Annotated in this window: 51 protein-coding genes and 3 pseudogenes (1 of these 54 only partly in view); 27 read left to right on the top strand and 27 right to left on the bottom strand. The window is 41.9% G+C overall.

Annotated features, from left to right (window positions below):
- Nucleotides 1–28: 28 nt before the first annotated feature.
- From VB836_RS17705 to VB836_RS17670, 8 genes are all read left to right on the top strand, one after another.
- Nucleotides 29–1,105 carry an AI-2E family transporter gene (locus VB836_RS17705; RefSeq protein WP_323221138.1) on the top strand — a complete coding sequence of 359 codons (1,077 nt, stop codon included), beginning with the start codon at nt 29–31 and terminating at the stop codon, nt 1,103–1,105.
- Nucleotides 1,106–1,153: 48 nt separating this feature from the next.
- Complete coding sequence (locus VB836_RS17700; RefSeq protein WP_046277225.1) at nt 1,154–2,221, top strand: ABC transporter permease; 1,068 nt, start codon at nt 1,154–1,156, stop codon at nt 2,219–2,221.
- Nucleotides 2,222–2,343: 122 nt separating this feature from the next.
- Entirely contained in the window at nt 2,344–2,607 is a 264-nt protein-coding gene (locus tag VB836_RS17695) for a histidine kinase dimerization/phospho-acceptor domain-containing protein (RefSeq protein ID WP_046277226.1), read from the top strand.
- 378 nt (nt 2,608–2,985) lie between these two features.
- On the top strand, nt 2,986–3,165 hold the full coding sequence (locus VB836_RS17690) for a potassium channel family protein (protein WP_323221177.1): 180 nt from the start codon (nt 2,986–2,988) through the stop codon (nt 3,163–3,165).
- Between the two features lie 118 nt (nt 3,166–3,283).
- Nucleotides 3,284–5,179, top strand: a complete 1,896-nt coding sequence (locus VB836_RS17685; protein WP_323221135.1) for an alpha-amylase family glycosyl hydrolase — start codon at nt 3,284–3,286, stop codon at nt 5,177–5,179.
- Between the two features lie 172 nt (nt 5,180–5,351).
- A complete protein-coding gene (locus VB836_RS17680) occupies nt 5,352–7,031 on the top strand; it encodes an alpha/beta hydrolase (protein WP_323221133.1) in 1,680 nt (559 codons plus the stop codon).
- 294 nt (nt 7,032–7,325) lie between these two features.
- On the top strand, nt 7,326–8,876 hold the full coding sequence (locus VB836_RS17675; RefSeq protein WP_323221132.1) for a calcium-binding protein: 1,551 nt from the start codon (nt 7,326–7,328) through the stop codon (nt 8,874–8,876).
- A 423-nt stretch (nt 8,877–9,299) separates the two neighbouring features.
- Nucleotides 9,300–11,021 (top strand): peptide ABC transporter substrate-binding protein, encoded by a 1,722-nt coding sequence (locus VB836_RS17670; protein WP_046277227.1) that lies wholly within the window; start codon nt 9,300–9,302, stop codon nt 11,019–11,021.
- 275 nt (nt 11,022–11,296) lie between these two features.
- Here the strand turns inward: VB836_RS17670 and VB836_RS17665 are convergent, their stop codons facing one another.
- The 5 genes from VB836_RS17665 to VB836_RS17645 form a co-directional block, all read right to left on the bottom strand.
- The gene (locus VB836_RS17665; RefSeq protein ID WP_323221129.1) at nt 11,297–12,001 is read right to left on the bottom strand and encodes a metallophosphoesterase family protein; all 705 of its coding nucleotides are present in this window, start codon (nt 11,999–12,001) and stop codon (nt 11,297–11,299) included.
- 101 nt (nt 12,002–12,102) lie between these two features.
- Complete coding sequence (locus VB836_RS17660; RefSeq protein ID WP_323221127.1) at nt 12,103–12,837, bottom strand: metallophosphoesterase family protein; 735 nt, start codon at nt 12,835–12,837, stop codon at nt 12,103–12,105.
- Nucleotides 12,830–13,342 carry a L,D-transpeptidase gene (locus VB836_RS17655; protein WP_323221125.1) on the bottom strand — a complete coding sequence of 171 codons (513 nt, stop codon included), beginning with the start codon at nt 13,340–13,342 and terminating at the stop codon, nt 12,830–12,832. The genes VB836_RS17660 and VB836_RS17655 overlap by 8 nt, the downstream gene beginning before the upstream one ends.
- Nucleotides 13,343–13,413: 71 nt before the next feature.
- On the bottom strand, nt 13,414–14,052 hold the full coding sequence (locus VB836_RS17650; protein ID WP_046277232.1) for a bifunctional 4-hydroxy-2-oxoglutarate aldolase/2-dehydro-3-deoxy-phosphogluconate aldolase: 639 nt from the start codon (nt 14,050–14,052) through the stop codon (nt 13,414–13,416).
- A gap of 317 nt (nt 14,053–14,369) precedes the next feature.
- Complete coding sequence (locus VB836_RS17645) at nt 14,370–15,026, bottom strand: pentapeptide repeat-containing protein (protein WP_323221123.1); 657 nt, start codon at nt 15,024–15,026, stop codon at nt 14,370–14,372.
- Between the two features lie 286 nt (nt 15,027–15,312).
- Here VB836_RS17645 and VB836_RS17640 point away from each other — a divergent pair, with 286 nt between their 5' ends.
- The 5 genes from VB836_RS17640 (at nt 15,313) to VB836_RS17620 (ending at nt 18,852) form a co-directional block, all read left to right on the top strand.
- Complete coding sequence (locus VB836_RS17640) at nt 15,313–16,539, top strand: DUF4336 domain-containing protein (RefSeq protein WP_323221121.1); 1,227 nt, start codon at nt 15,313–15,315, stop codon at nt 16,537–16,539.
- 329 nt (nt 16,540–16,868) lie between these two features.
- Entirely contained in the window at nt 16,869–17,282 is a 414-nt protein-coding gene (locus tag VB836_RS17635) for a hypothetical protein (RefSeq protein WP_323221119.1), read from the top strand.
- Between the two features lie 107 nt (nt 17,283–17,389).
- Entirely contained in the window at nt 17,390–17,647 is a 258-nt protein-coding gene (locus tag VB836_RS17630; protein ID WP_323221117.1) for a hypothetical protein, read from the top strand.
- Nucleotides 17,648–18,368: 721 nt separating this feature from the next.
- A complete protein-coding gene (locus VB836_RS17625) occupies nt 18,369–18,599 on the top strand; it encodes a hypothetical protein (protein ID WP_323221116.1) in 231 nt (76 codons plus the stop codon).
- On the top strand, nt 18,592–18,852 hold the full coding sequence (locus tag VB836_RS17620; RefSeq protein WP_323221114.1) for a type II toxin-antitoxin system RelE family toxin: 261 nt from the start codon (nt 18,592–18,594) through the stop codon (nt 18,850–18,852). The genes VB836_RS17625 and VB836_RS17620 overlap by 8 nt, the downstream gene beginning before the upstream one ends.
- 275 nt (nt 18,853–19,127) lie before the next feature.
- Here VB836_RS17620 and VB836_RS17615 read toward each other — a convergent pair whose 3' ends face one another.
- Nucleotides 19,128–20,051: an isoaspartyl peptidase/L-asparaginase gene (locus VB836_RS17615; protein ID WP_323221112.1), complete on the bottom strand. Its 924-nt coding sequence runs from the start codon at nt 20,049–20,051 to the stop codon at nt 19,128–19,130.
- Between the two features lie 330 nt (nt 20,052–20,381).
- On the opposite strand from VB836_RS17615, the gene VB836_RS17605 reads away from it, so the two are divergent.
- Both VB836_RS17605 and VB836_RS17600 read left to right on the top strand, forming a co-directional pair.
- Entirely contained in the window at nt 20,382–21,266 is an 885-nt protein-coding gene (locus VB836_RS17605; RefSeq protein WP_323221110.1) for an RNA methyltransferase, read from the top strand.
- Between the two features lie 113 nt (nt 21,267–21,379).
- Nucleotides 21,380–22,972, top strand: coding sequence for a serine hydrolase (locus VB836_RS17600; protein WP_323221108.1), 1,593 nt, complete (start codon nt 21,380–21,382; stop codon nt 22,970–22,972).
- 122 nt (nt 22,973–23,094) lie between these two features.
- Here the strand turns inward: VB836_RS17600 and trxA are convergent, their stop codons facing one another.
- The 3 genes from trxA to VB836_RS17585 all read right to left on the bottom strand — a co-directional run bounded on the left by trxA (nt 23,095) and on the right by VB836_RS17585 (nt 25,301).
- Nucleotides 23,095–23,529, bottom strand: coding sequence for a thioredoxin (gene trxA, locus VB836_RS17595; RefSeq protein ID WP_323221106.1), 435 nt, complete (start codon nt 23,527–23,529; stop codon nt 23,095–23,097).
- A 54-nt stretch (nt 23,530–23,583) separates the two neighbouring features.
- Nucleotides 23,584–23,919 (bottom strand): 2Fe-2S iron-sulfur cluster-binding protein, encoded by a 336-nt coding sequence (locus VB836_RS17590; protein ID WP_323221104.1) that lies wholly within the window; start codon nt 23,917–23,919, stop codon nt 23,584–23,586.
- Between the two features lie 161 nt (nt 23,920–24,080).
- Nucleotides 24,081–25,301 (bottom strand): RNA-guided endonuclease InsQ/TnpB family protein, encoded by a 1,221-nt coding sequence (locus VB836_RS17585; RefSeq protein WP_323221176.1) that lies wholly within the window; start codon nt 25,299–25,301, stop codon nt 24,081–24,083.
- 152 nt (nt 25,302–25,453) lie between these two features.
- On the opposite strand from VB836_RS17585, the gene cimA reads away from it, so the two are divergent.
- On the top strand, nt 25,454–27,076 hold the full coding sequence (gene cimA, locus VB836_RS17580; protein WP_323221102.1) for a citramalate synthase: 1,623 nt from the start codon (nt 25,454–25,456) through the stop codon (nt 27,074–27,076).
- A 157-nt stretch (nt 27,077–27,233) separates the two neighbouring features.
- Here the strand turns inward: cimA and VB836_RS17575 are convergent.
- The 4 genes and pseudogenes from VB836_RS17575 to VB836_RS17560 all read right to left on the bottom strand — a co-directional run.
- A pseudogene (locus tag VB836_RS17575) lies at nt 27,234–27,650 on the bottom strand (CHAT domain-containing protein); the annotation flags it as partial.
- Entirely contained in the window at nt 27,616–27,858 is a 243-nt protein-coding gene (locus VB836_RS17570; RefSeq protein WP_323221100.1) for a hypothetical protein, read from the bottom strand. The gene VB836_RS17570 and the pseudogene VB836_RS17575, both read right to left, overlap by 35 nt.
- A 375-nt stretch (nt 27,859–28,233) precedes the next feature.
- Nucleotides 28,234–30,378: a peptidase domain-containing ABC transporter gene (locus VB836_RS17565; protein WP_323221098.1), complete on the bottom strand. Its 2,145-nt coding sequence runs from the start codon at nt 30,376–30,378 to the stop codon at nt 28,234–28,236.
- Nucleotides 30,379–30,482: 104 nt separating this feature from the next.
- Nucleotides 30,483–30,671, bottom strand: coding sequence for a hypothetical protein (locus VB836_RS17560; RefSeq protein WP_323221096.1), 189 nt, complete (start codon nt 30,669–30,671; stop codon nt 30,483–30,485).
- A 269-nt stretch (nt 30,672–30,940) separates the two neighbouring features.
- On the opposite strand from VB836_RS17560, the gene VB836_RS17555 reads away from it, so the two are divergent.
- A complete protein-coding gene (locus VB836_RS17555; protein ID WP_323221094.1) occupies nt 30,941–31,993 on the top strand; it encodes an HlyD family secretion protein in 1,053 nt (350 codons plus the stop codon).
- A gap of 591 nt (nt 31,994–32,584) precedes the next feature.
- Nucleotides 32,585–32,803: a DUF4327 family protein gene (locus VB836_RS17550; RefSeq protein ID WP_046278270.1), complete on the top strand. Its 219-nt coding sequence runs from the start codon at nt 32,585–32,587 to the stop codon at nt 32,801–32,803.
- 103 nt (nt 32,804–32,906) lie between these two features.
- On the opposite strand, the gene VB836_RS17545 is transcribed toward VB836_RS17550, so the two are convergent.
- Nucleotides 32,907–34,136, bottom strand: coding sequence for a protein kinase domain-containing protein (locus tag VB836_RS17545; protein ID WP_323221092.1), 1,230 nt, complete (start codon nt 34,134–34,136; stop codon nt 32,907–32,909).
- Between the two features lie 30 nt (nt 34,137–34,166).
- Nucleotides 34,167–35,315, bottom strand: coding sequence for a SpoIID/LytB domain-containing protein (locus VB836_RS17540; RefSeq protein ID WP_323221174.1), 1,149 nt, complete (start codon nt 35,313–35,315; stop codon nt 34,167–34,169).
- Between the two features lie 305 nt (nt 35,316–35,620).
- On the opposite strand from VB836_RS17540, the gene VB836_RS17535 reads away from it, so the two are divergent.
- The 3 genes from VB836_RS17535 to VB836_RS17525 all read left to right on the top strand — a co-directional run bounded on the left by VB836_RS17535 (nt 35,621) and on the right by VB836_RS17525 (nt 39,773).
- Entirely contained in the window at nt 35,621–38,101 is a 2,481-nt protein-coding gene (locus VB836_RS17535) for an AAA family ATPase (RefSeq protein WP_323221091.1), read from the top strand.
- A 33-nt stretch (nt 38,102–38,134) separates the two neighbouring features.
- On the top strand, nt 38,135–38,362 hold the full coding sequence (locus tag VB836_RS17530; RefSeq protein WP_323221089.1) for a hypothetical protein: 228 nt from the start codon (nt 38,135–38,137) through the stop codon (nt 38,360–38,362).
- A gap of 463 nt (nt 38,363–38,825) precedes the next feature.
- Nucleotides 38,826–39,773 (top strand): ribonuclease Z, encoded by a 948-nt coding sequence (locus VB836_RS17525; protein ID WP_323221087.1) that lies wholly within the window; start codon nt 38,826–38,828, stop codon nt 39,771–39,773.
- A 68-nt stretch (nt 39,774–39,841) separates the two neighbouring features.
- Here the strand turns inward: VB836_RS17525 and VB836_RS17520 are convergent, their stop codons facing one another.
- Nucleotides 39,842–40,462 (bottom strand): hypothetical protein, encoded by a 621-nt coding sequence (locus tag VB836_RS17520; protein WP_323221085.1) that lies wholly within the window; start codon nt 40,460–40,462, stop codon nt 39,842–39,844.
- A gap of 276 nt (nt 40,463–40,738) precedes the next feature.
- On the opposite strand from VB836_RS17520, the gene VB836_RS17515 reads away from it, so the two are divergent.
- Nucleotides 40,739–42,952: a phosphoketolase family protein gene (locus tag VB836_RS17515; RefSeq protein WP_323221083.1), complete on the top strand. Its 2,214-nt coding sequence runs from the start codon at nt 40,739–40,741 to the stop codon at nt 42,950–42,952.
- A gap of 97 nt (nt 42,953–43,049) precedes the next feature.
- On the opposite strand, the gene VB836_RS17510 is transcribed toward VB836_RS17515, so the two are convergent.
- Nucleotides 43,050–43,466, bottom strand: coding sequence for a putative toxin-antitoxin system toxin component, PIN family (locus VB836_RS17510; RefSeq protein ID WP_323221081.1), 417 nt, complete (start codon nt 43,464–43,466; stop codon nt 43,050–43,052).
- A complete protein-coding gene (vap15, locus tag VB836_RS17505; protein ID WP_323221079.1) occupies nt 43,444–43,680 on the bottom strand; it encodes a type II toxin-antitoxin system VapB15 family antitoxin in 237 nt (78 codons plus the stop codon). Before vap15 ends, VB836_RS17510 begins: the two co-directional genes overlap by 23 nt.
- A gap of 249 nt (nt 43,681–43,929) precedes the next feature.
- On the opposite strand from vap15, the gene VB836_RS17500 reads away from it, so the two are divergent.
- Complete coding sequence (locus tag VB836_RS17500) at nt 43,930–45,933, top strand: adenylate/guanylate cyclase domain-containing protein (protein ID WP_323221077.1); 2,004 nt, start codon at nt 43,930–43,932, stop codon at nt 45,931–45,933.
- A 143-nt stretch (nt 45,934–46,076) separates the two neighbouring features.
- On the opposite strand, the gene VB836_RS17495 is transcribed toward VB836_RS17500, so the two are convergent.
- The gene (locus VB836_RS17495; RefSeq protein WP_046281089.1) at nt 46,077–46,325 is read right to left on the bottom strand and encodes a hypothetical protein; all 249 of its coding nucleotides are present in this window, start codon (nt 46,323–46,325) and stop codon (nt 46,077–46,079) included.
- A gap of 471 nt (nt 46,326–46,796) precedes the next feature.
- Here VB836_RS17495 and VB836_RS17490 point away from each other — a divergent pair, with 471 nt between their 5' ends.
- Complete coding sequence (locus VB836_RS17490) at nt 46,797–47,042, top strand: hypothetical protein (protein WP_323221074.1); 246 nt, start codon at nt 46,797–46,799, stop codon at nt 47,040–47,042.
- 4 nt (nt 47,043–47,046) lie between these two features.
- On the opposite strand, the gene cbiE is transcribed toward VB836_RS17490, so the two are convergent.
- The 5 genes from cbiE to VB836_RS17465 form a co-directional block, all read right to left on the bottom strand.
- Nucleotides 47,047–48,336 carry a precorrin-6y C5,15-methyltransferase (decarboxylating) subunit CbiE gene (gene cbiE, locus VB836_RS17485; protein WP_323221072.1) on the bottom strand — a complete coding sequence of 430 codons (1,290 nt, stop codon included), beginning with the start codon at nt 48,334–48,336 and terminating at the stop codon, nt 47,047–47,049.
- Nucleotides 48,337–48,548: 212 nt separating this feature from the next.
- Nucleotides 48,549–49,190 carry a cobalt-precorrin-8X methylmutase gene (locus tag VB836_RS17480; RefSeq protein WP_323221070.1) on the bottom strand — a complete coding sequence of 214 codons (642 nt, stop codon included), beginning with the start codon at nt 49,188–49,190 and terminating at the stop codon, nt 48,549–48,551.
- A gap of 38 nt (nt 49,191–49,228) precedes the next feature.
- A complete protein-coding gene (locus tag VB836_RS17475; RefSeq protein ID WP_323221068.1) occupies nt 49,229–50,320 on the bottom strand; it encodes a hypothetical protein in 1,092 nt (363 codons plus the stop codon).
- 29 nt (nt 50,321–50,349) lie between these two features.
- Nucleotides 50,350–51,300 (bottom strand): DNA cytosine methyltransferase, encoded by a 951-nt coding sequence (locus VB836_RS17470; protein ID WP_323221066.1) that lies wholly within the window; start codon nt 51,298–51,300, stop codon nt 50,350–50,352.
- A gap of 18 nt (nt 51,301–51,318) precedes the next feature.
- Complete coding sequence (locus VB836_RS17465; RefSeq protein WP_323221064.1) at nt 51,319–52,098, bottom strand: DUF1868 domain-containing protein; 780 nt, start codon at nt 52,096–52,098, stop codon at nt 51,319–51,321.
- A 33-nt stretch (nt 52,099–52,131) separates the two neighbouring features.
- On the opposite strand from VB836_RS17465, the gene holA reads away from it, so the two are divergent.
- Together holA and VB836_RS17455 are read left to right on the top strand one after the other, a co-directional pair.
- The gene (gene holA / locus VB836_RS17460; RefSeq protein ID WP_323221062.1) at nt 52,132–53,127 is read left to right on the top strand and encodes a DNA polymerase III subunit delta; all 996 of its coding nucleotides are present in this window, start codon (nt 52,132–52,134) and stop codon (nt 53,125–53,127) included.
- Nucleotides 53,128–53,260: 133 nt separating this feature from the next.
- Entirely contained in the window at nt 53,261–54,292 is a 1,032-nt protein-coding gene (locus tag VB836_RS17455; protein ID WP_323221060.1) for a hypothetical protein, read from the top strand.
- Between the two features lie 79 nt (nt 54,293–54,371).
- Here VB836_RS17455 and VB836_RS17450 read toward each other — a convergent pair.
- Nucleotides 54,372–55,683 (bottom strand): annotated as a pseudogene (locus tag VB836_RS17450) (RNA-guided endonuclease InsQ/TnpB family protein).
- 110 nt (nt 55,684–55,793) lie between these two features.
- Between VB836_RS17450 and VB836_RS17445 the strand changes: the two are divergent.
- Nucleotides 55,794–56,341: pseudogene (locus VB836_RS17445) on the top strand (endonuclease dU).
- 9 nt (nt 56,342–56,350) lie between these two features.
- On the opposite strand, the gene VB836_RS17440 reads toward VB836_RS17445, so the two are convergent.
- Both VB836_RS17440 and VB836_RS17435 read right to left on the bottom strand, forming a co-directional pair.
- Nucleotides 56,351–56,629 (bottom strand): hypothetical protein, encoded by a 279-nt coding sequence (locus tag VB836_RS17440; RefSeq protein ID WP_152964754.1) that lies wholly within the window; start codon nt 56,627–56,629, stop codon nt 56,351–56,353.
- Nucleotides 56,630–56,796: 167 nt separating this feature from the next.
- On the bottom strand, nt 56,797–57,671 hold the 3' portion of the coding sequence (locus VB836_RS17435) for a cupin-like domain-containing protein (protein ID WP_323221058.1). It continues 250 nt past the right edge of the window; the window shows 875 of its 1,125 coding nt (coding positions 251–1,125); its start codon lies off the right edge, out of view; it ends in the stop codon at nt 56,797–56,799.

Below are 57,671 nucleotides of genomic sequence, written 5' to 3'. Positions count from 1 at the left end.
GAACAGAATGTTTTCCCCTGTTCAAAACTTGTTGATAACATGGGTGCTGGTTTTAGTTGCTGGTGGACTGACGATTAGTGCATTTGACTACATCGGTGAACTGATTAGTATTTTAGTGACCGCCGGATTAATTGCCTTTATTCTTAATTATGCTGTCGCTAAATTACAACGGATTATTCCTCGAGGTTTAGCGGCAGCATTGGTTTATCTAGTCACCGCTTTAGTGGTCATTGTCATTGCTTTAACAGTTGTTCCTCCTGTGATTACGCAAGGACGACAACTGATTACCCGATTACCCGATTTAATCGAGTCTGGAAAACAACAATTAGCGGAATTTCAAACTTGGGGTTTAGAACGAAATTTACCCATAGATGTCGGAATTTTACAACAAAAACTGCTGGTGAATGTTCAAGGAAAAGCACAAGCGATCGCGACGACCAGTTTAGGATTAGTGCTGGGTACCTTTAACTGGTTTATTGATTTTATTTTGATTCTAGTGATTGCTTTTTATATGCTGCTGGATGGCGAACGGTTGTGGGATGGAATTACCAGTTTTTTATCGCCAAAAGTTCGCTATATTTTTACAGAGTCTCTAGCTCGAAATCTTCAGGGATTTGTGGTCGGTCAGTTTCTCCTGGGGTTGTTTATGGCTGTGTCTTTAACGATCTCTTTTTTTATACTCAAAGTTCCCTTCTTTCTGTTATTTGCCGTGTTTATTGGCATCCTGGAAGTGATTCCTTTTGTTGGGGCTACATTAGGAATTGGAACTGTTACCATTATTGTGGCTTTTATTGATTGGAGGTTAGCCTTAGAAGTTCTCACTGTCGCTGTCATCTTTCAGCAAATCAAAGATAATCTCGTCACCCCTCGAATTATGGGAAATATTACCGGACTTAGCCCAGTGATTATTTTCTCGTCTCTCCTACTTGGAGGTAGAATTGGCGGATTATTGGGTGTTATTCTGGCAATTCCATTAACAGGTGTAGTGAAAACTATTGTGGAAGTGATTCTCGATCCGGGTTCTCCTCCCCAAACGGGTTCATTTTTTGCCAATCCTTTAGAAGCAATAGAAGAAGAAAAATCCCCCGTCACGACGAATAACTAACGAGTAATTATTATCAAATTAACGCTAAAACTAGAACGAAAAACACAAATGAAATGGTGGCATAGACTGAAAAAAAATCCCTTAGCTCGACTCGGAGCGATCATCTTAATTGTCTTTTATCTTTGTGCGATTCTAGCCGATTTTGTCGCTCCTTATAGTCCCTACGCCACTAAAATTGATGGGGCATTACTACCACCGACCAGCATTTATTGGCAGAATCAACAGGGAAAATTTATCGGGCCGCACGTTTATCCAACCACTCAAGGGCCAGTGGATATTGAAACTGGAAAACGTCTGTTAGTCGTAGATCGAGATAATCCTTGTCCGGTGGGGTTATTTGTTCAGGGAACACCCTATAAACTTTTGGGAATCATTCCCGGAAATCGACATTTATTCGGAGCGATTGGAGAGTGCAAAATTCATCTTTTAGGCACGGATGAACAAGCCCGTGATCAGTTTAGTCGTTTGATTTTTGGCAGTCAAATTAGTCTCAGTATTGGGTTTGTCGGGATTGCCATTTATTTTCCTATTGGGATGATTTTTGGCGGGATTTCGGGTTACTTTGGCGGTTTTCTGGATACGTTTATCATGCGCGTTGTCGAAGTGTTGATGACAATACCCGGCATTTATTTGTTAGTCGCTTTGGCTGCTATATTACCCCCCGAACTGAGTAGCGCTCAACGCTATTTATTAATTGTTGTGATTATTTCCTTTATTAGTTGGGCGGGTTTAGCACGGGTGATTCGTGGACAAGTTTTATCGATTAAAGAGCAACAATTTGTACAAGCCACTCAAGCGATGGGTGCGAATCCCCTTTATATTATTTGGCGTCATGTTTTACCGCAAACGGCGACTTATGTGATCATCTCTGCAACATTGGCGATTCCTGGATTTATTGTCTCTGAGTCAGTTTTAAGTTTGATTGGATTAGGCATTCAAGAACCTGATCCCTCCTGGGGAAATTTACTTTCATCGGCGACAAATGCTTCGATTTTAGTGCTGCAACCCTGGTTGATTTTGCCCCCTGCGGTGTTAATTATTCTAACGGTACTGGCTTTTAATTTACTGGGAGATGGACTGCGAGATGCTCTCGATCCTCGGAGTTTGCAACGCTAGCGAGTCATGCGATCGCACTAAAAGTTACCTGGGAAATTCGGTATTTCCTCGGATGAAGTAAAGAGAAATTCAGTTTATGATATAGCCAATACAGGACTTAATCAAAAAAGATTGGCTTAATTATGAATATCTCCCAACTCAGCCCAGATCGCCATCAATCTTTGATCACAGTAGTCAACCACGAACTGCGTACCCCTTTAACGACTATTCTCATTTCCGCAGAATTATTGAGTCGGTACAATAATTCTTGGTCTGAGGAGAAAAAGTTGGAGTATATTCAGCGTGTCCAAAAAGCGGCGAGTGAACTGACTCAACTCCTCAACAGTGATGAATTTGCTAACAAGTTAAAAGATTACGCTCAAAACCTACAAGACTCTGTATCATGAGGGAGCCGTCAATTCTATTCGGTAAATTTACTGAGAAGTTTAGTTGATCTCGCAAGTCGAAAGCGGCTTTTCATCTCTGGAGACATGAGACTCTTTCCCTCTTTATCCACAAAAAAGTTATCTCAAACAAAATATACTCGACTGCTACTTCTTCTGATTTTTATATTGATTAGTTCTCCGTTTTCATAAAACAGTACATCGGGGTCAATTATCATCTCAATCCAAAAAGTAGGGAGCGATACGATTCAAGGGGGAATTTGTATCTATCTTTTAATTGGGATTTTATGGGCATTCTTTTATGATCTTTTCTTTGTATTAGATAACGATTCTTTTTCAGGAGCAATTCATTCACAACCCAACAATAGCTAGAATCTATTCATCTACTATAGTTTTACAACGTTGACAACATTAGGGTATGGCGATATTGTGCCTAAAAACTATAAAGTAATGATGTTTTCTAACTTAGAAGCGATTATCGGACAAATGTATTCAGCCATTGTTCTTGCTCGATTAGTCGGTTTATACACAGCCGAAGAAATGAGTAAAACTGATGATTAAACTCAAAGGATTTGAACAAATAAAATTACTGTATTTCTTTAATGTATTCTCTCGATGCTGATCCGCCAAGAAACCGCTATAATCTTCAAGAACAAGTTCAACAATTCAAAGAATGGCTATGGATCACATCAGTCAACAGCTTCAAAAATCCATGCGGAGAGTCCGAATTCCCTACAATGACACACCGGACTACACCAGACCCCCTTTAGAAATTTCGCCCGAATTGCATCAACAAATGTTTGAGCGGTTTTGCTTTCTTTACGGCGAAGAACAGGCAAAATTATATATGCCTGAATTGGAAAGAATTCTGAAAGTTCATTATGCACACAAACCCACCGAACTCATAGAAACCGAAAAAGACTTTGACCCCAATAATCGCTTTACCGAATGGGATTTAATCTTAATTACCTACGGCGATTTATTAAAAGGAGACGGACAATCACCTCTATCAACTTTAGCACATTTTTTAAATCATTATCTGGGTTTAAGTATCAACACCCTGCATATTTTACCCTTCTTTCCCTATTCTTCTGATCGCGGTTTTTCTGTGATTGATTTTGATACGGTTGATCCCAATTTAGGATCATGGAAAGATATTGAGGAAATGGGAAACTATTATCAACTGATGTTTGATGGGGTTTTTAACCATGTTTCCTCCAAAAGTCCTTTATTTCAAAGGATGCTGAATGGCAACCCCGACTATAAAGATTATTTTATCACTTATCATTCCCCCGATGAACTCACACCCGAAGAACGGCGGATGATTGTTCGTCCTCGCACCTCCGATATTTTAACCCAATTTCAATCGATTAACGGCCCGATTTGGGTTTGGACAACCTTTTCACCCGATCAAATTGACCTCAATTATAAAAATCCTAAAGTTCTCTTAGGCGTAATCGAAACGCTATTGCTTTATATCCGACGCGGAGCCAATTTAGTTCGCTTAGATGCGGTGACTTATCTTTGGGAAGAACCGGGAACGCCTTGTGCGAATTTAGAACAAACTCACCAAGTAATTAAACTGTTTCGTGATATTGTTAAAGCGGTCGATCCAACTGTTGCTTTAATTACCGAAACAAACGTGCCTCACGAACAAAATGTCTCCTATTTTGGCAATGGTTATGATGAAGCACAAATGGTTTATAACTTTGCCTTACCGCCCTTAGTGCTTTACACCTTTTATCGAGAAGATACAACCGCTCTATCTAATTGGGCAAAAGAACTCAAATACTTGTCAAAAATGACAACTTTCCTGAATATGCTGGATACTCACGATGGCGTAGGATTGATGGGAGTCAAGAGTCTTTTACCCAAAGAAGAAGTAGATTTTATTATCCAAAAAGCCAGAGAACACGGGGCGTTTGTTTCCTACAAAACCGGAGAACAGGGCGAAGAACCCTATGAAATTAATACCACTTGGTTTAGCGCTCTGAACTTAGATAATAACGGAGAAGATATTCCGTTTCAAGTCAAACGGTTTATCGCTTCTCGTAGTATTGCTCTCGTATTACGGGGTGTACCGGGGATTTATTTTCACGGTTTAATTGGCACTCGCAATGATATTGATGCCGTTTTGCGAACGAAATCCAAACGAGATATTAACCGTCGAGTCATTGAAGTTAACAGCTTAATTGAAGATTTACACGATCGCCAATCTAAGCTTTCTCTCATCTTAGAAAAGTTAGGACACTTACTCGATATTCGGGTGCGTCATACCGCTTTTCATCCCAGTGGAGAACAGAAGATTTTGTTCGTCGCTCCCGAAGTTTTTGCTGTGTTACGAATTTCTCCCAAACAGGATCAGCACATCCTGACTTTAACCAATGTGGCGAATAAGATTTGTCAGTTAGAAATCCCGTTATCTGAACTGGAAGTCGCAGAAACCCAATGGTATGATCTCGTCAGTCAACGGGGTTGGACGATAACGGATGACAAATTGGTGATTACTCTGCAACCCTATGATATCAATTGGTTGATTCCGTTTGTAGAACTCGAAAAGAGCATCGAGTCTTAAGGCTAGGGTAAGGGGACTGATAAACAGAAAGATTCAAGGAAAGATTGCAGGTGAAAAATGCAAAATTTCCGGCAAATCACTCTAGAGCAAAGAAAAATCTTTTTAAGCTTAAAAGCTGATTGAATTTCCTTCTTTGTGATCTTTCAGTCCCTTTCTTTGGAAAAATGCCACAATGTTTACCTTGATACCCCAACGGGACAAGCGTTTCTCGTTTTTGGAAACGCTACCGGAATTATTGCGCCTTAATTCTCGTTTAGTTGCTGCGAGTCTGGGGATAATTTCTGGAATATTGACAGTGATTCCCGCTCAGAGTGCCGAACAAATTACCATTTCTTATGGGCCGGCTGAATCCTACGTTTCAATTAATGAAATCGAACGTTTTGCTAAGAAAGGAGAAGTTACTCCTGTACTTGCGTTGTATGGAACTTTACTCAAATTAAAAGATGGAAAAAGGCTGAGAACAATTTTACAAACTCCCCTAGAAGCAAGTCCCTGGAGTGTCGGACAATTGCTCGATACACCGACCGGAAATGTGATTTTGACTCGGGTGGGAAAAGTGCTGAAAACAGATAAGAATGAAAACGGTTATGCAGCATTAAGAATAGCTATTGGTCAAGCCTCGGCTCATCCTGAAGGTTTAACGATTCTCGGTCTGTTGCGAGAATTTCCGGGAGAAAGTATTCGAGTTGATTTAGAATTTAGTCTAGAATTGTTGGAGGATCTTCTACAAATTTTAGTTGAAGATGATTTAATCATTCAATCCGTAGAAGATCAGGCACAACAGGCGAAAATTAATGACAATTATCCAGTTAATTTACCAGATATTAGAAAGCCTGGATCAATTCGCTGGACAGAAGAAGAATTGACGTTTCGCAATCCTAATCGGGATCGTCCTTCTCCGTTACGAGTTTATTTACCTCAAGTTAAAAAGCCCGTTCCTTTAATTGTCATCTCTCATGGTTTAGGTTCTGATCCGCAAACGTTTAGTTATATTGCTCAACATTTAGCTTCTCATGGCTTTGCTGTAGCAATTCCTGAACATCTTGATACCAGTGCAGATAAATTTGCCCGATTTTTTGATGGATTTGAACGCCCGCCAAACCCTTCTGAATTTGCAAATCGGCCTTTAGATATTACTTATTTACTCGATGAATTACAACAGAAATATCAATCTTATCCGTTCTGGAAAAGTCGGATCGATTTTAACAATGTTGGGGTTATGGGTCAATCTTTTGGCGGTTATACGGCTTTAGCGGTGGCGGGAGCAAAGCTAAATCCTGACAAATTAACAGAAGATTGTCAGAAGTCTCAAGATCGACGAATTACTTTAAATCTTTCAACATTACTTCAGTGTCGTTCTCTAGAAGTCGCATCACAGCAAAACAATTTTCAAGATCAACGAATTAAAGCCGTAATTGCGATTAATCCGCTCACCAGTTTGATTTTTGGGGAGGAAGGGATGAGTCAGATTCAGGTTCCGACGATGATGATTGCCGGAACTAAAGATTATGTCACTCCGGCTGTTCCTGAGCAAATTAAACCCTTTACTTGGTTAAAAACCTCTAGAAAACATCTGATTTTAATCGCTCCGGGAACTCATTTTTCCTTCTTGAAAGAAAGCGGAGGACGGTTAGCGGTTCCTTCTCAATTAATCGGCCCTGATCCGAATCTTGCCTACCCTTATTTAAAAGCTTTCAGTTTGGCATTTTTTGAAAGCTATCTTCAGAATCAACCGGAATATTTACCTTATCTTTCCCAAACTTATGTCAATACAATTGAAGCTCAACCCTTCAACCTCAGTTTAATAGAAGGTTTGAGTCAGGAACAAGTCAGACAAGCGGCGAAACGTTAATCGTTAAAGTTGTTGCCAGATGAGTTATTCCCGCTTCGCGCTATATCGTCACACAGAGTTGAGTGATGGCCTGTCGCTCAAATGAGTGACCCTCAAAAATGCGACTTGTCAATTGATAGTGATATCCCTAAGCTAAAAGATATGAGTTACACAGAAGCCTTCAAGTCTAGTCATTGAAGAATTGAAACTCAACAGTTTCAGTCATTATTTTAGAGCCATTCCATCCCCAAAGGGTTTTCAAGCAAATGCTTTGATATCCACACAGAAACCAAACTCAAGGTTGGACAATTAATCATGGCAAATTTATCAGGCGACAACAACAATAACAATATTTCCGGTACGAATAACGCCGATACCATTCGAGGACTAGGAGGAAATGATCGCCTCTCGGGACTTAATGGTAATGATCGCATATTTGGCGGTGAGGGATCAGATACTCTCTTAGGTGGGGGAGGAAATGACTACGTTTACGGTGATACAACAGGTAGTTCTATCATTGTTGATTTACCCATCGGACAAGCAGTTGTCGCGGAGTCGAGGACGTTAAATTTCACACCCACATCCAATGACTTCCTAACAAACGAACCGCAAACCTCACTCCTCAGTGAGACTGTCGAGTTTAGCGAAGTCTTCTTGCTTCCAGATGTTTTCTTTTTGAACACCTACAACGACTCAATTGTGGGAGGTTCAGGCGCGGATACCTTACTCGGTGAACAAGGCGCTGATACAATACATGGCGGTACGGGAAACGACTTCGTTCGAGGGGGTAGCGCAAACGATCGCATTTTCGGGGATAGTGGGGATGATAATCTCAGTGGCGATGGGGGTGACGACTTCATCGACGGAGGTCAAGATGAGGATAACATCAGTGGTGTCTCTGGAAATGATACCCTAGTCGGAAATTTTGGTGCAGATGTCCTCGACGGAGGTTCCGGTAATGACAGTCTCTCAGGTGGCGGAGACAACGACATCCTAGACGGGGGAATTAATAACGGTAGCGATACTCTCAGAGGCGATGACGGCGAGGATTTCCTCAATGGGGGTGATGGCGATGATCTGCTTTTTGGTGGCTTCGGAGATGATACCATACGCGGTGGTGGCGATAACGACTCGTTGTCTGGTGATGCCGGAAATGATGCTTTAGACGGCGATGCAGGGGATGATGTCCTGTTTGGAAATGATGATCAAGATACCCTGTTTGGCGATAGCGGTAACGACAGTCTCGATGGTGGTGATGACAACGACATTGTTGAAGGGTCTAGCGGTGATGATTCCGTTGCAGGTGGAGATGGGGATGATACCGTTATTGGGGGTTCTGGAGAGGATACCTTAATTGGGGGTCGTGGCGATGATCAGCTTATCGGTGGCGGTAGTTTGTTAGCTGATGATCAAAATAATCCGATCGCAGATGCAGACAACCAACAGGATATCTTCCGGGTGACGGGAGAAGAACTTAGCGGTTTTGGTAACGATATTCTCACGGGTTTTGAGGTCGGTTTGGATAAAATTGACTTGGGTTTTGATATCTTTTTAACGTTAGAAAATCCTTTGCCGAATGATTTGATTCTCAAGAACTTTGAAATTTTAGATTTCTATCCAAACGGACTCGAACAAGGTTCTGATGATATCCTCACCGAATTAGATTTTCCCTTTGTTCAAGAAATCGGTGGTAGTCTGTTAATTAATTTCCCTGCGGCTGGTGAAGTCCTAGACGCAGAAGGGAATGTTTTGGGAGTTGTGGAATATCAAATTAACAACGACGTCATCGAGAATTTTAATGGCGGTACACTTCTCATCGAAAATGTTAGCAGTTTAGATGAAAATGATATCCAATTCTTCTCGTAATTAACGATTTTTGAATCAATTTTTGAGGTAGGATGGGCATTGCTCATTCTACTTTTATGGAAACAGATGGGTTTATTGCGGGGTTTTTGAGGTTAATACTTTTGGAAACAGATATAGCAGTTTTCAGTTCTGTGAGGTACACAATTGGGTAGAAACCCGGTTTCTAGCAGAAACCGGGTTTCTGTTGCGGGGTTTTTGAGGTTAATACTTTTGGAAACAGATATTGTAACGGATGGGTTAATTGTGGGGAAATTCTGAACTGCTGAACTCCTTGTATTCTTTATTCGTTTCAGTCTCCTTGCGGAGAATTTCATCTTGGAAAGATCCAATTTTAGAATATCCTAAATCCTGGTACTTGTCTAGCCAACAGAAGCGATCGCGATTATAAGTATAAAGAGATCCACCTATTCAAAGAATACTGCCATGAGTCGTCTGTTTTTCCCCGTCTCTTTATTATCCCTCGCCCTGACTATGACAGTCGCCTGCACCCCGCAAACGACGCAAAACCAAGGAACCCCAGGCGATACAGACAGGTTGCGACTGTTATATTGGCAAGCCCCAACGATTCTCAACCCCCACCTCGCCACTGGGTTCAAAGACTTTGACGCCGCCCGTATCGTCTACGAACCTTTAGCCAGTTACGACAAAAATGATCAACTCATTCCCTTTTTAGCCGCAGAAATTCCCACTGTTGAAAATGGCGGTATTGCTAAAGATGGAAAGTCTGTGACGTGGAAACTCAAACAAAATGTGAAATGGGCTGATGGTGAACCGCTAACCGCAGAAGATGTTGTTTTCACCTATCAATTTATTACCAACCCCGATGTTGCTTCGGCGAGTATTGAGTATTATTCCACGATTGAAAAAGTAGAAGCTGTTGATAATTATACCGTAAAAATTACCTTTAAAGATGTTAATCCCGGTTGGGCAGTGCCGTTTACAGGTCAAAATGGCATGATTTTACCAAAACATATTTTTGCTGAATATAACGGCGCCAATATTCGAGAAGCCCCCGCTAATCAAAAACCGATTGGAACCGGACCCTATCAAGTGGTTGAATTCAAAGCGGGAGATATTATTATTTATGAACCGAACCCTAATTATTGGGATACAGGAAAGCCTTATTTTAAACGAGTTGAACTCAAAGGCGGGGGTGATGCGGTGTCTGCCGCGAGGGCTGTCTTACAAACAGGCGATGCAGATTATGCTTATAATTTGCAAGTGGAAGGGAATATTTTAAAACAGTTAGAAGCAGCCGGAAAAGGAAAAGTTGTGGCAAATTTTGGGCCGTATGTTGAACGAATTATGCTCAATTTTACGAATCCCAATCAAGCCACAGCCGAGGGAGAACGTTCGAGTATTCAGTTTCCCCATCCGTTTTTTACCGATAAAAAAGTCCGTCAGGCGTTTAATTTAGCGATTGATCGCGATACAATTTCTAATCAACTCTACGGCCCAACAGGTCGGCCAACGGCTCAAATTTTGGTCGCACCTCAACGCTATAAATCTGATAAAATTAGCTATGAGTTTAACTTAGAAAAAGCCGCAGCCTTGTTAGATGAAGCAGGTTGGAAAGATAGCAATGGTAACGGAATTCGCGATAAAAATGGCGTAGAAATGCAGGTTGTGTTTCAAACTTCAGTTAACCCAGTGCGACAAAAAACCCAAGAAATTGTCAAACAAGGGTTAGAATCAATTGGAGTGAAAGTTGAACTCAAAAGTATTGACGCCAGTGTGTTCTTTTCAGGAGATCCCGCAAATACTGATACGTTAAATCATTTTTATGCCGATTTACAAATGTTGAATACGGGCAATGATAGCCCCGATCCCCAAGCCCATATGAAATGGTGGACTTGTGAAGAAATTACCCAAAAAGCGAATAACTGGCAAAAATCCAATTATGCTCGTTATTGTAACCCCGAATATGATAAACTCTGGCAGCAAGCAACAACCGAACTTAACCCCCAAAAACGAGCCGAACTCTTTCAAAAAATGGATGAATTATTATCGACAGATGTCGCCCTTCTTCCCATTGTTGATCGAGCAAATACTCAAGGCGTGAGTAACCGTTTAATTGGCGTTGAACCCTCACCTTGGGATGCGAATACTTGGGATATTAAAAATTGGCAACGTTCATCCGATTAAAGGTATAGCGCTACGCGCAGGCAATAGGCAAGAGGCAAAAGCGCAAACTTGCGACTCGGCGGTTTCCGGCGAGAGCAAAGTTTGTAAGAAAGGCAAAAGTAAGACTAGAAAAGATTTTCAGCTTCTTAAAAAGTTTGGCGGGACGGAAACCGACACCGCCACGGCAGTTGCTCTACTTGGGGGGACCCCAAGACCGCACTGCCTCAACTTTTCGCTTTTACCAATGTCCTAACCATAATGCTTAGTGCTATAGAATTCATATTGCCAGGGATAACTTAAGAAGAAATCGCACAATAAGTGCTAAATTCTTCAATCAAAGCCGTTCGGAGTTGTCCTTTTTGATTGGCTTGCCAAATTTCACCACTATTGACATCCAAACAAGTCAGCCAACCCTTTCCATAAACCCAAGTATCAATACAAATTGCATACCCCAAACTAATCGGTTGACCACTTTTTTGACTGGTATGACCACAAATCATGGTTTTACCTGAATAATGGGGTTGAGCATGATAAAATCTTGTCCAGAATAAATCGTGACTCGATTGTTGAGATAAAGGTTTATGAGGGTTCACATTGCCATGTACAAAAAAATGGTCTTTTGTTTCCCACCAATCTTGACAAATATTGGCGACAAAATTCCAATGTTCATCGGGAATATTATCTAATTGACCTTTTTTTTTTGAGGAAGAAGTGTAGGAAGCCAGGGTTTCCCGCCCCCCACAAGCCAGCCAACCTTCTAAACGATGGCGATCACAATAGGCATCCAGCATCATGATCTCATGGTTTCCCCGCAGCGCCACCAGTTGTCCGGTGTGATTTAATCCGATTAAACGATCAATCACCCCTTTAGAATCTGGCCCTCGATCTACATAGTCACCCAGGGTTATCAGGTGATCATCCGGTTGGAGTTTAACTGCCTGCATCAGCGTATCAAACGCCTTAGAACAGCCGTGTATATCACCAATAGCTAGAATTCGCATAAAAAATTAATTCTGCTGATGGGGTTAATTGTATCCAAATTCTGACAATTGTGATGTATTCCAGTTATCTGAATCGGAAAATTTAACAATTTGAGAGGGGATCAAGCCCGATAATATCGCTTACTATACTTCTGGTAATAATCATCAATCCAAGCCATTTGTAATTGTCCGGTTTGATTGGCTTGCCAAATTCTACCACTCACTACATCCAAACAGGTTAACCAGCCCCGCCCATAGACCCAAGTATCAATACAAATAGCATGACCAATACTAATCGGTTGACCGCTTTTTTGGCTAGTATGACCACAAACCATCGTTTTTCCAGAACAATGAGGAGGAGGATTGCTAAACTTTTGCCAAAACAGCATTCGTTCCGGTTGTTGGTTGAGGGGTAAATTCGGATAGACATTCGCATGAACAAAAAAGTGGGATGTTGTTTCCCACCAATTCACACAAATATTTTCTAAAAAATTCCAATGTTCATCGGGGATACTGGCGAGTCCTTTGGTTGTAGCCGTTTGAGAATAAGAGGCTAACGTGCTTTCTCCTCCTGCGGTTAACCAGTGATAAAGTTCGTAGCGATCGCCCTCACGCGCCCGCAACATCATCAGTTCATGGTTTCCTCGCAACGCCACCAGTTGTCCCCGACGATGCAATTCAATTAACCGATTAATAATTGCCTTTGAGTTTGGCCCTCGATCAATGTAGTCCCCAAGCGTTACGATCTGATCGCACTGTTGAGGGTTCACAGTCGCCAGAAGCGTATCAAACGCACTCAAACAACCGTGAATATCTCCAATAACCAGCGTTCGTCTCGGCTTGTGGATTTTACTCATGCACAACAACAGGTGTTCCAACCTCAGCCCACTCAAACAGCCACTTCGCATGATTAACGGCTACGTTGGTGCAGCCATGACTGACAGGAGTCCCAAACAGATTATGCCAGTACGCTCCATGTATAGCCATACCGCCATCATAGTACATTGTATAGGGAACGTCAGGCACATCATAATCGGGGCCTGTCATCCGGGTTTCCCGGTACTTAGTATAAACTTTAAACGTACCTGTACGAGTGGGCGTTGAAGGTTTTCCGGTAGACACAATCACCGCATAAACAGGTTTATTCCCTTCCCAAGCCACCAACCGTTGTCGGGTTAAATCAATCTGAATCCAGCGTTCTGTAGAGTCTTGTAATTCTAGCATCCGATAGGCGATCGCATTGTGATACTCATCAGCAAAAACTGGCGTTGACTCCGGATAAATCACGCTTACACTTAAAGCAACACTCGCGATTAGAGTTCCTAAGTGATGCCATTTTTTCCAATTCATAATCTTTTGCATAATCTCCTCCACATTTGCCAATCATCTGATTTAAGCTTAAAATATTTTAGTCGATCTTGATTGAATTCAACCTAAATTTTTGCTAACTGTTGGGTGAGGATTTCAGCTTGCTTGGCGATCGCCTGCCAGTTTTGTTCCGATAATAAAGCGGGTGGAAATAATTCACTTGAAAGTCCGACTGCAATTGCCCCTGCTGAAATAAACGCTTCAGCATTCTTGAGCGTAACTCCTCCGGTTGGAATTAACGGAATTTCTCCGAGTGGCCCCTGTAAGCTTTTCACATAAGCCACTCCGCCGAGTGTTGAGATGGGAAATACTTTTACACAACTTGCCCCCGCTTGCCACGCCGTAACGATTTCCGTCGGAGAAAATGCACCCGGAATCATGGGAATATCTAGCTTTCTCGCCGCTTCGATTAACCCCGGATTGGTATGAGGCGTAAAGAGAAACTCAGCACCCGAATCAACCGCTTGATGCACGTCTTCTCTTGTTAATAATGTACCTGCTCCAATCGTACAATTTGGTAATTCTGAACACAGTTTAGAGATTAATTCAGTCGGGCGATCGCTATTCCAAGTAATTTCTATGAGGCGAATTCCACCATTATAAATAGCAGTTGCCATTTGTTTTCCCAGTTCAAGATTAGGAGAACGAATAACAGCGATCGCACGATATTGGGCTAATAACTCTCGCCAGGTTTCAGGCTTCATTTTATCCAGATTAATAGGTCAAACATTTTATTATATCGTTTCTCACATTTTGATGGTACATATTCTTAGTCTTTACCTGTTGCCTTTTGCCTCTTGCCTTTTGCCTGCGCGTAGCGCCATATAACACCTAGCAAGAAAGCCGACATTCTGAACAGAGTTCAAGATTGCCGACTTTCCTGATTTTTAACAGATTGTAACTGACTTAAATCGAAAGAATATTAACTCTCTTTGCCTGAAAATTATAATCATAAGCTTCACTTTTGCGTGAACTCAGATCCTTTCAATATATCCCTCAAACAATCTATGTTTAGAAGATTTTATCGCCGCGTATTCACCAAATTAGCTTTCAATAAAATCGCATTATCTAACTTGGCGCCGCCCAAATCCGAAGCACTTAGATTCGCACCTGTGAGATCAGCATCTGTTAAATTCGCACCTCTTAAATTAATCCCCGCCACATCAATTCCGTAGAGACTTCCTTCTTGTAAAGAAATCTGACCCAATTTTCCAATCGACTGACGCGCCTCTTGGAGATTTGCACCTGTTAAATCAGCACTTTCAAGATTGGCACCCACCAAATTCGCGCCACTGAGATCAGCATTTGTTAGGTTAGCAATCACCATTCCTGCCAAACTTAAATTCGCATCACTCAAATTCGCATCACTCAAATTCGCCCCATGTAGTTTAGCGACAATTAGACTCGAACCGCTCAAATTCGCTTGAGTTAGATTCGCTCGAATTAAATTCGCTTCGTTGAGATTAGTACCTGTTAAGTTTGCACCTTGAAGATTTGCGCCTTCAAGATTAGCCCCACTTAAATTTATACCCGTCAGTTTAGCATTGCTGAGATCGCAGCCTTGACAGTTGTTTGTTTCCTGCAACTGCTTCAGGTGTGCGGGATTCTCAGCGATCGCGGGACTAGCTAGACCTACTTTCATCAATAATGCTACGGTGGCTATCATTACCAGTTTCATTCGCACACCCTCTGTAAACTCGATAGTCTTTACTATTCCTTATTTTAGGGGAACGAGAAATGAGTAGCATCTCGCTTTAGTGTGATTGTAATCGGACTATACCGTGATAGAGATCACTTAAACAGTGAACAGTGACCAGTGACCAGTGACCAGTGATAACTGTGAAAGCTGGTAACTGATAACTGTATAACTGTAAACTGTAAAAGCTGTTCCGGTGTTCCCTGTTCCCGGAAAATCTGCTAAACTTCTGGGACAACTGCGATCGCGATAACATCATAGCGAGTCGATGCTATTTCAACCTGAGCCGCTACAACAACCGATGCCTTCGAGAGACTTTTCTTGGCCTTGGTGGCCAGCCGCACCGCTTTATCCCTACGGACAGCGACGTACATTGCGGCGAGAAGTGATCAAAGATACCCTCTGGACTTTTGATCAACTTCAGGGGATTCTCTACGTGGTTGTACCGATTCGCATGAGCGTTGTCAAGCTGGAAAAAGGAGGCTTGCTGGTTTACGCACCTGTCGCCCCAACTCCTGAATGTATTCGTCTGGTGCGAGAATTAGTGGCTGAACATGGCGATGTCAAGTATATTATTTTGCCAACAATTTCCGGCATCGAACACAAAGTTTTTGTAGGCCCGTTTGCTCGTTACTTTCGACAAGCCCAAGTTTTTGTCGCTCCCAGTCAATGGAGTTTTCCGTTAAACTTACCTTTGAGCTGGCTAGGTTTACCTGCAAATCGCACTCATATTTTACCCGAAGATAGCAGTCAAGCACCTTTTAGTGACCAGTTCGACTATGCCACACTGGGGCCAATTTATTTAGGGCCAGGACGATTTGCGGAGGTTGTCTTTTTTGATCGGCGATCGCGTACATTATTGGTAACAGATACCGTTGTTTCTGTTCCCCAAACCCCACCTGAAATTCTACAACTTGATCCTTACCCGTTACTGTTTCACGCCCGAGATCATGCTTTTGATGAGATTATTGATACTGAAGCCAACCGCTTGAAAGGATGGCAACGCATTTGTTTATTTTCATTATATTTTCGTCCGAATACCCTAGAAACCGTTCCCTTTATCCAAGCATTTAGAGAAGCAAAAACAGCACCCGAACGTTCTGCAAAAGGCTATTTTGGTCTATTTCCGTTTCGATGGAAACCGGACTGGAAACAATCTTTTCAAGCGTTATCAGAACAAAAACGGTTGTTAGTCGCCCCGATTTTACAAACCCTTATTCTTAATCGCGCTCCTATAGAAACGTTAATTTGGGCGGACTGGGTTGCAAATTGGCAATTTGAACAAATAGTAGCCTGTCATTTTGAGTCGCCCATTGTTGCCAAACCCGATCAATTTAAAGAAGCGTTTTCTTTTCTGGAAAAACGACTCAATAGCGATAATTTAGAAAAGAATTCAATCTCTTATTTACCCGAAGAAGACTTGGAACTCCTCAGAGAAATCAATAAAAACTTGACCAAACTGAGAATTGTTCCTCCCAGCGTTGAACAGGTTTAAACCACTAATACCTGAGTTCCTTTTTCTCTTTCAAAACTATCACCAATTTGTTCACCCTTCTGATAGCAAACTACAATCACGTAGAAGGTTTTATCGAATCGGATCTGGATTGCGGAGCATGGCGAGTTAATCACAATATTAACATTCTAACAGACCATATAACAAACTACCCAACACCTAACAAAAATACCTAACACCTAATAAAATTACCTAACACACCTAACAAAATACCTAACAAAAATACCAAAAATACCTAATAGTTGTTAGGTGACATCAAAGACAAAGTTAATATAATATTGATTTAATAACAGAGTTACATAGCTCCAAGCATGGAAAAAAATCGCAAGTTTGCAATAGTAGTCACTGGACTTTTATTAACGATATCAATAGTACAGGAGCCGGCATTAGCTGGCTCAGGTGGTCGAATTTTGGGAGAGATTTGGGATTCAGGTCGGAAAACAGTTGATGACTGGATTCAAACTCGACCTAGTAATCCTAATCGAGATAACCCAAGATTAAGAAATAAAGTAGATGATGACGGGATTCAAACTACACCTAGTAATTCTAATCGAGATAACCGAAGAAGAAATCAAGCAGAACGTCACATAGAAGCTTGTATTGAAGGAGGAACAGCCGGGTTAGAAGAGGAAGGTTATCAGCAAGAAGATATACATTTAGGAACTTTTTCCCCAAGTGGTATGACAAGACACGGATGTCGTGAAGTGACAGAGCGAGTTTACTAATCTGTTGAGTCTATCTCTCATTGTGTCAGGGGAAATTAAATTTATTTTCCCTGATAAACCTGACAATTAATAAAAACTTAACCCCGGTAAAAAAGGAGATTAAAGCTATGAGTTTTCGAGTCATTGGCAGAATTGTAAAGGTAGCAATGGAACCGGTAGGAGGGTTAATTGATGAATCTGCTGGTGCAGCGGCTTGGGTCGTAGCGCTCGCCACAGATAATGCTGATGATGCAGGTGAATGGTCAAAGAACGCTCGTAAAACCTCAAAAGGAATCAGGGAAACAGTTGGTTGGATAGCAGGTGCAGGTGCTGTAGGTGCTGCTGGTGGAGGCGGTGACGATGAGGGTAGTGGTAATGGTGAATAAATTCTGATTCATATCACGTCGGACTAATTAATAATCTCAAGCGTAGGGGCGGGATCGTCCGCTATCTTTACGACTACTCGGAAATTGAGATCAACCCACCCTACTCCTACAACAACATTTCTTACAACAGCATTAATCAACCGGACATCGTATCAGTTGTCAACTCTACAAAATATTGAGGTTAAAGAGTCAAAATGAAGTGGGTATTAATAGTAGCATTACTTGTTTTTGGACTTCTGGCTTTCGTTGGTCTTTCTTTGGGTGAACCCATATCCATAAGTCTAGGATGTGGTGGAATAGTATTTGCTTTAAAAGTTGGTGAATTTATTTCTTGAGGGTAGCCCGATTAAGTCTTTGATTGATTTTTTAGTATGTGTCTAGAGATTGAGAGAGGAGTAATAGCATATTCAAGAATAATTGAACTTAATTGCTAATTATTAGCTTTGGTTAAAGGTATTAACTTAAAACAGTTATATGTTCCTGAGTTTGTTCCCAAAGATATGATCTTCCTCGAAAAAACCACGGAACTCACTAAACCTAAAACTTTAAAATTCAAGGGTAGAGACTGTCTCTATCCTTTTTTATTGATAACAGTAGGTTGGGTTTAACTGGAGTTAAGTGTAACTGATAAAAAAAGCGATACGGCTAGCGATCGCATCAAAACCGTCCCCAAATTAATTCCAACTGATTGTATAATCGGGATAGAGTTGATTAGAACCCGATGAAAACTGAACAGATGCGCGATCAAATAAAAGCATACGCTGAAAAACTATCACCCGATCAGGTTAAATTAGCTTATGAGTTCTTAGCAAAGTTGGCAGAGGATGAAAGCGAAGTCGCAACCAACGAATTACTCGCTATTCCTGGCTTGATGAACGCTTTAGAAGAAGCCGATCGCGATATTGTTGAGGGTAATTTAACAGATTGGCGAGAAGTTCGCAACGATGTATAAAGTTCTATTGACCCAGAAAGCAAAGAAGTTTTATACCTCAGCAAATCGTCCTTTGGCTCAAAAAATTGCCCGATGCTTGGAAGTGTTAGAACAAACGCCGCGAAGTCATCCGAACATTAAACCACTGAAAGGAAATCTTGCAGGTCGTTATCGCTATCGCATCGGCGACTATCGTGTAATTTATCAAATTGATGATGAAAACAATCAGGTCATTGTTAGTTTAATTATTCATCGTCGTGATGCTTATGAATAAACTGAGAATGTTGCTTTCAGGGTTCGGGTGTATTTTCCATTTCTAAATATCTTCTGGATTAATCCCTTGAGAACGCAATAATTCAGCCAACCGTTCGGGTGGTTGACGTTCCTGTCAGGTTCTATCGAATTCTGGCGGTTGGGTGCGATCGCCAAACGGCTTCAGTTCGCGATCGCCAAAGGATTGAAAAGACATAATTTCAGAACAGTTGAGGATTTCTCTCGATTATAAAAGAAGCATTTTTAGAACGCACCGCAACCGCCAGAACCCCCGAATTAAATCACTAACACCTGAGTTCCTGTTTCCATTTCCAAACTATCGCCAATTTTTTCACCATCGTGATAAGCAGCAACAATCACATCGCAAGTTTTACCCAAACCGATCTGACCCGCCGCATCGATCGCGATCGCTCCAAAATCTCGTTTTCGTTGCGTAGCTTCTAAAAAGGAACGATTTAACGCTTCTTTTAACGATAAGCCATCTGTCACCCGAATCACTAAACGAGCCGCAAAACACTCATCAATAATATCTTCGCCGATTCCCGTACAACTCACGGCCGCATCTGATGTGGCATAATTTCCCGCAGGCATAGGAGAATCACTCACCCGACCAATTCTTTCAAAGCCCTTACCCCCCGTTGAAGTCCCGGCGGCGAGTCTACCTGCTGCATCTAACGCTACAACTCCAATCGTACCTGTACGAGCAGGTTCAGCGACAACATTCGCCATTTCTCGGGTAAAGTTGTGTTTGCGTTCCTCGATCCATTCGTTGAGTCGGCGATCAATTAAGGGATTATAGATCGGCATTTGCAATTCTCGCGCCAGTTCAGCCGCTCCCTGATCCGATAAAATGCGATCCATAGAGCCTTGTAACGCTTGAGCGAGATCAATAGGATTTTTCACCCGAGAAACGTTGATCACGCCACTAAAACTTTGAGTTGTACCATTCATCAAGCCCGCACTCATGCGAATTTGACCATCAGACTGAAGAACCGAACCTGTCCCAGCATTAAAGAGGGGTTCATCTTCGAGTAACCGACACCCCTCAACAACCACATCTGTCGCGCTGATCCCTTGAGCGAAGAGAGGATAAACTTTTTCTAAAACGCTATAAAGGGCTTTTCGGACTTGATCGATCCCCCCTTTACTGTGAATGGAACTTCCAGCTCCCCCGTGAATAATTAATTTAGGCTGCACCATACTGATTTGCGAAAATAGATTTTCTAGTTAGTAGTTGAAATATTGTTGCACGTCCAGTTCACCAATTCCAAGCGAATTGGTCAGGAAATGGGAGATGGGGTGACTGTTCACTGTCAAGACTGTTCACTGTTTCTCCGTCGCCGACAACGTTCTGAACAATATTTCACCTCATCCCAACAGTCAGCCCATTTTTTGCGCCAGGTAAAAGGACGACCACAAACAGGGCATAATTTAGTGGGCAAGTCAGATTTAGAACGCTGGCGTGCCATGTTAAGTTATTTGAGTTGCTTGTTTTCAACAACTAGCATATCATTGTCCAGGTTAGAGAAGGTGTTAGACGAAGCGTTAGCCCAAGTTCGGATTATTTTAGTTGAGCCTGCGGGAGCCTTAAATGTAGGTTCTGTGGCTCGGATTCTGAAAAATATGGGATTACAACAATTAGTGTTAGTCAATCCCCAATGCGATCCCCGAGGCTCAGAAGCCCAAAAAATGGCCGTTCATGCAGTTGATATCTTAGAAACTGCTATCCTCGTTGAGACCTTGCCAGAAGCCCTCTCTGGATGTCAACGGGCGATCGCAACCACAGCACGTCAACGTTCCCTAGAAACCCCTTTAGAACATCCTCGCCATGCTTTAGGGTGGTTACTCGAAACGCCCTCTGCTTTAATTTTTGGCCCGGAAGATCGAGGACTGAGCAACGAAGAACTGAACTATGCTCAACGGTTTGTTCGCATTCCCTCAAGTTCTGCTTATCCGGCGTTAAATTTAGCTCAAGCTGTGGCCGTTTGTTGTTATGAACTGTCTCAACTGGCCAGCAGGAGCCAGACCGTTCCTCCTGGAATTTCCTCAGAAGTTTCTCCCTCCTCAGAGGCTTCCCTCGATCGTTTAGAAGGATTTTACGAGCATTTTGAAACCCTCTTACTCAACATTGGTTATCTCTATCCCCATACTGCGGCGAGTCGCATGGAAAAATTTCGGCGTTTATTTAATCGCGCTCATTTATCTCAAACAGAAGTCGATATGCTGCGGGGAATTCTTTCTCAAATGGAATGGGCATTAAACTCGGCGGAACAATCCGGTGCAGTTGATGATACCCTGATAGCGTGCAATCATCCTGTTGCAGATACTCTGTGCAATTCCCCGAACAGTTCAGTGGTCGAACAGCCAGCAACCCGTCGGGAGGGCGAATCCCCATCGTCGGAGACTTCGATCTAGCGTTGAGGGTTAAAGATCACCGATTCTGCTCTCAACAAGATTTTCCTGTTTATGTCCTCGTCCAAGCGGACTGATTCTTTGTTTGGTTGATCACAGTTTACTAGGTGTTTGGTGTGGCCCAGCGATCTCCCCGTCATTTATCGCTTGTTTCTTCTTCTCGATCTGGCTCTCGATCTCGGGAGTCCCCCTCTGGTAATGGGTCTGCTGCTACTTCTCGGCGTCGGCGTCGCGATCGTCGTTCTGCTTCATCTCAACCGTCTGGCTTTTTTAAGGGCTGGATAGCTCCTTTTCTGCGATTCAAAAATTCTAACGCCTCAAGTTCACCGTCGCGTTTTGACACTTCGCGAAGGGCGGAGTCACTAGAACCGCTAGTCTCTCAACTACGACAGCGACAGCAAACTCGACAACAAGAAGATCGTCGCAAAACTCCCCCTCCAAGGCGCAACCGAACTCGTCAACCCTCTAGTTCTCCTTTACCGCTTTTGATCGCAGATAGCCGCAAAAAGCTTAACGTACCCTCTCCGGCTTCCAGTCGTCAAAGCCGCAGCCTCGCGCCAACTTATCCCCCGGCTTCTTCTGTGTCTACCGCTTCTTCTCGCCCCCGTGTGATCAGAAAGCAGAAACGTCGATTTTCGCCGATGATTTATGGGGCGCGTTTGCTGATTTTGGGGATTGGAATTGGGGTAATTTCAGGTACAGTGTTATCGGTCTTAAGTTCTCTAGGACGTTTGGGATCTTCTGCGGCGACTTCGAGTGCCAATTTAGGTCTTGAAAGTCAACAGTCGCCAACTCCAACCCCAGTCGGTGTAGAAACGCTTCCGTTATCGGTTCAACTCAACCAAGAAATTAAAAACCTCAAACAACAAATCTTAGCTTTAACTCCAGAAAATTCTAATTTAAAACCGGGTGTATTGTTGCTTGATTTGGATACCGGAGGTTATGTTGATATAAATAGTGAATCGGCTTTTATGGCAGCAAGCACCATTAAAGTCCCGATTTTAGTGGCATTTTTTCAAGCGGTTGATGAAGGAAAAATTCGCCTAGATGAAACCTTAACCATGCAGGATCAACATATTGCTGGCGGTTCAGGTGATATGCAATACAAACCCGCAGGAACGGAATTCACTGCCTTTGAAACGGCGACTAAAATGATTGTGATTAGTGATAATACGGCAACAAATATGTTGATTGAACGTTTGGGGGGTGCAGAATTTCTCAATCAAAAGTTTCTCGATTGGGGCATGAAAAATACGGTGATTCGAGATGTACTTCCCGATTTGAGAGGAACGAATAAAACTACACCGAGAGATTTGGTTAATTTATTAACTCAATTGAATCAAGGTGGATTGGTTTCGATGAAATCTCGCGATCGCATTTTTAGAATTATGGAGAAAACAGAAAATGATTCTCTCCTCCCGAGTGGTTTAGGTAAAGGTGCGGTTATTGCTCATAAAACGGGGAATTTAAAATTGGTTACAGGTGATGTCGGTTTAATTGATTTACCGAATGGAAAGCGGTATTTATTAGCCGTTATTGTCGAACGAAATGAGGAAGACTCGGCGGCTGAATCTCTAATTAGAAACATTTCTAAAACGGTTTATGAAGATTTTAGCCGTTCATCTGAACCCGAAACGGAAGCTGAATCTACAGAAGATTCTGAAGTTCAAGACCCTGAAAATTCCGAAGATACAGAGGAGGAAAATTAAGAATTTGAAGGAAATATGTCAAGGTGCAAAGGGGGTTGAGAACTTCTGAAGTTCAGGCATGATCGCGCTTGATCTGAGTGCCATGTTATCAGTTGATACTTTCCACAGCACACCATTTCAGACTACAAGAGTCCTGCAACTACACTGCTGAAGTCTTCGTAAGGTTTTACCCCGATTAATGTCTCTGTCAACTCACCGTCTTTGAAGAATAAGATAGCCGGAATACTTTTAATCGAAAACCGTTTAGCAACGGGCTTGTTAGAATCTAGATCGAGCTTGAATACCTTGATCTGATCCCCATACTCATCTGCGAGTTGATCCATTAAAGGGGCTACAAGTTTGCAGGGACCACACCAGCTCGCTGTGAAGTCTACAACCAATAATGACTCATTTGCAAGCAGTAAATCTAATTCAGTTTCATCTTGAATAAACGTAACCGTACCCATTGGTGTGTCTCCAAAATTGTTAATGATTGAGATGGATATGTGCATCAGCAGCCAGCCTATCTCAATCAGTTCTGAATACTCTTGAGCCACTGTATCGCAAAATGGACTCATAAATTCAGGGGCAACTTAAAAGTTAACCAAAATTACCAAAAATCAATGGGATCTCTAGCTTTCTGTCCAAACGGTTTGTGAACCTTGTCCCCAAAACCCATCGTATTTTTTAACTTTAATATCGCCCAACACCTTCACCTGACAGGCTAAACGGCGAGTCGTTTGGGGAGAATGAGGCGGAATAGAAAGTCTCGCCTTTTCTCGCCACTGGAGTTCAGAAACTTCACCAAAAATTTCCACCGCACAGGTTCCACAAGTTCCAATTCCCCGACAGTTAATCACAGAGGCTTGACCATTGTAAAGATCAATACCATTTTTCAGTAGAACCTGACGTAAATTTTCACCGCGATCGCAAGTGATGGTTTTCCCTTGCACCTGAATACATACCATAAAAGTGTTCTCCTCTTGCAAGACTACTCATCTTTTTAAGATTCTTGTTAGAGATTTTAACAACTTTCGGCGGATCTCCCTTTGTTAAAAAGTTGCTAAAAAGACTAGACAAAACCGGGGGTTGACATCCTCTCCGCCCTCAAGGACGGAGATTCCAAACATCACTGTCTGGGTTTCCTCTTTCTTCGAGTTGACTTACTCAATTGGGTTTCCCCGCTCAAGCAGAGATCAGTCTCTCGGGAGGCGTTTATTTCCGTCTGCCCGACGGTATTTGATAGCTGTTTGAGTGCAGATTTCAGAATATTTTTTGCGGCATTTTCATCGCGGTCACTGGTGTATCCGCAGTCAGGACATTTGTGAGTCCGGGTACTGAGAGTTTTGACAACCTTCTCACCGCAGTTTGAGCAATTTTGAGAGGTATATGCAGGTTCAACGGCAATCACCGGAACCCCATAAACTCTCCCAAAATACTCCAGCCATTCTCTAAATCTGTACCAAGCAGCATCGTTAATTGACTTGGCTAAATGATGGTTTTTAACCAGATTGCGTATCCGTAGATTTTCAATCGCTACCAAGTCGTTAGACTGTATGACGTGTTGGGCTAATTTACAGACCCAATCATTACGCCTGCGTGAAACTAATAGATGCGCTCTACCTAACAGATTCCTTGCTTTTTTGCGGTTTTGACTTCCTTTTTGAGTTCTCGATAACCGACGTTGCAGCTTTTTAATGCGCCGCTCGTCTTTTCTGAAAAAGCGAGGGTTTTCTATTTGATTACCAAAAGAATCGGTGTAGAAATGGTTAAGACCTACATCTAGCCCTGTTTGTTTTCCTGTGAGTTCTTTTTTCTCCTCTCTGGTGTGGTCTATCAAAAATTGAGCATAATACCCATCGTGCCTTCTGATCACTCTAACCCGTTTAATTTGTTTGAGTTGATAGAAGTGTAAATCTCGACTACCCCAAAGTTTAAATGTCCCCGATTGAAATTTGTCGGAAAATGTTAAATAGCGTCTATCTTCTGAAAGTTGACCGCCCGATGTCTTGTATTCAACAGATGCTCGGACTTGGTACTTTTTAAACTGGGGAAAGCCTTTTCGACCTGGTATCTTTTGCCGACAATTTTGATAAAACCTCTCAATTGATGCCCATGCTCTCTCTGCGTGTGCTTGTCGAGCCATTGAGTTCAGTTTACTCACCCAGGGAAAACAAGGGTTGTCTGAGAGCAGTTTGCAGTAGGTATAAGCATCGTTACGACTTTTAACTTGACCGTCTATCCATGCTTTAATGATGCTATTACGGACAAAGCGACCTGTACGAATGGCTTCATCTAGCCTTCGATATTGGGCTTCTGTTCCTTGTAGCTTCATTTCGTAGACAATCATGTTTATCATTGTCGCTCCACGATAAGCTATCATAGCTCAAAAATAATCCGTCGTGAACGACCTTGCTCTAAACCTGCTTTTTATTGGTAAAATTAGATAATGGTCATATTGGGCATTCTAAAAATAGCTCAAAAAGAATATACCACTCAAACATGACTCACCCCACCTGCTGGATTTACGATACCACGCTGCGAGACGGCGCCCAACGAGAAGGTATTTCCCTGTCTATCGAAGATAAACTGCGAATTGCACACCGTCTAGATGCCTTAGGAATTCCCTTTATTGAAGGCGGTTGGCCCGGTGCGAACCCCAAAGATGTGCAGTTTTTTTGGCGACTCCAAGAAGAACCCCTCACCCAAGCTGAAGTGGTCGCCTTTTGTTCAACCCGCCGACCCGGAACCACTGCCGCCACAGAACCCGCGTTTAAACCGATTTTATCAGCCCGAACCCGTTGGGTGACAATTTTTGGCAAATCCTGGGATTTACACGTTACAGAGGGTTTAAAGACCAGTTTAGAGGAAAATCTCGCCATGATAGGAGACTCGATAGAGTTTCTGATCGCTCAAGGACGGCGAATGATTTATGATGCAGAACATTGGTTTGATGGCTACAAACAAAATCCTGACTACGCCCTGAAAACCCTAGAAGCTGCCGCCCGTGCGGGTGCTGAATGGTTAGTTCTGTGTGATACCAATGGCGGCACTCTTCCCCATGAAGTCAGCGAAATTACCCGCCAAGTCGTGGAGGCGGTGGCGAGTTGGAATTTAGACCCGATTCCGCAAATTGGCATTCATACCCATAATGACTCAGGAACGGCGGTGGCGAACGCCTTAGCGGCGGTGAGGTCAGGGGCGCGGATGGTTCAGGGGACGATCAATGGTTATGGGGAACGCTGCGGAAATGCGAATCTTTGTACGGTTATTCCTAATTTACAACTCAAATTGGGTTATTCCTGTATTGGGGAAGACAAAATTATAAAATTAACTGAAACCAGTCGGTTAGTGAGTGAATTAGTTAATCTTGCTCCCGATGAACACGCGCCATTTGTTGGGTTGTCGGCGTTTGCTCACAAAGGGGGAATACACGTTTCAGCCGTTCAACGAAATCCCCTGACTTATGAACATATTGAACCGGAAACAGTGGGAAATAAACGGCGAATTGTCATTTCTGAACAGTCGGGTTTAAGTAATGTTTTAATCAAGGCGCAGAGTTTTGGCATTGAACTTGATCGCGATCATCCCACTTGTCGGCAAATTTTACAACGGTTGAAAGAGTTAGAACATCAAGGTTATCAATTTGAAGCGGCGGAAGCGAGTTTTGAATTATTGATGCGAGAAGCGTTATTGACTCGACAATCGTTGTTTGAAATTAAAGGATTTCAAGTCCATTGTGACAAACGAACCTCTGACATGAGCAATTCTTTAGCCACCGTAAAAGTCACAGTAAATGGAGAGGAAATCCTGGCTTCTGCTGAAGGAAACGGCCCTGTTTCCGCCTTAGATTCGGCATTAAGAAAGGCATTATTGAGTTTTTATCCGGCGATTGCTCAATTTCAACTCACAGATTATAAAGTGAGAATTTTGGATGGGAGAGAAGGAACTTCTGCTAAAACTAGGGTATTAATTGAGTCCAGTAATGGTCAGAAACGTTGGACAACCGTTGGCGTTTCCACAAACATTTTAGATGCGTCTTATCAAGCGGTTGTAGAAGGGTTAGAATATGGTTTATTATTAACTCAAACGCAACAAAATCCCGTTGCACTGAAGTTGAGTTAAATTGAATTTAACGTGAATTCGACAAATAGAAACAACCCCTCTCCTACCTCTCCATTAATCAATAGTCCCATTAGGGACACCTTTTCCCTCTCCTCGTAGGAGAGGGTTAGGGAGAGGTCATCGAACTCATGTTAATTTAGGTTAAATTCCCGTTCAATTAATCTTTTATCGGACTCCAATCTCCAACAGGAATAAACGCCGCCCAATAATAAGGATGTTGATATTGAGAGGAATTTAACATCTCTAACTGCACTTGACGCAACGCATCCGAACGTGCTTCATTTTGCAATATCCGTTGATAATATTGTATCATCAATTCCTTCGTTCCATCATCATTTACTTTCCACAAACTCATTAATTGACTTTCCGCCCCCGCCAACGTAAACGCCCGTCTCAACCCATAAACCCCTTCCCCATTTTCTATGCTTCCTAACCCCGTTTCACAAGCCGATAACACCACTAATTTAGTCCCTCTTAGCTTTAAATTTGCCACTTCCAACGCAGTTAATACCCCATCATCCAAACCGCTTTCACGAGGGTTAAAACCCGCCAGCGCCAACCCGGAACGAATTAGTAGCTTTCCCATCAAACGGTTGATATAATACAAATTCAACTAACGCTGCATCTTCGGGAATTAACTGTTGTACCGTTTCAATGGTAACAGCTTGAGAAAAGGTTCTAAATTCTGCACTACGACGAGAAAGTTCAGCTTCAAGTTGTTCTGATTTTTCTCTTATGTCTGAGGGGTGTTGAGTTATGCAGTTTTGGGTTTGACCTATCACCTGAAAAAACACTAAAATTACTTCTTTGTGTCTTGGTGTCTTGGTGGTTTTTCTGACTTCAACTCACCTGAAAAAACACTAAAATTACTTCTTTGTGTCTTGGTGGTTTTTCTGACTTCAACTCACCTAAAAAAACAATAAAATGACCTATTTGTGTCTTTGTCCCTTTGTGGTTTTTCTGACTTCAACTCACCTAAAAAAACAATAAAATGACCTCTTTGTGTCTTTGTGCCTTTGTGGTTTTTCTGACTTCAACTCACCTGAAAAACACTAAAATCAACTCTTGGTGTCGAGCGTCTCGAGCGTGGTTTTTATCACCTTTATTCTATTACTCCCCTCGCCTCGTAGGAAAGGGGTTGGGGGAGAGGTCATCTTTTAAGGGGTTAAAAAAGGCAGATGTTCACCGGGTAAGGATTGTAATTTTGACAGTTCCCCTTGCAGTTTGAGTTGACCTTCATCTAATAGAATAATCCAGTCTGCTTGGTTAATAACTCGGGGTCTGTGACTAATTAAAATGGTTGTTTTTCCCCGTCGTTGTTGCAGGAGTCGATAGAGAATTTCGCTTTCACTCAGAGGGTCTAAACTAGCGGTTGATTCGTCTAAAATTAAGATAGAAGGATTTGTTACAATAGCCCTCGCTATGGCTAATCTTTGGCGTTGTCCGCCGGAAATACTCGCCCCAAATTCGCCTAAAACGGTTTGATATTTTTCTGGAAGTTGACTAATAAATTCATCAGCACCCGCAATTTGACAGGCTTGTACAATGGCTTCAAAAGGAATTCCGGGGTGTCCTAACTGGAAATTTTCGATAATCGAACGACTCCAAAAATGAGCATCTTGAGGAACTAAAACCACTTGTTGACGAAGACAGTCGAGGGATAAATCTTGTTGATTGTAGATGCCTAATCTAATATTACCCGATTGTAGGGGATATAAACCCGCAATCAGTTTGGCTAGGGTACTTTTTCCACAGCCCGAACGTCCTATTAAAGCAATGGTTTTACCGCCGGGAAAGACGACTGAAAATTTATCGAGTAAATTGACTTGTCCGCCGTAATGAAAGGTGATATGATGACAAGTAATGTCCGCATTGGGGGGAATATAAGCCGAGGGTTTTTGATCGGTTTCCAGGCTTTCGGAAGGGGCATCAATCACATCCGCTAACCGTTGTGTAACCGTTTGCACCCGAGTCAGATCATCGGTAAACCGAACGATAGAGTTGACAAAAAGAGTGACGTTGCGTTGCAAGGTTAAAAAGGCTAAAAGTTGACCAATAGTGAGGGTATTTGTCATCACAATACGACTTCCAAACCCCAGCAAAGCGACACCACCGACTCCACTGACGAACCCGGAAAACATCTCATTGAGAATGCCGATTTGAGTAGTGCGAAAGGCGAGGTTAGCTTGTCGTCCGAAACGAGTTTGTAACTCTTCCCAAAATTGCGCCGTGCTGTTTGTGGTTTTGAGGGTGAGAGATCCTTTAAAGGTTTCGACTAAAACGCCTTGAGTTTCGGCTTCTACTGCAAATAAATTGCGAGTTTTTTGTCGAAGCGTTGGCAGTAACACGAGAGTCGATAAAACCATTAATCCTCCGATGATCATCGCTAGAATTGTCAGAGGGACGCTATAAATTAGCATGACCATTAGAGAAATAATTGCCACTAAAAGCTGACTGGGTAAACTGACAATAAATTGGGAGATAAATTGATTGAGTTCTTGAATATCTTTGAGACGACTAACAATATCACCGCCGCGATGGGTTTCGTAGTAACTGAGGGGTAGATGCAACATTTTTCGCCCAAATTCCATCACCAACCCCAGTTCTAAACGTTTAGCAAAGTGAACAATCAGGTTAGATTGTACTAAGCCCAAAGCGCTACTAAATAGGTTGATCATCACGACGGCAATTAGAACAGATTGTAGAAGTTGCAGATCTTCCCTCACCAAAACTTCATCGGTAATAATTTGAATTAAAAAAGGAGAACCGAGAGAGAGTAAACCGAGAACAATATTAATAGCCAAAACTTCTGTTAAAATTTGACGATAAATCCAACTGCGTTTTATCCAGCGCCATAAATGGGTGACTTGATCGCTAGTTTGGAGAAAAAATCGTTCTTGATCCGGTTCAATTAATAAACAAACCCAGTCATTCCATCCGGCGGTTAATTCTTCTTTGGAAAGCTGAAGAATTCCCACAGCCGGATCAGCAATAATATATTTTTGGCGTTGGTAGCCGTACAAAACAACCCAATGATAGCCTTTCCAATGTATAATTAATGGCAGAGGAACTTGATCAATTTCGTCTAAAATATTAGCAGCAGCGCGGACAGGTCGAGCGTTAAACCCAACGGCAACGGCACCTTGTTGGAGTCCCAGTAGAGTAGTTCCTTGTTGGTTTGTGCCGGATGCTTCTCGTAAATGGGGAAGGGTGAATGTGCGTCCATAATATTGGGCGACTGAAGCCAGACAAGCGGCGCCGCAATCTTCTTCACTGTGTTGTAAGACAACGGGATATTTCATTTTAATACTGATATCACGTAAAAAACACCCGCAACTGGACGGGTGTATTGGCAGGACTAAGTATCAAAACTAGAGTGCTACAGTATACAGCATCTCAGAGGAAATTAGTAGCAATAACGGGGAGATCCGCTATGGTAAGCGGAGGCGTAGTGATAGTCGTAGGATGATTTTTTGTAATAGTAGCTTGAGGGCTGGTAGGAATCGTAGTAACAATAGCGATTACCGCCATTGATGCTGGAAGATTCTTCTTTAGAGAGGTCAGTAAACAGTTGTTTAGTTTTGTTTTCAGCCATAATCAATGTCCTCGAAACAACGGATAGACTGTGCTTTTATTGAACTCGACTCAGACTGCAAACCCCAGGAGGTTGATCCCCTGATTGACGCAGGTCTGAGAAGTTGCGACTATGTTAACAGGTAAATTCCGAGATTTCTAGTAGGATTGCTCAAATTCGCGTTAAGATTTGTCAGAATCATGAATTTTGAACAAAAGTTCACAGATGGGCAACCTCAATCTTAGGGAAGATGATCAAACCCCTGCACTATGGCTTCCAACTAACACCCGATGGAACTTCAACCCTTTGATAGTGATGACTTCTTACCTCCGATTAGTCCCTGGACTCATTGGGGAGGGATAATACTATTAGGAACTTTTGGTGTTGTAGTTGTGTTGGCAGGTATTATTCGCTATACTCCCACTGTTAGAGTGCCTGTCATCGCCCAACCGGGAGGGGATATTGAACTGGTTCGATCAGCCACGAGCGGAATTGTAGAGCGCATTGTGGCGCAGGAAAATCAACCGATAGAACAGGGAGAAGTGATTGCTTATGTGGATCAGTCTCTGCTGTTAAAGCAAAAGCTGAATCTCCAAGATCGAGTCTCTCAATTTCAACGAGAACTTAATCAAGTCGAACAATATGTGAGCAACCTCGATGAACAAATTTTGACGACGTTAAAATCTAAAGTTTCTCGCGCCTCGCGTCAAAAGCTGGATGATGTGTCGGTAGAGTCGGCGGTGATTGAGTTAACCAAATCATCTCCAGAAGTCGCTCAAGGCTTCGCTCAAGAACGACGAACACTTCTCAAACAACGATGGGATCTCGAAAAACAGTTTGTTCAGTCTCAAAGACAGCTAGAACAGGTGACAAGTCTAATCGGACATGAGGCGATCCGCGCCCCGATAGCAGGGACGATTATTCAACTTGATCTCCCTAACCCTGGTCAAATTGTGGAGTCAGATGCAATTATTGCTCAGATGGTTCCGACTCGAGTTCCTCTAGTGTTTACAGCTTGGGTAGCGGAGCAGGATATTTCCCGCATCGAAATTAATCAACAGGTTAATTTGCAAATTGCTGTTTATCCTTTTCGAGAATATGGTATTCTAAAAGGAAGGGTAAAACGAATCTCCCTCAACGGCACTACCCCTCAAGCCTCTGCTCGTCAAACGTCCAAAGCGTATTACGAAGTTCTCATTCAACCCGAAGGAGCTGATTTGGTGAAAGGCGATCATCGATACAGGATCTATTCAGGAATGAAGGGAACGGCTGATATTCTGGTTACTCAAGAGACAGTCTTGAGTTGGATTTTGAAGAAAGCCCAATGGGTGAGTAACTATTAAAAACCGAGCAAGAATCCCCCCGAATCTAGAGGGGATTGGGATGAGAGCGAGGCAGAGAACTCTGTAAAGAATCGCCCGTTTTGGATGCTAGAAGTCTCAGAATTTCTAGAAAGATACGGCTCTGCCAACAGCAAAATTTCGATGCTGATGTTTTCGGAACCAGCCTTCCGAACCTGAAAGCACCGATCCAAAGGGCAAGCTAACATAGCATCCGTATAAATCTGCCTGAGACCACAGGCTGGCATTGGCGGATGAAACCCGAAGCTGAATCCCCTAAACGGGGGTTGAGTCTGTGAAAATCCTGAAGTCAAAGATAGAGTTTGATAACTTCATCTAATCCCTGACCTCAAGTGTTGAAATGATCACAGAGGAATTCTATGCTGAGATGGAATTGTTGCGGAGAAATTTAAGGAAATTTAATTTTTGTGCCGAAAATAACACAATTTGAAATGAAGTATGTTAAGGTATGAAATTAGTAGCCACCTTCCCCCAAAAATCCACGATTTATGCGTAGGTAAACTCTTAACCACTCACACTTAAGCATCGGGAAGAACAACAAAAACCTAAGATTTAAACAACTAAAGAGGTATTATGAGCCAACAGGTTATACACCAGATGGAGAAACTACAACGTCAGGTGCATTCCCTCGTTAAGTCTGATCTAATTAAGCCCACAGATAGCCTTTGGAAGATTGCATTTCTCTATGGCGCAGAGTGGGAGTATTGGAAACGAGAACTTTTAGAGTTTGGTTTTTCCATGCAAGATCCGATTAGCGAACTCCTAGCCGTAGAAGGTTGGGACGAAGACTAAATCTAAAGCATCTCAACATCAATCAATCGCCAATTGTTAACAGGGTGTTGGGATGTCGTTAAGTCTTTTGAAATCGTCAATGATCACGAGCATTGAGACTGATTCATCCATTCAGGCAAGCTTGCAGGGCATCACAGAGGTGTTGAGCATTAGGATAGCGATCGCGAGGTCGATGTTCGGTGACTTTTTCAATCACCATCCGCAGTTGAGGGGTAATGGTGGGAACGCTTTCCAAATTAAAGCCATAGCTACTGCCTCGTTTGCCATAAAAATTTAGGGGACTTTCGGCGGTTAACAAAAAAATCAGGGTTGAACCCACTGCATAGAGATCAGAAAGCGTCAGAGGCTGTCCTCGATCCTGTTCTGGGGCGCTATATCCCTCCGCACCGATGCGGGTTCCGGGAGGAGTTCCAATCTCTTTAACCGCCCCAAAATCAAGTACAACGATGCGCTGATCTCGACTTCGCAAAAGCAAATTCGCGGGTTTAATATCTCGGTGAATGATCGGCGGATCTTGAACATGAAGATAGCTTAACACCTCACAGGTTTGCATCATCCAATGGATCGCCTGTTGGGGTGTAACAGGCCCGCGTTGCTGTACGATCTTCTCTAAATCTTGACCATGAATCATTTCCATCGCCAAGTATTTCTTCCCCCCTTCCACAAAAAAATCGTAAAACCGAGGAACTCCCCCATGATTTAACGCTTTCAGGGTTCGGGCTTCTCGTTCAAACAGTTCTTGGGCTTTGGCAATTTGTGCCATATCTGCGTTCATTTCCTTGAGAACAACCAAAGTTGGAATTTGGGTATTACTAGAACCTGTCAAGCCCAATTTCGGATTCCAAGCGATCGCCGTCGTTCCCATTCCACCCTGTCCTAAAGTCCGCAGAACTTGGTAATTGCGGATGATCCGCTCAACATGAGTCGGTTGACCACAGTGAATACAAAATAAATTGTTCGGTGGATTTCCCGCATGAGTACAGGCGGAAGAATTGGCGATAGAAACCGGACGAATAACTTGCCAATTGAGTTGTAGCAGAGGCCCGCCCTTGGCTAACTCAATAAAAGTCCCCTCCGTGATCACCGCTTGAGAGGTTAAAACCCCATTGACAAAGGTGCCATTTGTTCCTTTATTGACTAACATCCATTTGATCGGATCATCACTCAGTTTGCGAAGTTGCAAATGATAACGAGACACCAACGGATCAACAATCACAACTTGATTGTCTGAAGCCCGTCCGATCTCAATCACAGATTGATCCTCAAATTTCCACTGCCTTTGAGGAGTTTTATACTGTGGATCAAGTAGCGTCAACGTCAGTACATCAGCCATTTTAGAAGACTCAGGCCGAACATCTGTTCACTATTGGACTCGAACTTTTGCCAAACTCGTATTGCGGTAATAGTGCATGAGAATTTGATAATAGGTGTATCCGGCTCTTGCCAAATTATAAGCCCCCCATTGACTCAAGCCTACACCATGCCCAAAACCCCTGCCAACTACGGTAAAATTTGTAGAATTGGGTTGGCGGTTGACCCGAAACCGAGTGCTTCTCAGTCCTAAAGCTTCGGCGATCGCTTCTCCCGTCATCGTTCGAGTACCGCCCTCCCCGACAACTTTCATTGACAAAATACTTCCAAATGCCGTTGTGCGTTCCGGCGTCATTGAGACAATTTTACCCACTCCAGAAAGGCGCCCAGACAGTTCAGCTTGAGAAAACGTCTTCGTCCATTCAAACACGGGTGAACCCTTGTCATAGTCCGGTACGCCCCGCAAATAAGGCAAGGTATCATCCCAAACATCCTCCACATTTTCCGTATGTCCCCCCGAGGAGGAATGAAAGGCTGCTAAAATCATTTGACCGTTATAGGTTAAGACTTGTCCGGCTGTCGCCCTGACTGCGGCTTGAGTGCCGCCTGACTCGGTTGCTAACCCTTTATAAACCTGAGAACTTTGGTCATCCCCTAAATCATAAACCCCATTACTGCGTTCTCGCTGGTAAAGGGCGTAGGTTCGGGCGGCTACTGCTTGGGCTTTCAAGGCTTCGAGCGGCCAACCACCATCCATTTCTGCCCCTAACACGCTGTAAAGGTATTGTTCGAGATCGACATAGTTAACGGCGGTGATCCCCCCATTTCGCGGAACTAATAACACCCGTCCCCGATACCAGCCTTCAGCGATCCAAACATGACCGTTTCCCGTCGGTTCGATCCAGAGTTGACTTCCTTTCCATTGACCCAAAGAAATGTTTCCTGAGTTGGGTTTAGCAATTAACCCCCCTTGGGGAGAAATTTGTCCTAAGGTTTGACCATTGGCATTACGGACAACGGCTTGGGTTGAACTCCCGACTTTCACCTGATCGGCTTCTTGAGTGACAGCAACCCGTAACAACACCGCAGCCTGGGCGGGTGCAACCATCAACAACCACAACAGCAGGGAAACCCAGCCATATTGTTTAATTCGTCGCAGGGGATAAATTACAAGACCCGTCAAAAATAATCCAGAGTTCATCATCTAAGATCTGAGAGTTGTATTCTGTTGGTACGGCAACCCCTATCTTACCGAACAGTTCGCCGAGTTAGGAATGGGACACGTAATTAGCTTATCCGAACCCATAGATGCGCTATAATCAGCAGTAAACTACGGCTGTATGAAACCCCTGCTCTACTAAACTTATGCGCCTTGACTGTGTTTTTATTAGATTTTACAAATCATTTAATGTTGACTACATTAGACAGCACGACTCTAGAGTTGAAAAGAAACCTTGGGAAATTATTGACTCCGATGACACTAAAATGTGGTATCCCTATATTCAAGTGCCAATTGATCCTAAAATTACAGCAGTTGTAGGCGCAAATGAATCAGGAAAGTCCCATCTATTGAGTGCTATTGAAAAGGCAATTAATGGATATGATTATAAAAATCAAGCAATTGGAGCAAGAGATTTTTGTCGTTACTCAGAGCGTTTCCTTGTGACCTCTGACAAAAATAGATTGCCGGATTTTGGTACAAAATGGTCTCAAATTTCCCCAGAAGAATGTGAACGAATAAAATCAGTATCGGACATTTCAAAAAGTAGTTCTTTTGAGAGCTTTTTTCTATTTCGTAAAAATGGGAATTCATTGACTATTTATCTGGGTGAAGGTGAAGGCAAGTATTCTTCCCATGAAGTTTATCCTAAAAAAGTAGATGAATTGAGGAATATATTACCAGGAACTCGTAGGTTAAAGAGCAATATTGCCCTGCCTTCAAGTATACCCATTAAAAAAGTTATACAAAAATTAAATCCAAAAGAAAGTTACACAACCTACGAAGTTCTCCCTGTTGAGCAACGGAATAAGATTATCAAATTGTTGGAAGAATTTAAGCTCTCTGCAACTCGTAAAAACAAAAGATTACAATCAGTAAGCTTGGCTCAAGATTCAGAAGCAACCAAAGAAGAAGATAGCGATTTACTAAAGATTTTATTAAATCCAGATGGTGGCTTAAGTGAATCCGAAAAAGAAAGACAAGCAGAAGAAATCAATTTAACTATTGACTTGTTGTGCAAAATTGCTGAGGTTAGTGAAAGCAATTTGTTGGATTTAGCTAATTCAATGGAAGAAAATGACGTGGGGTATACTCAGGCACTACTGGATAAAATTAATAGACAATTGTCAGCAAATTTAAATTTTCCAAACTATTGGGTTCAAGATAGTAAATTTCGCTTATTGATGTCCGCAAGAGATCACGACCTTCAGTTTACGATTGTTGATAGAACAGGGACTAAATATTCATTTGATGAACGCAGCAGTGGATTAAAGTATTTCCTTAGTTATTATATACAGCATAGAGCTTATGAACCGCGAGGTGATGCTCCTGAAATTCTTCTGATGGATGAACCAGATGCTTTTTTATCTAGTCAAGCACAGCAAGACTTGCTCAAAATTTTTAAGGAAGTAGCGAGTTCGGAAGGTGGTATCCCAGAATCTCAAGTCATATACGTTACTCATTCGCCTTTTCTTATCGATAAAAATCACGCTGAGAGAATTCGTGTTTTGGATAAGGGTAGTGATTATGAAGGAACTCGTGTAGTCAAAAGTGTATCAAAAAATCACTATGAACCCTTGCGCTCTGCACTCGGATCATTTATTGCTGAGACTGTCTATATTAGTCATTGCAATCTCATGGTAGAGGGACCAGCCGATCAAGTGCTACTTGCAGGTGCGTCAACACATTTACAGAGATTTGATCTTGCTTCTAAACGTGAATCTCTTGATCTAAATGAAATTACAATTGTTCCAGCCGGAGGATCATCAAGTATACCATATTTAACTTATTTAGCTCGTGGGCGTGATTCTGAACAGCCAGCAGTTATTGTTTTTCTGGATAGTGATGAAGCAGGTAATCAAGCCAAACGGGAACTTACCAAAAAAGGTTATGGCCCTCAAAAAAAGCCACGTCTTAAAGAAGATTTTGTTCTACAGGTAAAAGATTTAGAAAACTTTGGAATTCAATTTCCTAAGAAATTGGAAACTCCTGAAGTGGAGGATTTAATACCCGTATCAATTAGTGTATTGGCTGCTCAAAAATATGCTAAGGAAATATGTGATGTCGGAGAGCGTGATATTAAAGATATTACTGAGGATTATGTTCAGCAAAAAGTAAACGATGGCGAAACAATGTTTGATGCTGTTAATGCTTGTGTTCAGGCTTGTTCAAAATCTGAGCGACACCTTGAGAAAATTGGCTTTGCTCGGAGTGTTATTGAAGTAGTAAACGATTTAAGAAGAAACAAATATCCAGAAGCAAAATACAAAGATTCTCTAGAGAAATTTGAATCTAACTTTAAAATACTTTTTCGAGAACTTGACAAGAGAAAATCTCAAGCCGAAACTGAGCGTACTAGAGAAAAAGCCTCTCAGAAAGTGAAAAATCTTTCAGATAGTTTCTTTAATAATCATCCAAATAGTGCAAATCGTGAGGATGCTGTAGAGTTTTTAGAAAAGATGGAGGATTTACTCCTGTCAGATGATAGCTTTGATGCCGAACAAATTAAAAAAGGTATAGAAGCTATTCGGAAGGATTACAAACTCAATATCAATTTGAGAGAACGAGTAGAAAAATATGAAGAGTTTAAGCGTGATGTCAACCGCCTTAAAGATATAGGTAAAATTGAGAGTGAGGAAAAACAAGATGAGAATGAAATTAGTAGTAAAGGAAATGGTTTACCTACTCCTGCAACTGAAAGTTCTACTGCGGCTAATGCCAAGGGAGTTAAAATTGAGACCAAATCTAGTCAGGCTGAACATTCTTAGTTTTAGACTAAAATAATGGAAAAAAGTTAAAAAATGAGTATTTCTATTATTGACGAAGTAATTGAACAGTTAAAAGCCATGCCCCAACACCTGCAATGGCGGGTGCTTGAATTTGCTCGAACGTTGGTAAATCTTGAAGTTCAAGGGACTCCGGGACAACAATTGCTGCGTTTTGCAGGTTCTATTCCTGCTGATGACCTCCAGTTAATGCGTGAGGCTATCGAACAGGACTGTGAACAGGTTGATATCAATGAGTGGTAGATAACTGTTAGATACTAATATTATCATGAAAAATCATTGTCTAAAGTCATGGTTCAAACAGTTTCCGCTCAAGACATTAATCTCCGGTATTTAATTGATCATTTTCAGTTTTAACTGGTTCAAAATCAAGTTGAATTTTTTCCCGAGTGGCGATCGCAACCTCGACGAACTTAACTCAACCGAAAAACAACAGCAGAGACTAAAAAACCCGGTTTCTTCTACGGCTTTCTGAAATTGGCTTCGGTGTATTGTTAAAGAAACCGGGTTTTTGGCGGGGTACCCGATCAATCACCCATACCGCTATAAAATCTTTATATGGCGATCGCAGTTTTAGGTCTGGCATTAAAGATAAATCACTTTACGGTTACGATCGCCCGTTGTCAGTCACGGTAGAAGGTAAAATCTAAACAGGATCAACTTTCGATCTGTACTACAGTTGGCTTGATAGCGGGAGGCGCGAATTTTGCAGATTACTTTTTTAGGAACGAGTTCAGGTGTACCGACGCGATCGCGAAATGTTTCGAGTATAGCCCTACGTTTATCGCAACGGGCGGAATTGTGGCTGTTTGACTGCGGTGAAGGAACCCAACATCAATTTCTACGCAGTGATCTCAAAGTTAGCCAAATTAGCCGCATTTTCGTGACGCATATGCACGGGGATCATGTGTTTGGGTTGGCGGGACTGTTAGCCAGTTGTGGTTTAGCGGGAAATGTCAAACGCATTGACTTGTACGGGCCACCGGGACTGCAAGACTATCTGCAAGCCTGTTTACGTTTCTCACAAACTCATATTTCTTATCCCTTTGCAGTGCATCAAGTTCAACCGGGAGTGGTTTATGAAGATGATGAATATATTGTTAGTTGTCAGCCTTTAAAACATCGAGTCACGGCGTTTGGTTATCGCATTACCGAAAAGGATAAACCCGGACGGTTTAATGTGGAGAAAGCAACCGCGCTAGGCATTCCACCGGGGCCAATTTATGCCAAACTCAAACAGGGAGAAGTTGTCACGTTACCCGATGGTCGAAAAATTAACGGTTCTCAACTCTGTGGTGAACCGATCCCCGGACGTAAATTTGTTTATTGTACCGATACGGTTTTTTGTGACAGTGCGGTAGAATTGGCGAAAGATGCGGATGTTTTAGTTCACGAAGCAACCTTTGCTCATCAAGATGCAGAACTCGCTTTTCAACGCTTGCATTCGACCTCTACAATGGCGGCACAAGTGGCGTTGATGGGGGGAGTCAAAAAGTTAATTATGACGCATTTTAGCCCCCGTTACGCGCCGGGAAATGCGATTTTACTCGAGGATTTGTTAAAAGAAGCCAGATCGATTTTTCCAAATACTGATTTAGCTTATGATTTCTTGAGTTATGAAATTCCTAAAATGGAAGAAACGGCTGTGGCTTGAAGGGTTAGGAGAGGAAATGGTTAAGTCGATAACCCTATGAATTGTTGATGATTTTCTCTCTGTTGGATTCATCTCAGTTCATTCAAATCAGCCTGTTCAACAAAATAGTGTAAAATTCCTAAAACTTGACCAATATTGCTGAGAAAGTATTCATTCAAATCGATTTCTATTCTCTGATCGGTGAGTTGTAGAAATTTCCAGTTTGTCCCCGTTGTCACACAACCATAAATGGTTTTAATATTCTGCTGATGACGCTGGTTAAAAAGCTGGGCGGCTAACATTTGCGCCATACATTGACCTAAGCCTGATAGGATATTGTCATTTTGTGCTTCAACAATTAAAATAATCGGAACTTCGATCATCAGTTGTTGCGGAGAATAACTAATCAAAAAATCACAAAACCCACTTAACCCTTTTTCTGCATCTACTGTAAATTCTTTACCTGAAAATAAACTAATTTTATTTTTGAGTTGGCTTTTGAATTCAAATAAAATGGGAGCGACAATATATTCAGAACGCGATTTTTCCGTATCAATTTCGAGTGCTAAAGGAACATAATTTTCTAAGACTTGAGTTAATAAAGGACTATAATAAACCGATGAAGTCTGGGCAAAGATACCGAATTTTTCGCGAATTTCTATGCCAAAATTTAACTTAATTTGTTCGAGACTAAATTGGCTGTAAGGCATAAATCAATGACTCGCTGCAAAACTATAACCTTTTCTTCAAAAATAGAAATATTGACTTAGCTCATAAGGCTGTCACAGGCTGAATCTTTAACTCAGTTCAGGAAAACCGCATCCACCCTCAACACTTGAGATCGCTATCCTCCAACTTAATTTGATTTAATAAGATTATCTCAGATTATCCCTGAACAAAGTAGATGTAATTGGATTAAGTCCCCATCGATTGTAAAATAAACCTTAAATTGATTCAATGACCGTCAAATTTTTAGGGTATAAAACATGACAGTAGCCGCTTCAAAACCCACATCAGCTACACCGGAGTTTTGCGAAGGAGTTCAGTATTTTAGTGAGACTTTTCCTGAATTTGACACCTACGGGAAAACCCCTGTTATCGCCGAAGGCAGTGTATCCATCAGTGATCCCAGCGATACCGCCGCCGCCTATCAAACGTTATTATACGCCGACGCCCTGCGTTACCTCATCCTACAAGTGACTGCCAGTAAAGCCTCTGGACATCCAGGCGGTTTTGCTAGCCAAGCCGAAGCCTACGCCAGCTTGGTCATGTTAGGTCATAAAAATATTATGACGGAAGTGGGGCATCATGCACCCGGATTTTACAGTGCGATGTTTATCGATCGCTCTTTAGAAGACATGGACATTTTCACCGTCCAACAAATGCGCGATCGCTTCCGAGAAATGCACGGACTCCTTGGCCACCTTTCCGGCTACATTCCCGGCTTACTCAACCCCGCAGGCCCCCTCGGACAAGGACAACATTTTGCGATGGCTGCCGCGATGTTACACCGGGACACCCTGTTTCCCTTCACCTTGGGAGATGGCGGGATGGGTGAACCTTACCCCGTTAGCAGTATTGCCCACTTTAACACCGCTTACCCAGAAGTCACGAACTTCTTACCCGTATTGGTGTGGAATGGCTACAGCCAGGAGCATCATAGCATGGTCTCCACCAAAACCAGCGCCGAAATGATCGCCTACTGGAAAGGCAACGGTTTCGCCGAGGTGATTTTAGTCGATGCTAAAGACTTCGATGATCAAAACCAACCGGGAGATTATGTTGATAGTACCGCCTTTTCCTTCTCAAAACGGATCGAATTTACCCAAGCCGTTTTAACGGGAATGGATCAAGCCGCCAAGTCAGCGCTGGGCGGTAAACTCACCATCTTTATTATCAAACAACTCAAAGGCGCGGGGGTTCACGCACGGGGTTCTAAGTCCCATAACCTCTATCCTCAAGATACCCTCGACAGTCCCCATATCATCGAAACCTTGAAACAACGCGCCCTTCCGCCTGAAGTGTGGGAACTGGTGAGAACAAACGTAGTACGGGCATCCGGTGGGCCAGCTTCTAAAACCGTTGTCACTGAGTTTGAATATCCTCTAGCCGACTTAGGGACTATTCCCCTGAAAGAATTTGCCGTCGCTGGAGATAAACAAGTCGCTACTACCGCAATGGGAGAGTTAGTCGGCTACGTTGGACAACATGATCCGAAATTTATCATCACCAACGCCGACGGTAACGCCGCATCCGGTATCAATAATATTAACGTTGCCCTGAAAATTGTTCACCCGACAACCGATGAAACCTACTTTCAGGGGCCTAACGGTCAGGTATACGAACCCCTGAGTGAAGACGCTTGTGCGGGGCTAGCAGCAGCCTTAGCGTTAATGGGTGTGCGTAGCCTGTGGTGTTCTTACGAGTCTTTTGCGATCAACGGTTTACCCATTTGGCAAACAGTTACCCAAGCGATGGCTGAGTTGCGCCGTCTGACGCCTTCAACCATAACATTATTTACCGCAGGAGCGTTAGAACAGGGGCGCAACGGTTGGACACACCAACGCCCGGAAGTTGAAGCCTATTTTGCGGCGATGCTGCGGAATGGCAATGTATACGCCCTATTCCCGACGGATGCCAATAGTATTCAGGTCTGTTATGACTGGGCGTTAACCACCAAAAATAAGGGCATTACCATCACTGCCAGTAAGTCACCCTTACCCATTCGTACAACCTTTGAACAAACTCGTCAAGCGTTAGAAAATGGGGCGGTAACATTGCAGGAAATACCCGGCGAAAAAATGGTTGTGTTTGCGGTTATTGGCGACATGACGTTAATTCCGGTTTATGAAGCTGCTGAACAATTGCAATCTCAAGGCATTGGTTCTAAGATTGTTTCGGTGGTTAATCCCCGTCGTTTGTACCGTCCGAGTGATGTCGCTTGGGAGAGTTGTTCTGAACCCGACGGAGAGTTTCTCAGCGATGAAGCGTTTGAACAAATGTTTGGCGGCGATGCGTTAATTGGAGTAACAGGCGGCGCAAGTTTGATGTTAGAACCGATTATGTTACGCAGTACCGCAAAACGAGATACTTTTGCTTGGAAACGAGGCGAAACAACCGCGAGTGCAGGTCAGTTGATGGCGTTTAATAATATTACCGCAGAGGCGTTAGTTAAACGCTCAGTTGAGTTTGTTGGCTAAGTTTTAACTCACAAATCTTGTCCGATAATCAAGCCTAAAAACCCGGTTTCTATTGAGTTACCGGGTTTTTAATTAGATTGTCACCTATCCTACAGGTCTACATTGTCTCTAAAAAGTCTTTATAAGTTAAAATTTCAGTACCCTCAAAATTCCCTAAAGTTAATAAATCAGCATCTCCTGTGATCAAAAAATCAGCTTGACTATCTTTGGCTAACGCCAGCAAATAATCATCTTTACTGTCTCTACAAATAGCAACTTCTGAGGTAATTTCTACCCAAAAACCAATAATCCTCAATAATTGGAACAATTCTTGGACTTTTGTTGCCGGAAAATATTTTTGGAGTTTGGGTCTTTGAGTAACTAGATTAACTTCTTCTAGAATTTGTTCGCACAAGACAACCTGGATACTTTGATTAACAATTAATTCTTTAAGATTAGCTAATTGCTGACCAATTAAAAAACTAATCCAAAGATTGGTGTCTATAATCACTTTAACGGGTTGTTTTTCGGGCATGAATTTCTGATCTGACTATTTCGACTTCTTGAGTGATATCTTCTAAATAAATTTCATCAGTTCTAAATGATTCTAAAAGATCTGTTAGTTTGCTATTGATTACCTCTTTTTCAAGTTCTCTACTTAAATGCAATTTTTCGGAATCAGAGAGTTGCTTGACTAGAGATAAAACTTGCTCAAAGTTGAGGGAAAGTTGAAAGTTAGCTTGAGTCATTTTTAGTGAGGTTTGAGATTTAGTGATATTTTAGCTGATTTTTTTCAGGTTGAGGATAGCTTCACGCTTCTAAAATAGTACGTTTCTGCTGAGTAATAAAGGTTAGCTTGGATGAAGTCAGCGTCTTGAAGGAAAAAGGTTGACAACGACAGACTCGGGTTGGTGATATTGATCAAACTCTGAACTGATTAAGTTAGACTGGTAATGCTAGGTCTGACAGTACGGTTTGCGAACAGTTGAGTAAAATTCATGGTGGGTAGTTCCTCCGCACTTTTACAATGGTTGAAGCATAAAGCAGGTAATGTTTCCCTGCGAACCTTTTTGATTGTTCCGTTTATTACGCAGGTTATTACGACTTTTGGTTTAGTGGGGTATTTTTCCTATTACAACGCCCAACAAGCCGTTAATGATTTAGCGTCTCAACTGCGAAATGAACTCACCGCCCGGATTAATCAACAGCTTGGAAGTTATATTAACACCTTTCATGCTATTAATCGTCTGAATGTCGATGCTATCGCCCGAGGTGAAATTGATTTTATTTCGGGTGAAGGGGTGAACCAGTTTCTCCAACAAATTAAAATAGCACCTTACGTTAATAGTGTGTATTGTGGGGAAGAACAAACCGGACATTTTATCGGTGTGAGTCGGACTTCTGATATCAATTTTTTTGAATTAACCGTTAGTAACGCTTCAACGGACTATCGTATGCGTCGGTATCGCTTAGATGTGCGGGCGGATCGAATGTATTTTATCCGGGAAGTTAACCCTTATGATCCCCGTGTTCGTCCTTGGTATCGAGCCGCTAAAGCTGAAGCTCAAGCAACTTGGAGTGAAATTTATTTAGATTTTACCAGTCAAGTTCCGACCATAACAGCAAGTTTACCTGCTTATAGCACCAATGGCAATAGTTTTGTGGGAGTTTGTGGAATTGATGTTTTATTATCAGAGGAATTACGTCAATTTCTGCAAAAATTAGAGCTAGGTCATTCTGGAGAGGCGTTTATTGTAGAACGGTCTGGTAAACTCGTTTCTAGTACAACGGATGATCCGTTAACCGGGGTTAATGGCGATCGCCTCAAAGCCACTAAAAGTCATGATATCTTAGTGAAAGAAACGGCACAATATTTACAGCAGCGTTATGGAAATTTGCAAAAGATTCGCCAGCCCCAACAACTTGATTTTGAACTCGAAGGAAAACGTCAATTTATAGAAGTTTTACCGTTCAAAGATAGTCGTGGTTTAGATTGGTTAATTGTTTTAGTTGTACCAGAAAACGATTTTATGGCAGAAATTAATGCCAATAATCGCACGACTTTTTTACTTTGTCTTGTAGCTCTAATTCTGACAACAATTTTAGGACTAATTACCGCCCGTTTGATTAGTTTTCCAATTTCTCGTCTCAGTCAAGCTAGCCAAGCCATTGCTCAGGGTGATTTTCATCAATCAGTTCAACCCGAAAATATCAAAGAGTTGCGAATATTAGCTCAATCTTTTAATACGATGACTCAACAACTTCAAGAGTCTTTTACAGCCTTAGCAAAAACCAACGAAGAACTTGAAAATCGAGTCGAAGAACGAACGTCAGAATTGCGCTTAGAAAAGGAAAATTCAGAACAATTACTCTTAAATATTCTCCCAAAAGCCATTGCGGATCAACTCAAACAAGGAGAAAGAACCATCGCTTCAGCAATGGAAGAAGTAACCATTTTGTTTGCAGATGTCGTCGGGTTTACCCCTTTATCGGCGAAAGTTCCACCGATACAATTAGTGGGTTTACTCAATAAACTCTTTTCAAGTTTTGACTACTTAGCAGAACAATATCAACTCGAAAAAATTAAAACCATTGGAGATGCTTATATGGTGGTTGGAGGTTTACCCCTTCCTCAAGAAAATCATGCAGAAGCTATTGCAGATATGGCGTTAGAAATGCAGAATATTATGACAATCTTTCAAGCCGAGACTATTTTAGGAGATTTTGAAGAATGCCAAAATTTAAAAATTAGAATAGGAATTAATACAGGTTCCGTTGTCGCAGGTGTCATTGGAATTAAAAAGTTTATTTATGATTTGTGGGGAGATGCGGTAAATATTGCATCTCGGATGGAGTCATCGGGAGAACCGGGACGAATTCAAGTCACAGAAGAAACTTATCAACGATTAAAAGACAAGTATTACTTTGAAACCCGAGGTGAAATTTCGGTTAAGGGGCGGGGGAAAATGAAAACTTATTGGTTAATTGGAAAGAAAAATTGACAATTTTCTAGAAGAAGTCAAGCAACAGGTGATCTTAGTTCCTCACACTTGGGTTTTTAAAGATGCAATGAACAATCATTTCATAACATCTTTTACTGAGTCACCCAAATTGAGAGAAAAAGCTGATTAACCCCCAATAAAAATTAAATTTTTCTGGGGCTATTCGTGCTTCTAGAATGCTTGATATCTAAATCTTCTATTTCTGAATACAGAACGTATTCTGGCTGTTTTTTAAGCAGTTTATTGTATCGATAATAGAGTTGTTCAGAACTATTTTTTGGGTAATCGCTTTTCTCTAAAACTCGATGATCTTGATCCGGCAAATTCTCAGATCCATTCTCATTCAAGATTAAAACTAAGCCGAGAATTAAATAAACTAATATGACTTCCATGCTGACAGTTTCTCCTAGTTTTTGTTAGTCAACTCAAGTTATACCCAAAAGTCAAACTTTGAAGATGATTCACTATTTCTCATCCTACAGCTAAAAGAGGAATTAATAATGAATTCTGTTTTACAGAAATTCAAGTTAAATTGTTGTAAGGTGTTATAAACTTAAATAAAGCTTAAAAAATCTTATTTTTGTATTTTGTTCGTTATGTTGAGTCACGAACCATAAACCCGCTTTTTAAACGAAACTCAACATTTGCGTCCTGAATGACGAATAAAAACCGGGTTTTTTAGCCAAGATGTGCCTCAGTCTTGTGTTTGCTACGGGGAGTCCTTGAAAAAACAAACTTTAATAAAGTTAAGATAAATTTTTATATAGTTTTGTATCATTATAGATATAATTATTTATGAACTCGATGGATTGACCGAGGAAGAAATTGCTATCGTTGAAAATCAATAAACTAGGGACAGCAATATGCAAGTAACAAAAGAAAGCTTGAAACAAGAAATTGATCAATTGAACGATGAGCAACTCAAGCAGATTGCAGAATTTATTGAATTTATCAAATTTCGCAGTCGATTTAATCAAAAAGTAGTTAATTTGGAGCAATTTGCCAGTCTCTATCAAGAATTTGCCGACGAAGATAAAGAACTTGCAGAAATGGGAATGGCAGATTATGTTGAGCAACTGCGACAAGAGGATCGTTACTCAATACCTTAAATATTTAGACATTAGGTAAATGATGAATCGTAATAATTGTCACTGGATTAAGGGGAGAAAATCGTGTTAAACTGCTAATAGGAACTGAACGGGATAACTGAACCTGTAACAACTGATAACGCCAAGTTTGTTCAACTACAATTCTATTTTCTAGCCAATTTAACGCTCGATTCAAATGTTCTAAGGTCGCTAAGGCTAAGACAATCGTTCCTCCTGAAATCAGGCGTAAACTACAGAGTCCTAAAATCTCCTCTAAATTTCCCCCACTTCCCCCAATAAAAATCCGATGAGGAGCGCGTAAACGATGTAAAATAGCAGGTGCTTCCCCGTGAATTGAAATCACATTATTCGTCTGAAATCTCTCTCGATTCTGCTCAATTAACGCTGTTCCTGCTGCCGTTTTTTCCACTGCATAGACTGTAGAATTAGCAAATAAACGCGCAATTTCTATCGAAACTGAACCCGTCCCCGCCCCAATATCCCAGATAATTTGCTCCGGTTGTAACGCTAATTCTCCTAAAATTAAGGTTCTCACTTCCCGCTTGGTCATCAGTCCGGGGCGATCGCTAAAACTACAAAATAGCTGATCCGGTATTCCTAAAAACGGAACTTGAGATAAATCTAAACGGGGAGAAAGACTAGATTCTCTTAACAAGATTACCACATTTAACGACGCAAATTTCTGAGTCGAAATCTCATCAATTGACCATTGTTGAACTCGCTCATCAATTCCGCCTAAATTTTCACACACCCAAAATTGATAAACTGTGGGTAAATCGAGAGAAGATAGTAGACGAGCGATCGCTTTTGGGGTATGATCAGTTGTATCGGTTAAAATGGCGATTTTTTCTGTACCTTGCTGAAGGGCTTGTGTTAACTGCTCAAAAGAACGTCCATGTGTACTAATAATCTCAGCATCCTGCCAAGGAATTTTAACCCGATTAAACGCTAATTGAATCGAACTCAAATGAGGATGAAAGGTCAATTTTTCTGGGGGAAATTTCGCTAATAATAACCGTCCCAACCCAAAAAATAACGGATCACCCGATACTAATACGACAACAATGGGATCAAGATCCGGTGTATTGGTTTCAAACGCCAATAAATAGTGCTGAATTTCAACTAAAGTTGCTGTCAAGTCTTGTAATATTATCCGAGGTGCCGGATGATCTGGAAAATAACGAAGATGGCGATCGCTTCCCACTAAAATAGTTGCTTGATCAACAATTTGTCGCACGGACTCACTCAGTCCCGCTTCTCCATCTAAACCAATTCCAACCACCTGTATTGTCAATTTATCTCACTTAATATTGTTTACAAAAACCCCACTGGTAACGGATTAAATTGTGGTTGAGATAATTAAACCAATGCTAAGATAAAAACGGATAGATAATCTGAACCCACCCAAAGCCATCCGTTTCCAAAAGCATAAATCCAAAAAACCCACAATTAACCCATCCGTTTCCAAAAAACATAAACCTAAAAAACCCAGCATTCACCCATCCGTTACAAAACCCCACCATTAACCCATCCGTTATAACGTTCCCAGGCTAATACAATTAAAGCATTTAAAATTGCCGCAGCCACCGCCGAACCCCCTTTTCGTCCTTCTATTCTAATTTGCGGGACGGGAGTTTGAGCAAGAACCATTTTTGATTCTACAACAGAGACAAACCCCACAGGAACACCAATAATTAACGAAGGTTTAACTAAGCCTTGACTGACTTGTGAACAGAGGGATAATAAAGCAGTTGGGGCGTTACCAATGACAAAAATTCCATCGGGAAATTGTTCCGCTATTTTTAATAGTCCCGTTTCGGTGCGGGTTTTTCCGGGGAGGGGGTTGGAAGCCTGTTCAATGGCGCATATTAGGGGATTTTTAAAGGTTTTGGCGATCATTCCAGCAACCCCTTGCTTAACCATGCCCACATCTGTAATAATAGGCTTACGATTAGCTATGCTGGCGATTCCCTGCTCAATTGCATCGGGACTAAAGCGAATCAGTTGGGCGAGTTCAAAGTCTGCGGTGGCATGAATAGCTCTACGAACGATCGGATATTCGTTAGCAGTAAAGGAATGTTCGCCAATTTCGCTATCAATTATTTCAAAGGATTTTTGAGTGATTATTCCATCGAGTTGTTCAACCATAGCTTTATTGTTACCCTCTCATTTTATTTATTACTGGTTTAGCGAACTGACCAATCTTCTAATGTCATTTGTATAATCCCTTCGACGGAATTAAAATCTGATAAATCAACGGGTCTTAAGTTTTGGCGAGATTTCATATACTTACGATAATTAATGTAGTAATCCTCAAATTTGTCAAAAACTGTATCTATCTCTGGTGTTTTTAGCGGATATTTTAAGGGAAATTTAGATCCCTTACAAATTTTTGTATTTAAGTCCGAAAGTTCGTTAACTTTAATAAAGTCATCAGTCTCCACAAAAATAAAAGAAATACGCTTCTTCCAACATTTGGGAATAGGTTGACGAGGATCAAAGTCAACTGTTGGCAAATAAAGAATTAAGTATAACTTGTCTTTTGTTCCATCTTCGATTATCTCATAATTTAGAAAAATACATATTTTTTTGGGTAGTATTTCACCTTGCTTATTGAATTTGGCAAATCTCATCTGTTTTAAAATTCCATTTGAATCATAAGAAAAAGATTTTTGATAACTTAGATCGGGATGATAAGATAAGATTTTCTCAATAATTTTTAAAATAGGTTCTCGCTTGTCCGGGTTCGCTAATAAATAGCCTTGAATAAAGGAAGGTAAAGTATCAAAGAAAGAATCTTCAACAATCTCAATTTTAGCTTTAGAATGAAAGTCTCCATTAATCTGATCGAACTTTAAAAAATATTCTCCATCTCTGCTTTTGATAACTTCATAAGTCATTAATATACAGTTTGGGATTTGTTGTTTTGCATATTCTATCGCACTACTGGAAAATTTGGAAGCAATTGCAATCAAAATAAAATCTTGACTACTGTCGATTTTTGAGGATTCTGAAAATTGATGAATTTCTTGTTTTAAGTGATTTTGATATCGGACAAGTTGATCGATACATCCTTTGTTACCCACTTTTTTTAGTTCTAAAATAGCAAGCTGTTTCTGAGATGTAATTCCAAGTATATCACTTCTATTTTGCTTGTTAATAAAATATTGTTTTTTAAACTTTTCTAATTTAAGTAAAGATTCTAAATGTATCCATGTCACTTCTTCCAGTAACGCTTCTGACTTGAATAATAATTTTCCTCTCTCCTGATATAGCATATTGACTGGTTTGACGGTGATTAGATTAATTATAGATTAACTTGATAATCTCGTTTAACCGATTCTATTTTTGGGAAATGAATCACTTCTTCCATCGTAGACTCAATCATACATTTTCCCACAAATTCTGCTAACTTAACGGGAACTGCATTTCCGATCATTTGTTCGAGATCGGTTTTAGATCCTTCAAAAATAAAGGTTTCGGGGAAGGTTTGAATATAGCTTCTTTCTATTGTCGTTAACGGACGAATATTTGGGGTGATTTGTACTGGATCTTGGGGATGTTTTTGATAGGTTTTGGGAATGGGACGGTTAACGCCTCTGACGGTTGGACTGGGTTCGTCGATGCTAAATATTCCTCGACGTTGATAGCTTCTGGGATGTCTATAATAATATTCGAGTCCCAGTTTATCGCCTAAATAATCTCGAACGGTTGTCGGTTTTGAGGATAATTTGAAATCAAAATCACTCAATAAACGATTATCTTTTCCGTTTAATTCTCCCACCCAGAAAAACCGTTTTCTTTTTTGCGGAACTCCACATAAACTGGCATCAAACACTTTTTCAGTGAGTCCATAACCGGACTGTTTAAACAGTGTTTTGGCTTGGGTATATTGACGACTTTTTTTGAATAAGGCGACATTTTCGAGGATAAACCATTGGGGTTTAATTGTGGTAATAATATCAGTAAAAGCCAGAGTTAAATCACCTCGTCCTAAATTTTCATCTCGTTTTCCTGCACTGGAAAAATCTTGACAAGGAGGCCCGCCAACAATGACATTAGGAGTAAAGGGTTTAATTAAATTAACCGCAGCTTTCACATCTTGCAGATCACTCAAAAAAATGGGATGAGCGAAGTTTTTTTGATAAACTTTAACTGCGCTTTCCCAGTGATCAAAAGCAGCAACAACATTAAACCCTGCTTGTTGTAAGCCGAGTGATAAACCTCCACACCCGGCGAATAAATCAACAACTCTCATTGAATAATAATCTAGCCTTCAAAACTCAAGAACTGGCCAATTGTCCTCCCGATAATAACGAGTCATATCATCAAATTTGCGAAGTTCGGCGCGTTTGATGAGTAATTCTTGAGGAGAGTCCATCCACTGATGGTTAAAATCAGATAAAACCGTGCTAATTTGATGCCGATCTAAATCTGATGGAATGGTACCAAAATACCCAAAGGTAATATGAGCAGTAAAATGATACTGTTGTTCAATTCCTAAAGCCATAAAACTGGGATTTTGATAAATAGCTCGCCGGAATTTTACAATCTCCTCATAGGAACTTTCATCTCTTGGTGCCAAACAAACCCCGATCGCCCGAGTCATCACAATAATTCCCAGAACTTGCCAACGAATTGGCTGATCACTTACATTCGCTTGAAAAGCTGAAAAAGATTCAGCGATCGCCCCTTGTAATTTGTGATCAAACGACTGATCTTGACTCGCATCCCGATAGCTACTATCCCAAATCAAATCGGCCAAAGTCAAGTGTAAGCTATCAGCAGGTACAGGTACCCACAATTGGGAATCAAATTTTTCAGCCAGTTGTTGCTGACAAGCTTGTAGATGGTCGTAAAAACCCCGATTATCTGGATCATCAGCTACAGGAGGTGTAATGATGGTATAACCCGGAAAAGGAACCGCTTGTCGTCCCCCAACCGGAAGGAGTTTGTACTTGGGAGACTCCTGGATGTGTTCTAACTGAGAGATATAGGTTTCTAGTAGCGTCATCCGCGCCACCCGATTCACGTAAACTTGGTAAGTATCGTCCAATCTTTTTCGCCTCTTGTTCGGAAACCTTCACAGATGCCAGTTTACCTCTACTGGGGAGATGATGAATTTTCTCTTGCTAAAGCCGTAGATGCTCTGCGCGAGTCCATCCTCGATCCTAGCTGGTCTACATTCAATTTTGACAAAATTCTGCCCGATTCGCCAAATGCTGTTATTTCTGGCCTAAATCAGGCCATGACCCCACCGTTTGGCTTGGGAAGTCGTTTGGTGTGGCTGGTTAATACCCCGATCACCCAACACTGTTCCGAAGACATCCTCAAGGAATTACAACGAACCCTGGAAGTGATTCCGCAGACAACAACGCTGTTACTGACAACGCCGAATAAACCGGATGGTCGTCTCAAGTCTACAAAATTACTGCAACAGCAGGCCACCGTTCAAGAATTTTCCCGCATTCCCCCCTGGAAAACCGACCAACTCGAACAGCGTGTTAAACAAGTCGCCGCAGAACTCGGAGTCAAACTCACATCACCCGGAGTTGAACGGTTAGCCGAAGCTGTGGGAAACGATACGCAACAACTATACAACGAATTAGAAAAATTAAAACTCTATGCCGGAAATGACTCCAAACCCCTGAATATAGAAGCGATCGCCTCCCTCGTTCAGTCTAATACTCAAAATAGCCTGAAACTCGCCAATGCGATTAAAGCGGGAAATACCCATCAGGCTCTAGAATTAATAGCAGCTTTGATCGATCACAATGAACCTGGACTGCGAATTGTCGCCACATTAGTGGGTCAATTTCGCACTTGGTTATGGGTCAAACTAATGATAGATCGCCAAGTCAAAGATGAGCGAGAAATCGCCAAAGCAGCCGAAATTAGTAATCCTAAGCGCATTTATTTTCTGCGTCAAGAGGTGCAATCCCTTTCCGTTAACCAACTCCAACAAAGCTTACCTCTGTTGCTCGAGTTAGAAACCCAACTCAAACGCGGTTCAGATGAAATCTCAACCCTACAAACTCACGTCATTGCCTTGTGTAACCTATTTCAATCTCAATCTCGGCGGTAGAATTTAAACAGAATGCTTGTGGCTGTTTCCCGGCGGATTCGACCCCTTGAGCGTCTTGTCAAATCAGGTTACACAGCTTACAAAAACAGATAGTATCATTGAATTGCCAGTTACCCCTTATAGAGGGTGAGCCATGCCAGACGAAAACCAACGGGATCTCGCTAAACAACTCGCCAAACAAGGCGATCCAAAAGCGATCGCCAGTGCGATCAACCATTCCCTTAAACCGAAAGGCATTAATGCAGATGTCATGCGGGATAATGGCTGTCTTCATGTCATGCTTGAAGGCGAACAAGTCCCCAATAATCAAAAAGCTTTAGTGAGCTTTATTGAGAACGGGATGAAGAGGCTTGATATTGACTCCGTTTATACGGTGAAGATTTACGGGCGTCAGTTTGGGGATGACATACCCCTATGGGAAGATGAAATCATTCTCAAGATCCCTCCCGAGGAATCTTTAGATCTCGACGAAGAACCCATTCCTCCGATGCCTCAGTTTGACTTCAATGACGATGAGGAGGAGAATTTGAACGATGATCACATTCCGGAGGGAGTTCTTCCCCAGGAAGTGATCATTTCTGATGATGACGACGAAGACAACTACGCCTTTGATGACGAAAGCGTTGACGACGAAGACTATGACGACAATCTAGAAGCCAATTACAACCCAGAAGAAGACGATGACTTGGAGGAAGAAACCGAACGAGTCCCGCCCAATAACAAAGGTAAAATACTACTGTTTGTTTTCTTGGTGACTTTGTTGGCGATCGCCGCCTTAGCTGGTTTACACTTTAGCGGGATTTATAAACTCCCCTTCCTCAGTGGCGGGAGTTCAGAATCAGAAGTTGAACCCTCAACCCCAGAAGAAACCCCACCCGAGACGTCTGGGGAAACCCCGGCTTCTCCCCCACCAACGGCGACCCAAACCCCCTCTGATCCTTGGGCAGAAGCGGTTCGTTCGGCGATTAGTGCGGCGAACTTGGCTCAAACCGCTCAATCTCGAACTGAGTGGGAAAGCGTCGCCAGCCAATGGGGACAAGCCGTTGAACGGATGAAACAAGTCCCTGAGTCTAGTCCCAACTATCAAACCGCTCAACAAAAAGCTACAGAATACGAAAGGAACCGTCAAGTCGCACTCCAAAGAGCCGCAGGTGCGTCCAACTAGAGATCAAATGAACCTCGAATCCCTACTGAAACTTAATCGTTTGACACTCCCACGTCGTAAACGACGGGGATTCTTCATTCTACGACTCGACTTGCTGAGACAGGATTTCTCCTATCACAGTAGAGGTAAAATCTCCTGTTCGCCGCAGGCGTTCCCGAAGGGTAGCGTTTTGATCTAAGATCCAAGTTCCGCTATGCCCTAGCGTACTCAAAGCTGAATTCAGTATATTAATTGCGGCGTTATGATCCCTGTCTAACTCGCACCCACACTGACAAATATGAGTTCGAGTTGATAGAGATTTTTTAACAATCGCACCACAATTAGAGCAGGTTTGGGAGGTATAAGCCGGGTTAACAGCAACCGTTACCCGACCAAACTTGCTTCCAAAATACTCTAACCATTTTCTGAATTGATACCAACCCGCATCATTAATTGACTTGGCTAGACAATGATTCTTTACTAAGTTCTTAATCCTCAAGTCTTCGTAGGCGACCAAATCGTTTGATTGGATTACGCAACGCGCCAGTCTTTTGGCGTGTTCTACACGTTGTCTACTTATTTTGAGGTGTGCTTTGCCCAGTCGTTTAATGGCTTTTAATCGGTTGGCACTGCCAATATTTTTTCTTGAAACGCGCTTTTGATAAAGCTTTAATCGCTTTTCGTTTTTTCTGTAGAAACGAGGGTTTAACTCAGTATTGCCATTACTATCGGTGTAGAACTCTTTTAATCCTACATCCAATCCAATTGTTTTCCCTGTCGGTTGTATTTTTACCTTCACCTCGACTTGGATACAAAATTGAACGTAATAGCCGTCAGCCCTTCTAACCAGCCTCACTCGTTTAATTTGTTCAACTGGATAAAATGCCAGATCCCAAGTTCCGACAAGCTTGAGTTTTCCAATCCCTTTTTTATCGATAAATTCGATATGTTTGGGGTCTAAAAGTTTCCAACCGCTCTGTTTGTATTCAACAGAACGACTGTTTTTCTTGAACCTCGGATAACCCTTCTTGCCAGGTACTTTCTCTCTTGGTGCGCGTCTCTTGCGAACTTCCTCCTCGCAGGCGTGACCCCAAGACCGGAGTTCGCGCTTCCTTGGCTCCGTTAGACGGAGCAGGGTCGCACCGCTTCTTACAATTATCAAAGAACCTAGCAATAGCTGACCAACACCGTTCTACAGACGCCTGACAAGCGTGTGAATTCAAGTCTCTGACAAAAGGGTACATAGCTCGGAGTTCAGTGTTATATCGATACAACTCTTTTCTTCCGAGTCCGCGATTATCCATCCAATACCGCAAGCAAGAATTCCGAACAAACTGAGATGTTTGGATGGCTTCATCGATTGCTTTATATTGATACGCTTTTCCTTTTGCTTTAAATTCGTAGACGATCATTGACACTGGCTTGCTTGGCGTATAATATTATCATACCACATAGATGCTATATGCAGAAAGTAAGTTAACCCTCGTAAACGACGGGGCTTGCATCCCGCTTTTTTTCGGTCATTCGGGTAATTGGTTTTGATGATGCTCCCTTTGAGCGTCACAGTGGCCAACAAGTCTCTATTGCAGGGGTGGTTTGTAGTGGAACTCGCTTTGAGGGTATGGTTTGGGGAACTGTGCAATCGGATGGCTGGGATGCGACAGATACCCTTTGTGACTTACTGATGGGGGGTAAGTTCTTACCCCAGTTGCATCTCGTTTTAATCGATGGGATTGGCTTTGGAGGGTTTAATTTGGTCGATTTACCGGAGTTGGCGAGTCGATTAGAAAGACCTTGTGTGGCGGTGATGCGCCGTCCACCGAATTTAAACAAAATCGAACAGGCGTTAGGACGTTTAAGCGATCGTGAAAAACGACTGCAAATTTTAAGTCGTGCAGGTGAAATTCATGCCTATCCTCCCTTTTTTTTCAGGTGTGCGGTGAAGAACCCTGGGCGATCGCGATGGCTTTGGATCGTTTGACTGATTGTGGTAAGGTTCCAGAAGCTCTGCGTTTGGCTCACTTAATTGGTGCGGCTGTGATCAAAGGAGAAAGCGGCAGTCAAGCTTAATTTCATTGCTTAAATCTTTTGGATGGATAGGTAATTTCGCACATATTGCCAATCTTGATCATCGCAGTTTGCTTTTAAAAGATCTCTGGCTTTTAAACCGATCACTAACTCACCTTCAGGCGTATAGTAGAAATCTTCGCCTTCTTGAATGCCATTCAAAAGACTGAGAGTGTGGGCGATATGAGCGAGAGAACGATGTTCCTGTATCCAGTCGTAGGGGTCAGGAATATCTTCGGGTTTTGAGGTTGGCTCGTAGGTGTTATTTCTGTGAGAAGATGGTAAAAACATTTCGATCATAATCCTCTAGATACAATTCAAGTCGCAATTGACAATAAGATACCTATATAAATACTGACTAAAATAGGAGGGGAGCATCTGTGATTTGAACCCCCCTCCGACATTGATTTGTTCTTAGATTTTAGGCGATCTGGATCACAATTGTTCTGGTATTTTGATTAGCTTCGACCAAAAGTAGGATTTTGCCAGTTGTAATAATTCGGAAAAACAAAATTAGTGAATGATACGGAAATACTCACATCTAATGCTCTCACATGATGCCACCAACCGACGGGAATAAAAATGACTTCTCCCGGTTGTAAAATCAGTTCAATCGGTTTAATATTGTTATAGAGAGGATATTTCTTCAAGTCGGGGTTTTCCGGATCAACTTGGCTGAAAACGCCCAGATGATTGTATATAAATGGAGTTTGACGAGGCGGAATCAATAAAATCCGTTTACGACCCAACACTTGAGCTAACATTAAATTAATCGGATCGTGATGTAACGGCGTAATTGTTCCGGCTGAACCAAACCAGAAAAAGACTCGCCGTGATGTATCTTCTGGGTTGAGATATTCCGGGAAAACTTCGAGATCATTCATTAATCCTTTCATGTCTTCTCGGTCTAAATTCCCGTTATTGGCAACCATATAACAATCGTTGCTTTCTCCTTTTTCAACCACCCAATCAACATAATCTTTGAGTAAGACTTTTTGGCGGTGTTTTTCAACATTGAGTTCATATTCGGGATCACTATTGCGGTTCGCCTGAACTTCTACCGTCGCCGTGCCATAATGTTGTTTGAGATACTGGGGATTCCACTGATTTAAGGCTTTCCAATTGTTCATTATCCCTGTTAATACAACAGGTTTATTTTGAGAATAAAACCCTTCTAAAAATTCACTTCTAGAAAGATTAACCCGACGTTCAATGGTTTCAGCTTGACTGGAAAGCGCCGAAAGTTGCTGCTGAATTTGGAGAATAGACTCCAATTTTCGCAACTGTTGAACAAATTGATTTCCCGCTTTATAATAAGGATGATTCGGGGCTT

The sequence above is a fragment of the Limnoraphis robusta BA-68 BA1 genome, from assembly GCF_034932365.1.
Classification (GTDB): domain Bacteria; phylum Cyanobacteriota; class Cyanobacteriia; order Cyanobacteriales; family Microcoleaceae; genus Capilliphycus; species Capilliphycus robustus.
This window is presented reverse-complemented; position numbering and strand designations above follow the sequence as displayed.

Bases quoted from the DNA above. Each gene is read 5' to 3' on its own strand.
- VB836_RS17700 (WP_046277225.1), top strand. From the start codon at position 1,154: ATGAAATGGTGGCATAGACTGAAAAAAAATCCCTTAGCTCGACTCGGA.
- VB836_RS17695 (WP_046277226.1), top strand. From the start codon at position 2,344: ATGAATATCTCCCAACTCAGCCCAGATCGCCATCAATCTTTGATCACA.
- VB836_RS17685 (WP_323221135.1), top strand. From the start codon at position 3,284: ATGGATCACATCAGTCAACAGCTTCAAAAATCCATGCGGAGAGTCCGA.
- VB836_RS17680 (WP_323221133.1), top strand. From the start codon at position 5,352: ATGTTTACCTTGATACCCCAACGGGACAAGCGTTTCTCGTTTTTGGAA.
- VB836_RS17675 (WP_323221132.1), top strand. From the start codon at position 7,326: ATGGCAAATTTATCAGGCGACAACAACAATAACAATATTTCCGGTACG.
- VB836_RS17670 (WP_046277227.1), top strand. From the start codon at position 9,300: ATGAGTCGTCTGTTTTTCCCCGTCTCTTTATTATCCCTCGCCCTGACT.
- VB836_RS17665 (WP_323221129.1), bottom strand. From the start codon at position 12,001: ATGCGAATTCTAGCTATTGGTGATATACACGGCTGTTCTAAGGCGTTT.
- VB836_RS17660 (WP_323221127.1), bottom strand. From the start codon at position 12,837: ATGAGTAAAATCCACAAGCCGAGACGAACGCTGGTTATTGGAGATATT.
- VB836_RS17655 (WP_323221125.1), bottom strand. From the start codon at position 13,342: ATGCAAAAGATTATGAATTGGAAAAAATGGCATCACTTAGGAACTCTA.
- VB836_RS17650 (WP_046277232.1), bottom strand. From the start codon at position 14,052: ATGAAGCCTGAAACCTGGCGAGAGTTATTAGCCCAATATCGTGCGATC.
- VB836_RS17645 (WP_323221123.1), bottom strand. From the start codon at position 15,026: ATGAAACTGGTAATGATAGCCACCGTAGCATTATTGATGAAAGTAGGT.
- VB836_RS17640 (WP_323221121.1), top strand. From the start codon at position 15,313: ATGCTATTTCAACCTGAGCCGCTACAACAACCGATGCCTTCGAGAGAC.
- VB836_RS17635 (WP_323221119.1), top strand. From the start codon at position 16,869: ATGGAAAAAAATCGCAAGTTTGCAATAGTAGTCACTGGACTTTTATTA.
- VB836_RS17630 (WP_323221117.1), top strand. From the start codon at position 17,390: ATGAGTTTTCGAGTCATTGGCAGAATTGTAAAGGTAGCAATGGAACCG.
- VB836_RS17625 (WP_323221116.1), top strand. From the start codon at position 18,369: ATGAAAACTGAACAGATGCGCGATCAAATAAAAGCATACGCTGAAAAA.
- VB836_RS17620 (WP_323221114.1), top strand. From the start codon at position 18,592: ATGTATAAAGTTCTATTGACCCAGAAAGCAAAGAAGTTTTATACCTCA.
- VB836_RS17615 (WP_323221112.1), bottom strand. From the start codon at position 20,051: ATGGTGCAGCCTAAATTAATTATTCACGGGGGAGCTGGAAGTTCCATT.
- trxA (WP_323221106.1), bottom strand. From the start codon at position 23,529: ATGAGTCCATTTTGCGATACAGTGGCTCAAGAGTATTCAGAACTGATT.
- VB836_RS17590 (WP_323221104.1), bottom strand. From the start codon at position 23,919: ATGGTATGTATTCAGGTGCAAGGGAAAACCATCACTTGCGATCGCGGT.
- VB836_RS17585 (WP_323221176.1), bottom strand. From the start codon at position 25,301: ATGATTGTCTACGAAATGAAGCTACAAGGAACAGAAGCCCAATATCGA.
- cimA (WP_323221102.1), top strand. From the start codon at position 25,454: ATGACTCACCCCACCTGCTGGATTTACGATACCACGCTGCGAGACGGC.
- VB836_RS17565 (WP_323221098.1), bottom strand. From the start codon at position 30,378: ATGAAATATCCCGTTGTCTTACAACACAGTGAAGAAGATTGCGGCGCC.
- VB836_RS17560 (WP_323221096.1), bottom strand. From the start codon at position 30,671: ATGGCTGAAAACAAAACTAAACAACTGTTTACTGACCTCTCTAAAGAA.
- VB836_RS17555 (WP_323221094.1), top strand. From the start codon at position 30,941: ATGGAACTTCAACCCTTTGATAGTGATGACTTCTTACCTCCGATTAGT.
- VB836_RS17550 (WP_046278270.1), top strand. From the start codon at position 32,585: ATGAGCCAACAGGTTATACACCAGATGGAGAAACTACAACGTCAGGTG.
- VB836_RS17545 (WP_323221092.1), bottom strand. From the start codon at position 34,136: ATGGCTGATGTACTGACGTTGACGCTACTTGATCCACAGTATAAAACT.
- VB836_RS17540 (WP_323221174.1), bottom strand. From the start codon at position 35,315: ATGAACTCTGGATTATTTTTGACGGGTCTTGTAATTTATCCCCTGCGA.
- VB836_RS17530 (WP_323221089.1), top strand. From the start codon at position 38,135: ATGAGTATTTCTATTATTGACGAAGTAATTGAACAGTTAAAAGCCATG.
- VB836_RS17520 (WP_323221085.1), bottom strand. From the start codon at position 40,462: ATGCCTTACAGCCAATTTAGTCTCGAACAAATTAAGTTAAATTTTGGC.
- VB836_RS17515 (WP_323221083.1), top strand. From the start codon at position 40,739: ATGACAGTAGCCGCTTCAAAACCCACATCAGCTACACCGGAGTTTTGC.
- VB836_RS17510 (WP_323221081.1), bottom strand. From the start codon at position 43,466: ATGCCCGAAAAACAACCCGTTAAAGTGATTATAGACACCAATCTTTGG.
- vap15 (WP_323221079.1), bottom strand. From the start codon at position 43,680: ATGACTCAAGCTAACTTTCAACTTTCCCTCAACTTTGAGCAAGTTTTA.
- VB836_RS17500 (WP_323221077.1), top strand. From the start codon at position 43,930: ATGGTGGGTAGTTCCTCCGCACTTTTACAATGGTTGAAGCATAAAGCA.
- VB836_RS17495 (WP_046281089.1), bottom strand. From the start codon at position 46,325: ATGGAAGTCATATTAGTTTATTTAATTCTCGGCTTAGTTTTAATCTTG.
- VB836_RS17490 (WP_323221074.1), top strand. From the start codon at position 46,797: ATGCAAGTAACAAAAGAAAGCTTGAAACAAGAAATTGATCAATTGAAC.
- VB836_RS17480 (WP_323221070.1), bottom strand. From the start codon at position 49,190: ATGGTTGAACAACTCGATGGAATAATCACTCAAAAATCCTTTGAAATA.
- VB836_RS17475 (WP_323221068.1), bottom strand. From the start codon at position 50,320: ATGCTATATCAGGAGAGAGGAAAATTATTATTCAAGTCAGAAGCGTTA.
- VB836_RS17470 (WP_323221066.1), bottom strand. From the start codon at position 51,300: ATGAGAGTTGTTGATTTATTCGCCGGGTGTGGAGGTTTATCACTCGGC.
- holA (WP_323221062.1), top strand. From the start codon at position 52,132: ATGCCAGTTTACCTCTACTGGGGAGATGATGAATTTTCTCTTGCTAAA.
- VB836_RS17455 (WP_323221060.1), top strand. From the start codon at position 53,261: ATGCCAGACGAAAACCAACGGGATCTCGCTAAACAACTCGCCAAACAA.
- VB836_RS17440 (WP_152964754.1), bottom strand. From the start codon at position 56,629: ATGTTTTTACCATCTTCTCACAGAAATAACACCTACGAGCCAACCTCA.